This window comes from Streptomyces sp. NPDC005775 (assembly GCF_042871565.1).
Taxonomy (GTDB): domain Bacteria; phylum Actinomycetota; class Actinomycetes; order Streptomycetales; family Streptomycetaceae; genus Streptomyces.
Genome location: NZ_JBIAIU010000024.1, coordinates 1 through 57,671, shown reverse-complemented (window position 1 = coordinate 57,671; position 57,671 = coordinate 1). Strand labels below are relative to the sequence as shown.

General features: G+C 71.9%; 43 protein-coding genes (1 of these 43 running past the window's edge). 26 read left to right on the top strand and 17 right to left on the bottom strand.

The genetic code is table 11. From position 1 onward, the window contains the following. Window positions 1–820, top strand: partial view of a hemolysin family protein gene (locus ACFYPA_RS35740; protein WP_359319525.1) — the 3' portion only. 278 nt of this gene lie to the left of the window's left edge; 820 of the gene's 1,098 nt are visible here — the last part of the coding sequence; its start codon lies off the left edge, out of view; its stop codon occupies window positions 818–820. Between the two features lie 33 nt (window positions 821–853). Here ACFYPA_RS35740 and ACFYPA_RS35735 read toward each other — a convergent pair whose 3' ends face one another. Together ACFYPA_RS35735 and ACFYPA_RS35730 are read right to left on the bottom strand one after the other, a co-directional pair. Continuing rightward, on the bottom strand, window positions 854–2,770 hold the full coding sequence (locus ACFYPA_RS35735; RefSeq protein ID WP_359086775.1) for an AAA family ATPase: 1,917 nt from the start codon (window positions 2,768–2,770) through the stop codon (window positions 854–856). A 359-nt stretch (window positions 2,771–3,129) separates the two neighbouring features. Then, window positions 3,130–3,759, bottom strand: a complete 630-nt coding sequence (locus tag ACFYPA_RS35730) for a hypothetical protein (protein ID WP_359319527.1) — start codon at window positions 3,757–3,759, stop codon at window positions 3,130–3,132. Between the two features lie 181 nt (window positions 3,760–3,940). On the opposite strand from ACFYPA_RS35730, the gene ACFYPA_RS35725 reads away from it, so the two are divergent. After that, window positions 3,941–5,308: a peptidase C39 family protein gene (locus ACFYPA_RS35725; protein ID WP_359086772.1), complete on the top strand. Its 1,368-nt coding sequence runs from the start codon at window positions 3,941–3,943 to the stop codon at window positions 5,306–5,308. An 81-nt stretch (window positions 5,309–5,389) separates the two neighbouring features. Here the strand turns inward: ACFYPA_RS35725 and ACFYPA_RS35720 are convergent, their stop codons facing one another. Further along, window positions 5,390–6,382, bottom strand: coding sequence for a LacI family DNA-binding transcriptional regulator (locus tag ACFYPA_RS35720; RefSeq protein WP_389136767.1), 993 nt, complete (start codon window positions 6,380–6,382; stop codon window positions 5,390–5,392). 303 nt (window positions 6,383–6,685) lie between these two features. On the opposite strand from ACFYPA_RS35720, the gene ACFYPA_RS35715 reads away from it, so the two are divergent. From ACFYPA_RS35715 to ACFYPA_RS35695, 5 genes are all read left to right on the top strand, one after another. Beyond that, entirely contained in the window at window positions 6,686–7,612 is a 927-nt protein-coding gene (locus tag ACFYPA_RS35715) for a sugar ABC transporter permease (RefSeq protein ID WP_359319529.1), read from the top strand. A 4-nt stretch (window positions 7,613–7,616) separates the two neighbouring features. After that, entirely contained in the window at window positions 7,617–8,549 is a 933-nt protein-coding gene (locus ACFYPA_RS35710; RefSeq protein WP_359086766.1) for a carbohydrate ABC transporter permease, read from the top strand. Between the two features lie 135 nt (window positions 8,550–8,684). Then, complete coding sequence (locus tag ACFYPA_RS35705) at window positions 8,685–10,022, top strand: sugar ABC transporter substrate-binding protein (protein WP_359086765.1); 1,338 nt, start codon at window positions 8,685–8,687, stop codon at window positions 10,020–10,022. A gap of 41 nt (window positions 10,023–10,063) precedes the next feature. Then, the gene (locus ACFYPA_RS35700) at window positions 10,064–12,160 is read left to right on the top strand and encodes a beta-galactosidase (protein WP_389136763.1); all 2,097 of its coding nucleotides are present in this window, start codon (window positions 10,064–10,066) and stop codon (window positions 12,158–12,160) included. Window positions 12,161–12,467: 307 nt separating this feature from the next. Beyond that, window positions 12,468–12,620 carry an SCO1431 family membrane protein gene (locus ACFYPA_RS35695; protein WP_359086761.1) on the top strand — a complete coding sequence of 51 codons (153 nt, stop codon included), beginning with the start codon at window positions 12,468–12,470 and terminating at the stop codon, window positions 12,618–12,620. A 54-nt stretch (window positions 12,621–12,674) separates the two neighbouring features. Here ACFYPA_RS35695 and ACFYPA_RS35690 read toward each other — a convergent pair whose 3' ends face one another. Further along, window positions 12,675–13,949 carry a glycoside hydrolase family 18 protein gene (locus tag ACFYPA_RS35690; protein ID WP_389136760.1) on the bottom strand — a complete coding sequence of 425 codons (1,275 nt, stop codon included), beginning with the start codon at window positions 13,947–13,949 and terminating at the stop codon, window positions 12,675–12,677. 384 nt (window positions 13,950–14,333) lie between these two features. Between ACFYPA_RS35690 and ACFYPA_RS35685 the strand changes: the two genes are divergently transcribed. Beyond that, window positions 14,334–15,506 (top strand): acyl-CoA dehydrogenase family protein, encoded by a 1,173-nt coding sequence (locus ACFYPA_RS35685; protein ID WP_359086757.1) that lies wholly within the window; start codon window positions 14,334–14,336, stop codon window positions 15,504–15,506. Window positions 15,507–15,925: 419 nt separating this feature from the next. Here ACFYPA_RS35685 and ACFYPA_RS35680 read toward each other — a convergent pair whose 3' ends face one another. Then, window positions 15,926–16,327 (bottom strand): hypothetical protein, encoded by a 402-nt coding sequence (locus tag ACFYPA_RS35680; protein ID WP_359355026.1) that lies wholly within the window; start codon window positions 16,325–16,327, stop codon window positions 15,926–15,928. Between the two features lie 202 nt (window positions 16,328–16,529). Here ACFYPA_RS35680 and ACFYPA_RS35675 point away from each other — a divergent pair, with 202 nt between their 5' ends. The 4 genes from ACFYPA_RS35675 to fxsA all read left to right on the top strand — a co-directional run bounded on the left by ACFYPA_RS35675 (window position 16,530) and on the right by fxsA (window position 20,637). Then, window positions 16,530–16,970, top strand: a complete 441-nt coding sequence (locus ACFYPA_RS35675; RefSeq protein ID WP_136327380.1) for an Lrp/AsnC family transcriptional regulator — start codon at window positions 16,530–16,532, stop codon at window positions 16,968–16,970. A gap of 87 nt (window positions 16,971–17,057) precedes the next feature. Further along, the gene (locus tag ACFYPA_RS35670; protein WP_359319535.1) at window positions 17,058–18,698 is read left to right on the top strand and encodes an amidohydrolase; all 1,641 of its coding nucleotides are present in this window, start codon (window positions 17,058–17,060) and stop codon (window positions 18,696–18,698) included. 526 nt (window positions 18,699–19,224) lie between these two features. Beyond that, window positions 19,225–19,992, top strand: a complete 768-nt coding sequence (locus ACFYPA_RS35665; protein ID WP_359086752.1) for a polyprenol monophosphomannose synthase — start codon at window positions 19,225–19,227, stop codon at window positions 19,990–19,992. 69 nt (window positions 19,993–20,061) lie between these two features. Next, a complete protein-coding gene (fxsA, locus tag ACFYPA_RS35660) occupies window positions 20,062–20,637 on the top strand; it encodes an FxsA family membrane protein (protein WP_359319536.1) in 576 nt (191 codons plus the stop codon). A gap of 247 nt (window positions 20,638–20,884) precedes the next feature. Here the strand turns inward: fxsA and ACFYPA_RS35655 are convergent, their stop codons facing one another. From ACFYPA_RS35655 to ACFYPA_RS35640, 4 genes are all read right to left on the bottom strand, one after another. Continuing rightward, entirely contained in the window at window positions 20,885–21,259 is a 375-nt protein-coding gene (locus tag ACFYPA_RS35655) for an RNA polymerase-binding protein RbpA (protein WP_003959706.1), read from the bottom strand. 273 nt (window positions 21,260–21,532) lie between these two features. Beyond that, window positions 21,533–22,912 (bottom strand): MFS transporter, encoded by a 1,380-nt coding sequence (locus tag ACFYPA_RS35650; RefSeq protein ID WP_359087172.1) that lies wholly within the window; start codon window positions 22,910–22,912, stop codon window positions 21,533–21,535. A gap of 45 nt (window positions 22,913–22,957) precedes the next feature. Beyond that, window positions 22,958–23,722: a glycerophosphodiester phosphodiesterase gene (locus ACFYPA_RS35645; RefSeq protein ID WP_359087173.1), complete on the bottom strand. Its 765-nt coding sequence runs from the start codon at window positions 23,720–23,722 to the stop codon at window positions 22,958–22,960. Continuing rightward, window positions 23,719–24,381, bottom strand: a complete 663-nt coding sequence (locus ACFYPA_RS35640) for a YitT family protein (protein WP_389136754.1) — start codon at window positions 24,379–24,381, stop codon at window positions 23,719–23,721. The genes ACFYPA_RS35645 and ACFYPA_RS35640 overlap by 4 nt, the downstream gene beginning before the upstream one ends. Before the next feature lie 102 nt (window positions 24,382–24,483). Here ACFYPA_RS35640 and ACFYPA_RS35635 point away from each other — a divergent pair, with 102 nt between their 5' ends. Then, the gene (locus ACFYPA_RS35635; protein ID WP_359319541.1) at window positions 24,484–25,983 is read left to right on the top strand and encodes a PLP-dependent aminotransferase family protein; all 1,500 of its coding nucleotides are present in this window, start codon (window positions 24,484–24,486) and stop codon (window positions 25,981–25,983) included. Window positions 25,984–26,051: 68 nt separating this feature from the next. Here the strand turns inward: ACFYPA_RS35635 and ACFYPA_RS35630 are convergent, their stop codons facing one another. Continuing rightward, window positions 26,052–27,644, bottom strand: coding sequence for a hypothetical protein (locus tag ACFYPA_RS35630; protein ID WP_389136751.1), 1,593 nt, complete (start codon window positions 27,642–27,644; stop codon window positions 26,052–26,054). Between the two features lie 38 nt (window positions 27,645–27,682). Further along, on the bottom strand, window positions 27,683–27,877 hold the full coding sequence (locus ACFYPA_RS35625; protein WP_018103962.1) for a hypothetical protein: 195 nt from the start codon (window positions 27,875–27,877) through the stop codon (window positions 27,683–27,685). A 312-nt stretch (window positions 27,878–28,189) separates the two neighbouring features. On the opposite strand from ACFYPA_RS35625, the gene ACFYPA_RS35620 reads away from it, so the two are divergent. The 6 genes from ACFYPA_RS35620 to ACFYPA_RS35595 all read left to right on the top strand — a co-directional run bounded on the left by ACFYPA_RS35620 (window position 28,190) and on the right by ACFYPA_RS35595 (window position 41,925). Continuing rightward, on the top strand, window positions 28,190–28,582 hold the full coding sequence (locus tag ACFYPA_RS35620; protein WP_359086745.1) for an ankyrin repeat domain-containing protein: 393 nt from the start codon (window positions 28,190–28,192) through the stop codon (window positions 28,580–28,582). Between the two features lie 598 nt (window positions 28,583–29,180). Then, entirely contained in the window at window positions 29,181–30,602 is a 1,422-nt protein-coding gene (locus tag ACFYPA_RS35615) for a HEAT repeat domain-containing protein (protein WP_389136748.1), read from the top strand. Window positions 30,603–30,705: 103 nt separating this feature from the next. Then, window positions 30,706–34,326 (top strand): hydantoinase B/oxoprolinase family protein, encoded by a 3,621-nt coding sequence (locus ACFYPA_RS35610; RefSeq protein WP_389136745.1) that lies wholly within the window; start codon window positions 30,706–30,708, stop codon window positions 34,324–34,326. A gap of 184 nt (window positions 34,327–34,510) precedes the next feature. Beyond that, a complete protein-coding gene (locus ACFYPA_RS35605) occupies window positions 34,511–36,037 on the top strand; it encodes a hypothetical protein (protein WP_359086740.1) in 1,527 nt (508 codons plus the stop codon). Window positions 36,038–36,149: 112 nt separating this feature from the next. Further along, window positions 36,150–37,055 carry a hypothetical protein gene (locus ACFYPA_RS35600; RefSeq protein WP_359086738.1) on the top strand — a complete coding sequence of 302 codons (906 nt, stop codon included), beginning with the start codon at window positions 36,150–36,152 and terminating at the stop codon, window positions 37,053–37,055. An 88-nt stretch (window positions 37,056–37,143) separates the two neighbouring features. Beyond that, window positions 37,144–41,925: a hypothetical protein gene (locus tag ACFYPA_RS35595; RefSeq protein WP_389136742.1), complete on the top strand. Its 4,782-nt coding sequence runs from the start codon at window positions 37,144–37,146 to the stop codon at window positions 41,923–41,925. Between the two features lie 71 nt (window positions 41,926–41,996). On the opposite strand, the gene ACFYPA_RS35590 is transcribed toward ACFYPA_RS35595, so the two are convergent. Then, window positions 41,997–42,458: a hypothetical protein gene (locus tag ACFYPA_RS35590; protein ID WP_359320849.1), complete on the bottom strand. Its 462-nt coding sequence runs from the start codon at window positions 42,456–42,458 to the stop codon at window positions 41,997–41,999. A gap of 435 nt (window positions 42,459–42,893) precedes the next feature. On the opposite strand from ACFYPA_RS35590, the gene ACFYPA_RS35585 reads away from it, so the two are divergent. The 4 genes from ACFYPA_RS35585 to ACFYPA_RS35570 are packed head-to-tail and all read left to right on the top strand — an operon-like array spanning window position 42,894 to window position 47,216. Then, window positions 42,894–45,758, top strand: a complete 2,865-nt coding sequence (locus ACFYPA_RS35585; RefSeq protein WP_389136739.1) for a nitrate- and nitrite sensing domain-containing protein — start codon at window positions 42,894–42,896, stop codon at window positions 45,756–45,758. Continuing rightward, window positions 45,755–46,198, top strand: a complete 444-nt coding sequence (locus tag ACFYPA_RS35580) for a roadblock/LC7 domain-containing protein (protein ID WP_359086730.1) — start codon at window positions 45,755–45,757, stop codon at window positions 46,196–46,198. The genes ACFYPA_RS35585 and ACFYPA_RS35580 overlap by 4 nt, the downstream gene beginning before the upstream one ends. A 9-nt stretch (window positions 46,199–46,207) precedes the next feature. Further along, window positions 46,208–46,630, top strand: coding sequence for a DUF742 domain-containing protein (locus ACFYPA_RS35575; RefSeq protein WP_359086728.1), 423 nt, complete (start codon window positions 46,208–46,210; stop codon window positions 46,628–46,630). Beyond that, on the top strand, window positions 46,611–47,216 hold the full coding sequence (locus ACFYPA_RS35570; RefSeq protein ID WP_359086727.1) for an ATP/GTP-binding protein: 606 nt from the start codon (window positions 46,611–46,613) through the stop codon (window positions 47,214–47,216). Before ACFYPA_RS35575 ends, ACFYPA_RS35570 begins: the two co-directional genes overlap by 20 nt. A gap of 183 nt (window positions 47,217–47,399) precedes the next feature. Here ACFYPA_RS35570 and ACFYPA_RS35565 read toward each other — a convergent pair whose 3' ends face one another. Together ACFYPA_RS35565 and ACFYPA_RS35560 are read right to left on the bottom strand one after the other, a co-directional pair. Beyond that, the gene (locus ACFYPA_RS35565; RefSeq protein WP_359086725.1) at window positions 47,400–47,747 is read right to left on the bottom strand and encodes a DUF962 domain-containing protein; all 348 of its coding nucleotides are present in this window, start codon (window positions 47,745–47,747) and stop codon (window positions 47,400–47,402) included. Between the two features lie 125 nt (window positions 47,748–47,872). Beyond that, a complete protein-coding gene (locus tag ACFYPA_RS35560; protein ID WP_359320831.1) occupies window positions 47,873–48,679 on the bottom strand; it encodes a M15 family metallopeptidase in 807 nt (268 codons plus the stop codon). 116 nt (window positions 48,680–48,795) lie between these two features. Between ACFYPA_RS35560 and ACFYPA_RS35555 the strand changes: the two genes are divergently transcribed. Further along, window positions 48,796–49,305, top strand: coding sequence for an NUDIX domain-containing protein (locus tag ACFYPA_RS35555; RefSeq protein ID WP_359320828.1), 510 nt, complete (start codon window positions 48,796–48,798; stop codon window positions 49,303–49,305). Between the two features lie 90 nt (window positions 49,306–49,395). Here ACFYPA_RS35555 and ACFYPA_RS35550 read toward each other — a convergent pair whose 3' ends face one another. Further along, window positions 49,396–51,747 carry a glycoside hydrolase family 31 protein gene (locus ACFYPA_RS35550; protein ID WP_359320825.1) on the bottom strand — a complete coding sequence of 784 codons (2,352 nt, stop codon included), beginning with the start codon at window positions 51,745–51,747 and terminating at the stop codon, window positions 49,396–49,398. A gap of 240 nt (window positions 51,748–51,987) precedes the next feature. Here ACFYPA_RS35550 and ACFYPA_RS35545 point away from each other — a divergent pair, with 240 nt between their 5' ends. After that, window positions 51,988–53,958 carry an acetoacetate--CoA ligase gene (locus ACFYPA_RS35545; protein ID WP_359086719.1) on the top strand — a complete coding sequence of 657 codons (1,971 nt, stop codon included), beginning with the start codon at window positions 51,988–51,990 and terminating at the stop codon, window positions 53,956–53,958. A gap of 67 nt (window positions 53,959–54,025) precedes the next feature. Further along, the gene (locus ACFYPA_RS35540; RefSeq protein ID WP_359086718.1) at window positions 54,026–54,943 is read left to right on the top strand and encodes a hypothetical protein; all 918 of its coding nucleotides are present in this window, start codon (window positions 54,026–54,028) and stop codon (window positions 54,941–54,943) included. Window positions 54,944–55,024: 81 nt separating this feature from the next. Here ACFYPA_RS35540 and ptsP read toward each other — a convergent pair whose 3' ends face one another. Together ptsP and ACFYPA_RS35530 are read right to left on the bottom strand one after the other, a co-directional pair. Beyond that, entirely contained in the window at window positions 55,025–56,695 is a 1,671-nt protein-coding gene (gene ptsP / locus ACFYPA_RS35535; protein WP_359320822.1) for a phosphoenolpyruvate--protein phosphotransferase, read from the bottom strand. Window positions 56,696–56,771: 76 nt separating this feature from the next. Next, window positions 56,772–57,221 (bottom strand): PTS glucose transporter subunit IIA, encoded by a 450-nt coding sequence (locus tag ACFYPA_RS35530; RefSeq protein WP_359086715.1) that lies wholly within the window; start codon window positions 57,219–57,221, stop codon window positions 56,772–56,774. Window positions 57,222–57,671 lie beyond the last annotated feature (450 nt).

The window sequence follows — 57,671 nt, the reverse complement described above, 5'->3', positions numbered from 1 at the left end:
CCTGCCCGAAGGGCTGATCCACCCGCTCGGCTTCGTACTGGCGCTGGTCTTCGTCGTCTTCCTCCACCTCGTCATCGGCGAGATGGTCCCGAAGAACCTGGCGATGGCGGCGCCGGAGAAGACCTCGATGTGGCTCAGCCCCGGCCTCGTCGGATTCGCCCGTCTCTGCCGTCCGGTCACCGCCGCGCTGGGCGCCTGTGCCCGGCTGGTGCTCCGGCTCTTCGGTGTCGAACCGAAGGACGAGGTGGAGGCCGTCTTCACCAGAGCGCAGCTCAACCGGCTCGTCGAGGACTCCGGACAGGCCGGGCTCCTGGAGCCGGGGGCGCAGGAACGGCTGGAGGACGCCCTGGAGCTGGGCAGCAGGCCCGTCACCGACGTACTCCTGCGCCGGGCGGCTCTGGTGACGGTGGACCCCTCCGTCACCCCGCGCCGGATCGAGGAGCTCACCGTGCGGACCGGCTACTCGCGCTTCCCCGTCTGCGCGGAGGGCGGCGGCCCGTTCATGGGCTACCTGCACGTCAAGGACGTCCTCGATCTGGAGGACGGCGAGCGGGCCGTCCCGCAGCACGTGTGGCGTCCGATGGCGACGTTGCGGGCCGAACTGCCGCTGGACGACGCCCTGACCGTGATGCGCCGCGCGGCGACGCATCTGGCCCAGGTCGCCGACGCGTCGGGCCGGGTGCTCGGCCTGGTCGCCATGGAGGACGTACTGGAGATGCTGGTCGGAGAGGTACGGGATCCGGCCCACCGGGTCTCGGAGCCCCGCCGCACCGAGGAGCGGCACACCGGCTCGGACGAACGGTCCGCCCTGGTCGGGTAGGCCCTCCGTCCGGTCCGGCCGGCAGGACCCGTCTCACACCTCGGGCGGTTCCTGCCGGCCCCGGCCCACCGGGCCCCGCCCGGACAGCACCTCGCCGTACGCCTGCATCAGATCCGGCAGCCGCAACGTCGCCAGATCGTCCCGCGTCGGTACCGTCGCGTACCCCGAGAGCCGCAGATCGCGGTAGGCGCAGCTCTTCTCGTACAGGGTGCGCAGGAAGCGGCCGTTGCCCAGCTCGTCGAGCCAGCCCTGGTCGACGACATGACCGCTGATGGAGCGCAGTTCCTCCAGCGACTCCTCGTCCCACGCGTCCCCGTTCTCCGCGGCCAGCACCTCGCCGATGGAAGTGAGTTCCAGCGGCCGGTAGCTGGGGAAGTCCACCCGGGTGGTGAAGCGCGAGGAGAGCCCCGGGTTGGTGGACAGCAGCCGGTCCATACCCTCCGGGTAGCCGGCCAGGATGACGACCAGATGGTCCCGGTTGTCCTCCGCGCGCTTGAGGAGGACCTGCAGGGCCTCGTCTCCGTACGCGTCGCCCTTGCTGTACCCGGTGTTGGCGAGGCTGTACGCCTCGTCGACGAAGAGCACCCCGCCCAGCGCCGAGTCGATCAGCTCATTGGCCTTCACCGCCGTCTGGCCCAGGAACTCGCCGACCAGGTCCGCACGCTGGGCTTCGACCAGATGGTCCCCGCCGAGCAGGCCCAGGGCGTAGAACACCCGGCCCAGGATCCGGGCCACCGTGGTCTTGCCGGTCCCGGACGGGCCCGAGAAGACGAAGTGCCGCTTCGGCGGCTGTACGGGCAGCCCCTGGCCCGCCCGCAGCCGTGCCATGTTCAGCTGCGCCGACAATGCCTTGACCTGCCGCTTCACCGGTTCCAGGCCGACCATCCGCTCCAGCTCCGCCAGCGCCTCGGCCAGCAGTGCCGGATCGCTGGGGCCGGCCGGGAACGGCTGCGGCGCGGACTGACCCGGGACAGCGGTCTTTCGCCGGGCCCCGCCCGGCGGCGGCGACGCCCCGACGCCCGGCAGGTCCTGCGCCTCGACGCCCGGCCGCAGCTCCCTGCCGTCCACCAGATCGGTGCCCAGCAGCGAGTCGCTGTCCGGCTGCGCCTCCGTGAACGTACCGTCGGCGGCCGGGCCGGTCAGCGAGACGGCGGCCAGGCCGGACAGCTCCTCGGAGCCGTCCAGCCCGTCGTAGTCCGTGATCGCGGCCAGCCGCGCCGACGTGTCCATGAACGCCGGGTCGATCCGGTGGACCGCCCGGTACAGGGGCAGGGCGGCGGCGCTGCGTCCTGTGCCCTCGTGCGCGCGGGCCAGCCAGTAGCGCAGCTCCTTGCGCTGCGGCTGCTCGCTGCGGCAGCGCATCAGCGCGGTGGCCAGCAGCGGCTCGGCCTGCCCGTACATCTCCAGCCGTACCCGCGCCATGCCGCCGAAGAGCCCCGCCTCGATGCCCAGCAGCGGATCGTCGGTCAGTTGTTCCGTATGGCGTACGAGTTGCTCCCAGTCCTTGACGAGGTAGGAGCGGCAGGCGTGCAGGAAGCGGACGTGCGCATCGGCGTCCACCGGTGGCAGGCCGGCCAGCGCCCGGTCGAGCTCGGGCACATGCCGGCCGTCGAGCCAGTGCGAGGCGTGCGCGAGCAGCAGGTCGCGCGGGCTCTCCAGCACCGGCTGTACCCACCATCCCAGCCAGTACCAGGAGTTGAGCGTGCGCCGGTAGCGCCCGCGCTGATCGCCGAACCGGTCGCGATGGCGGTACATGTGCAGCAGAGCCGTCGTCGTGTCGACCCGCAGCGCGTGGAGGCCGAGCCAGGCGTCCGCCATACCGGGATCGAGGCGTACCGCGGCTCTGAACTCCTCCTCGGCCTGCGGATAGGCGCCCATCGTGTAGGCGTCCACGCCGCGCAGCCACGCGAGGTCGGCCGGGGCCTGTGCGCCCTGCGTGCCGATGTCCATCAGGTCCCCCACAAACCGTGCCCCCAGGATGTCCCGCCGCACGACGGCCCGCCGAGGCGCGCCGAATCACTGTGCCGTGGACGGGAATTGACCGCACCGAGAGGCATCGTACCTGCGCAGGGAGTGTCCGACTAAGGGCGCCGCAGGTCGAAGACCGACCGTGACCCACGGTGAGCGGAAGCGGGTGCGGCGAGGCCGGAAAGCGGCGTCGAGCACAGAACGAAGCCCCCGATCACGGGGGAACAACCGGGGGCTTCGCGTCTGCGGGGGCTCCGAAAAGCCGCACATTGAGAACGTAAGACCTGTACCGCCCCCGGGTCAAGCGCAGTTGAGGTACTTCCGGTCCGATTTCCGACTGCTCAGTATGGCGGGGTCGGGTGATCACTTTGGGTGACGGAATGGTTCATTCCTGCTGTCGCGGGGGTTCCCTCCAGCCACTCGTACCCCACAGGCAACTGCCGTACCAGTGCGTCGGCCCAGGGGCGCGAGGGATCGGCCGAGAAATGAGCCGACTCGGCGGCCGTCCAGCCGTCCCAGAACGCGCTCAGCGCGGGCCCGTCCCGCCGCCGTCCCCGCGCCCAGGACTCCGTGGCGGGCAGGTCCATCCACAGCAGATGCGCGAGAGCGGGGCGCAGGGCCCGCCGTCCCGCGCCGACGCCCTCGATCAGTACCAGCGGGGCCGGGGGCAGGGTGCGCGGCGGCCCGAAGGCGCGCGCCGTCCAGTCGTACGGCGCGTAGTGGGCGCTCTCCCCTCGCGACAGCGGGCCGGTCACCTGCTCCCGCAGCCTGCCGGTCCATGCGAACAGTTCCTCGTGCGTGGCCAGATCGTCCAGGTGCAGCACGGGGGCGTCATCGAGCGCCGCCGACAGCCGGGCTGCGAAGGTGCTCTTGCCGGACCCCGCGTGGCCGTCGACGGCGATCAGCCGGACCGGCCCGCAGGACGGTGGCAGGGTGCGCAGCCGTGCGGCAAGGCGGGAGAGGTCGTTCATGGCCCCAGCCTACGAGCCGGTGGCCGGCCGGGTGCAGCCGCAGGTCACGCCAGTGGTCCAGACCCATATTGGTCCGTCGACGCGAGCCGAATCGCTGGCCGAACCGGGGGGCGACCCGCAATAGTTGGCGCACTGTCGTGCACCTGCAGCCCCATTCCGCTTACGACCGGGGGTCTCGCCCATGCCCAGTCCGACCTCACGCAGAACCGTGCTCACCGCCGCGATCGCGGCAGCGGCCGGCGCCGGAACGGTGTCGTCCGCCGCTTCCGCCGCCGCGGCTCCATCCCGTACCCGGCCCGACGCACCTTCGGCGGCAGCATCGCTCGTGGACAACCACGCCTGGACCACGTACACCGACTGGCGCTGCGGTTCCGGCGCCGGAACCCGCGCCGTCGCCGGCCGCCGGGCGGGTCTGGTGATCGGCCACCCCCAGGGGCGTACCGACTACACCGACCCGCACACCGGCACCACCGCTGCGTGGGACTACGCCACCTGGACCTCACCGGTCCACCGCTCCACCGTCCCGGCCACCGAGGTCATTGCGTCCTGGAACGCGGACACGCCCGCCGGCACCTGGATCCAGATCGAACTGCGGGGCGACTACTCGGACGGCACCGGGACTCCCTGGTACGTCATGGGCCGCTGGGCCGCGGGCGACGGTGACATCCGCCGTACCTCGGTCGACGACCAGACCGACGGCAAGAGCTCCATCTGGACCGACACCTTCTCGGTGGACGACGCGGCGAGCGGCCTGCGCCTGGTGTCCTACCGGCTGCGGCTGACGCTGTACCGGGCGCCTGGCACCCGGCTGACGCCCACCGTGTGGCGGCTGGGCGCGATGGCCTCGGACATCCCCGACCGCTTCACCGTGCCCGCCTCCGCCCCCGGCCTCGTCCGTGAACTGCCGGTGCCGCGCTACTCGCAGAACGTGCACGTGGGGCAGTACCCCGAGTACGACAACGGCGGCGAGGCGTGGTGCAGCCCCACCTCCTCGCAGATGATCATCGAGTACTGGGGTCGCGGGCCCAGCACCGAGGACCTCTCCTGGGTCAAGCCGGGACTGGAGGACCCGCAGGTCTGCCACGCGGCCCGCTTCACGTACGACAACCAGTACGAGGGCTGCGGGAACTGGCCGTTCAACGCCGCGTACGCGGCGACGTACGAGGACATGAGCGCCGCGGTGACCCGGCTCGGCTCGCTGAAGGACCTGGAGACCCTGGTCAGGGCCGGCATCCCGGTCATAACGTCGCAGTCGTTCCTCAAGACGGAGCTGACCGGTGCGGGCTACGGGACGTCGGGCCACCTGATGACGGTGATCGGCTTCACCGAGGACGGCGACGTGATCGCCAACGACCCGGCATCGCCGAGCGACGAGGCGGTGCGGCGTGTCTACCTGCGGCAGGAGTGGGAGAACATCTGGCTGCGGACGAAGCGCTACGACGCGAACGGCCAGGTCAGGAGTGGTACGGGCGGGGTCTGCTACGTCTACTGGCCCGCTCACCCCACCGGGGACCGGCGCCGTGCTCTGCGGTCGCTCGGTCTTCTGTGACCGGGTAGAAGTCCGCGGGCGCGTCGTCAGCGGCGGCCGCCGTTCCGGCCGTCCTGCGCGAGGCGGCCGGAGCGCGCCGGCTCACAGGCGCCGCGGTGGCGGAGCCGTGCTCGCCCGCACGACGAGGCGTGTGGGGACCAGGGTGGTGCCGTGGTCCGGCCCGCTACGGCGCATCTGGTGCAGGACGCCCTCCACGCAGCGCCGGCCGACCTCGCCGAAGTCCTGGTGGACGGTGGTGAGCGGCGGCTGGAAGGAACCGGCTTCGGCGATGTCGTCGAAGCCGACGACGGACACCTCTTGGGGCACCTTGCGGCCACGCTCGTTCAGGGCGCGCAGCAGGCCGAGTGCCATCTGGTCGTTGGCCACGAACACCGCGGTGCAGTCGGCCTGTCCGGCCAGGTGAAGGCCCGCCCGGTAGCCGGACTCGGCCGACCAGTCGCCCCGGACGATCTCCGGCGTGGCCCGGCCCGCTTTCTGAAGTGCCGTACGCCAGGCGTCCGTCCGGCGTAGCGCCGCGTACGACTCCTCGGGCCCCGCCAGGTGCCAGACCGTTTCGTGGCCGAGGCCGAGAAGGTGACGCACCGCCTCGCGGGTGCCGCCGGCCTGGTCCGTGTCCACCACCGCGTAGCGGTCGCCGGCGTCGGAGTCCGCCACCACGACCTTCACATGGGGCGGGAGCGAAAGGCGGGCCTCGTCGAGGAGGTGGACCTCCATGATGACGATGACCGCGTCCACCGCCAGCTCGCCGAGCCGTGAGAAGGCCCCGCGTACCTCGTCCTGCGTGGGGACGGCGACCGGCAGCAGCGTGACGGCGTATCCCTCGTGAGCGGCCGACGTGGCGATGGCCTCCAGCGTCCGGACGTTGCCGGTCGTGGAGAGGGTGAACGTGATGACGCCGATGGTGCGGAACTCGCCGCGTTTGAGGGCGCGCGCGGCGCTGTTGGGACGGTAGCCGAGGTCCTTCATCGCCGCGAGAACCTGCTGACGGGTCTCCTCGTTGACGCCGGGAAAACCGTTGCTCACGCGCGAGACCGTCTGCGACGAGACCCCGGCGAGGTGCGCGACGTCCGCCATCGACACGGACCTGGGGGCGCGCGAGGCCCGCTTCCCGGGAGCCGGTCCGGCCCGCTCCGGAGGCGGTCCTGGGGTGTGTTCGCCTGCTCCGTCCACCGGTTCCCTCATCAAGTGCCGCCCTTTCAGAGCGACTCTTGACCGCTCATCTGGAGGCAGTGTAGACATGCCGCCACCGAATGTTTACGCAAACATAACGCCTGGGCGGCGGAATGGCCCAGCCGGTGGACCGGCCCGGAACATGTGCGTGGATCTCGTTCTCGGTTGTCGGTTCCGGTGGGGTGAAGCACGAGCGAGGGGCGCGAGATGACGACGCTGCAACCGCCGGCGGCCGCGGTGGCCGACCCGGCCGGACCACCGGTGCGCAGGGCGCGCCGTTCGTGGACGGGGTGGGGGTTCATCGGCCCCTTCGTCCTCGTCTTCGCGCTGGTCTTCCTGGCGCCCCTCGCGTACTCGGTCTACCTGAGCCTGTTCCGGACCCAGCTCATCGGCGGCACCTCCTTCGTGGGCCTGGACAACTACCAGCAGGCGCTCCAGGACGGGCAGTTCTGGGACGGCGTCCTGCGCGTCGGACTGTTCCTGCTGGTCCAGGTCCCGATCATGCTGGGCATCGCCCTGCTCGTCGCGCTCGCGATCGACAGCGGCCGGCTGTTCGGCAAGGACTTCTTCCGGATCGCCGTCTTCCTGCCGTACGCCGTGCCCGCCGTCGTGGCGACCCTCATGTGGGGCTTCATGTACGGGCCCCGCTTCGGTCTCGTCGGTGACATCAACGACGCCCTGGGCGCGCACCTGCCCGACCCGCTGTCATCCGGCCTGGTCCTGGCGTCCATCGGCAACATCGTGACCTGGGAGTTCGTCGGCTACAACATGCTGATCTTCTACTCCGCGCTGCGCGTCGTCCCGCACGCCCTGTACGAGGCCGCGGAGATCGACGGCGCGGGCCAGTGGCGGGTCATCTCGGCGATCAAGCTCCCGGCGATCCGGGGCGCCCTGGTCATCGCCACGATCTTCTCGGTCATCGGCAGTTTCCAGCTCTTCAACGAGCCCGCCATCCTCCAGAAGCTCGCGCCGAACGCGATCACCACCGACTACACCCCGAACTACTACACGTACTCGCTGTCCTTCTCCGGCCAGCAGCACAACTACTCCGCGACGGTCGCCATCGTCATGGGGGTCATCACGATGGTCGTGGCCTATGTCGTCCAGCTGCGCGGCATGCGCAAGGGAGCGTGACCCGATGAGCACCACCACCGCCCCGCGTCCGGTGAAGCCACCGAGGTCCGCCGCCCCGCGCCTGCGTACCCCGCGCCGTGCGCACGCACCGGGCCGGCCGCGCCGCAGCGTCCTGCTGACCGCGCTCACCGGCGTCGTCCTCCTGTACAGCCTGCTGCCGCTGCTGTGGCTCGTCATCAGCGCCACCAAGTCACAAGCCGGACTCGCCCGTTCGTTCGGCCTCTGGTTCGACCGGGACTTCGACCTCTGGGACAACGTCAGCCAGACCTTCACGTACCAGGACGGCGTCTTCGGCCGCTGGCTCCTCAACACCCTGCTGTACGTGGTGGTGGGCGCGGGCGGGGCGACCCTCCTGGCCGTCCTCGGCGGGTACGCGCTCGCCAAGTTCCGGTTCCCCGGCAAGCGCGCCGTGTTCGCGGTCGTCATCGGGGCCGTGGCGGTACCCACCACCGCACTGGCCGTGCCGACCTTCCTGATGTTCAGCAAGATCGGGCTGACCGACACCCCGTGGGCTGTCATCATCCCCTCCCTGATCTCGCCGTTCGGTCTGTACCTGATGTGGGTGTACGCCACCGACGCGATCCCCGCAGAGCTGATGGAGGCGGCCCGCATCGACGGCGCGAGCGAGCTGCGTACGTTCTTCCAGGTCGCCCTGCCCCTGCTCGCACCCGGCACGGTCACCGTCCTGCTCTTCACCACGGTCGCGACCTGGAACAACTACTTCCTGCCGCTGATCATGCTCAAGGACCCCGACTGGTATCCGCTGACCCTCGGCCTCGACGCCTGGAACAAGCAGGCGGCCACGGCCGGTGGTGAGGCCGTCTTCAACCTGGTCGTCACCGGCTCGCTGCTCACCGTCGTGCCGCTCATCGCCGCCTTCCTGCTCCTCCAGCGGTTCTGGCAGTCAGGCCTGTCCGCCGGAAGCGTCAAGGAGTAGCGCAGCCCGGGGCGGCCTCCCCGAGCCGCTTCCCGCATCCGCGGGACCCGAAGGCCACGCATCCGTAAGTCCGCCCGTCCGCGGAGTTCCGCGTCCGTAAGTCCTGTCGAACCACGAGGAAGTGGAAGTACCGCCATGTCCAAGCACTCCCGCCGTCCGCTGCGCGCCCTCGGTCTCGTCTGCGCTCTGGCCCTCGCGGCGACCGCTTGCGGTTCCGACGACGACAGCGGTGGCCACGAGCAGGTGGGCGCCACCGACCTGCAGACCGCGCTGAAGAACGGCGGCACCGTCACGGTGTGGGCCTGGGAGCCCACGCTGAAGCAGGTCGCCGCCGACTTCGAGAAGAAGTACCCGAAGGTCGACATCAAGCTGGTCAACGCGGGCACCAACAACGACCAGTACAAGGCGCTGCAGAACGCCATCTCGGCGAAGAAGGGCGTCCCGGACGTCGCGCAGATCGAGTACTACGCACTCAGCCAGTACGCCCTGACGAAGTCCGTCACCGACCTGAAGCCCTTCGGCGCCGACAAGCTGGCCGGCTCGTACTCGCCGGGTCCGTGGAACTCGGTGCAGGCCGGGGACGGCATATACGGCCTGCCCATGGACTCCGGCCCCATGGCGCTCTTCTACAACAAGAAGGTCTTCGACAAGTACGGCATCGCCGTGCCGACGACCTGGGACGAGTACGTCGACGCCGCCCGCAAGCTGCACAAGGCCGACCCGAAGGCCTACATCACCAGTGACGTCGGCGACGCCGGGCTGACCACCAGCCTCCTGTGGCAGGCGGGTTCGCACCCCTACAAGGTCGACGGGACCGAGGTCGGCATCGACTTCGGCGACGCGGGGGCCAAGAAGTACACCGAGACCTGGCAGAAGCTCATCGACGAGAAGCTCCTCGCGCCCGTCGCCGGCTGGAGCGACGACTGGTACAAGGGCCTCGGTGACGGCACCATCGCCACGCTGCCGACCGGCGCGTGGATGCCCGCGAACTTCGCGTCCGGCGTGAAGGGCGCGGCCGGTGACTGGCGCGCGGCCCCGCTGCCGCAGTGGACGAAGGGGGCCGACGCCGCCGCCGAGAACGGAGGCAGCTCCCTCGCGCTGCCCGAAGCGGGCAAGAACAAGGAGCTCGCCTACGCCTTCGTCGAGTACGCCAACTCCGGTGCGGGTGTGCAGACACGGATCAGGAACGGCGCCTTCCCGGCCACCACGAAGGACCTGAACGACCAGGCCTTCCAGGACACCGCGTTCCCGTACTTCGCTGGACAGAAGGCCAACAAGGTCTTCGCCGACGCGGCGAAGGCCGTGCCCGCCGGCTGGAACTACCTGCCGTACCAGGTGTACGCCAACTCGATCTTCAACGACACCGTGGGCAAGGCCTACGTCTCGGGCACGAAGCTCGGCGACGGGCTCGCGGCGTGGCAGGACGCGTCCGCCAAGTACGGCAAGGAGCAGGGCTTCACCGTCGACAAGTAGCCCACCCCGCGACACGACCACGCAGCACTGGAAGGACCGGCATGACCTCCCCCCTCACCTCTCGCTTCCCGTACGCGAAAGGGCCCGACGGCAGCCGTCGGCTCGGCTACGGCGCCGACTACAACCCCGAGCAGTGGCCGCGGGAGGTGTGGGAGGAGGACGTCCGGCTGATGCGCGAGGCGGGGGTCACCATCGTCTCCCTGGCGATCTTCTCCTGGGCCCGGATCCAGCCCACCTCCGACACCTGGGACTTCGGCTGGCTGGACGAGGTCATGGACCTGCTGCACGCCGGAGGCATCGGTGTCGACCTGGCCACGGCCACGGCCTCACCGCCGCCGTGGCTGACCACCGCGCACCCGGAGATCCTGCCGGTGACCGCGACCGGCGAGACCGTGTGGCCGGGCGCCCGCCAGCACTGGCGGCCCACGTCCCCCGTCTTCCGGGAGCACGCCCTGCGTCTCGTCCGGAAGCTGGCGACGCGCTACGCGGACCACCCCGCGCTCGTCGCCTGGCACGTCAGCAACGAGCTGGGCTGTCACAACGTCTACGACTTCTCCGACGACGCCGCGGACGCCTTCCGCGCCTGGCTGCGCCGCCGGTACACGATGCTGGACGCCCTCAACCACGCCTGGGGCACCGCCTTCTGGTCGCAGCGCTACAGCGACTGGGACCAGATCCTGCCGCCGCGGCTCGCCGCTTCGCATCCCAACCCGACGCAGCAGCTGGACTTCAAGCGCTTCTCCTCCGACGCGCTCAAGGACCACCTGCTGGCCGAACGCGAGCTCCTCCGCGAGCTGACCCCGGGTGTGCCCGTCACCACGAACTTCATGGTGATGAGCGGTATCAAGGGCATGGACTACGCGGACTGGGCCGACGCCGTCGACTTCGTGGCCAACGATCACTACGTGATCCCCGGGCCCCGGGACCGCGACGAGCTGTCGTTCTCCGCCAATCTGACGAGCGGCATCGCGGGGCACCGCCCCTGGTTCCTGATGGAGCACTCCACCAGCGCCGTGAACTGGCAGCCCGTCAACGTGGCCAAGGGCCCGGGTGAGCTGGCCCGCGACTCGCTTCTGCACGTGGCGCACGGCGCCGACGCCGTGTGCTTCTTCCAGTGGCGCCAGTCCGCGGCCGGCGCCGAGAAGTACCACTCCGCGATGGTTCCGCACGCCGGTGCCGACAGCGAGCTCTTCCGTGCGGTGGTGGACCTCGGCGGAACGCTGGACGCCCTCGCTCCGGTCGCGGGTTCCGCGCGTGAACCCGCCCGGGTGGCCGTCCTCTTCGACTGGGACTCGTGGTGGGCCGCGGAGCACGACTCCCACCCCACCTCACGCCTCGACTACCACCGCGAGGCCCTCGACTGGTATTCGGCTCTGCTGCGGTTGGGCATCCGCGCCGACATCGTGCCCGCCCACCGCACCGACCTCTGCGCATACGACGTCGTGATCGCTCCGGTGCTGCACATGGTGTCGCAGACGGCCGCCAAGAACCTCACCCGGTACGCCGAGAACGGCGGCCACCTCATCACCACGTACTTCTCGGGCGTCGTCGACGAGAACGACCACATCTGGCTCGGCGGCCACCCCGGCGCCCTGCGTGAGCTCCTCGGCATCCGGATCGAGGAGTTCGGGCCGCTGCTGGACGGCGAAACCGTCGACCTCGCCCTCGAACTGCCCGACGGCACCGCCACGGGAAGTCTGTGGACCGACCGGATCGACGTCACCGGGCCGGACGTCGCGGTCCTCGCGCGCTACCGCACGGGTGCGTACGCCGGGCGGCCGGCGGTCACGCGCCGCCGCACGGGCGGCGGCTCGGCCTCCTACGTCTCCACGCGCCTCGGCGCCGAGGGTCTCGCAGGGCTGCTGCCCGCTCTGCTCGCGCCGGCGGAGGTCACGAGTGAGCTGCCGGAGGCGGCCCGGGGGGCCGTGGAGCTCACGGTGCGCCGCGACGCGCACAACCGCTACCTGTTCCTGGTCAACCGGGGCGGGACGCCGGTGGACCTGCCGGCGATGGCCGGTGAGGTGCTGGTCGGCCCGGCTGCCGACGGCGGGCTCGTTCTGCCGCCGCGCGAGGTCGTGGTCCTGCGGCAGCGGGTACCGGGCGGCAACGGCGCGGAGCACGGGCGTTCCACGGGGTGACACCCGCCGGGAGGCCTGGGGCGGAGGGGCACACGGGGTGCGCGTCCCGACCTGACGGGGCCGGTGGGCATCCGTACCGGGACGGGCGAGGCCCTGGCGCGGCGGTGTGGTGTCGGGCACAGGTGGCCCTCTCCGCCGGTGCGTTCCGTCGGCCCCGGTGCCGGGTGGTGGCGGGGCGGGCGACCGCTGACGCCGTCGGACCGCCCCGGGGGCCGTGACGCAGATCTCTACCACGCGGGCCCGTCCGGCTGGCACTGTGGTCGGGTCCTCGGGGGACACCGACTGCCGGCCGACCGAACGAGATGCCATGACCGCGACTGCTGCCGCAACCACCACCCCTGCCCGCCGCCGCGCGCGGACCGGCGGGCCCGAGGACGGCTCCAAGCTGCTGGAGAACCTCCTGGGCTGGACGCTCGTCGTCGTCATCGCCATGTTCGTCACACAACTCGGCCTCATGTGAGGGGCGGGGAGCCCGCCCGGCTCCCCGCCCCTCATGCCTGCCGCGCTGACGGCGTCAGTCGATCGCCTTGATCAGCTCGCCGTCGGTGGTGTCACCGCTGAGCTCCCAGAAGAAGGTGCCGCCCAGGCCCTGCTGGTTCTTGTACGCCATCTTGGTGCCGATGGTGGCGGGGGTGTCGTAGCTCCACCAGTCGGTGCCGCAGTGCGCGTACGCGGTGCCGGCGATGGTGCCGGTCGTGGGGCAGCTGTTCTTGAGGACCTTGTAGTCCTCGATGCCCGCCTCGTACGTGCCCGGGGCCGCGCCGGTGGCGGTGCCGCCGGGTGCGTCCTGCGTGACGCCGGTCCAGCCGCGGCCGTAGAAGCCGATGCCGAGCAGCAGCTTCGAGGCCGGTACGCCCTGCGCCTTCAGCTTGTCGATGGCGGCCGCGCTGTTGAAGCCCTCCTTGGGGATGCCCGTGTAGGAGGTGAGCGGGGAGTGCGGGGCCGTCGGGCCCTTCGCGTCCCAGGCGCCGAAGAAGTCGTACGTCATCGGGTTGTACCAGTCGACGTACTTCGACGCGCCGCCGTAGTCGACGGCGTCCAGCTTGCCGCCCTCGGAGCCGTCCGCGCTGATCGCCGAGGTGACCAAATTGTCCGTGCCGAACTTGGAACGCAGCGCCGACAGCAGGTTGCCGTAGGCGTCACGGCCGCTGGTGTCGCAGGTCAGACCGCAGGCGTTGGGGTACTCCCAGTCGATGTCGATGCCGTCGAAGACATCGGCCCAGCGCGGGTCCTCGACCAGGCCGTAGCAGGACTCGGCGAAGGCGGCCGGGTCCTGCGCCGCCTGACCGAAGCCGCCGGACCAGGTCCAGCCGCCGAACGACCAGATGATCTTCAGCCCGGGGTGCAGCTTCTTCAGCTTCCGCAGCTGGTTGAAGTTGCCGCGCAGCTCCTGGTCCCAGGTGTCCGCGACCCCGTCGACCGACTGGCCGGCGGTGTAGGCCTTCTCGTAGTCGGCGTAGGAGTCGCCGACCGTGCACTTGCCGTTCTGGACGTTGCCGAAGGCGTAGTTGATGTGCGTGAGCTTGTCGGCCGAGCCTGAGGTCTCGATGTTCTTGACGTGGTAATCACGCTGGTAGACACCCCAGTTGGTGAAGTATCCGACCACCTTGCTGCCGGCCGCTGTGGGGGCGGCCGGTGCTGCTGCCGGTGCGGCGGCCCGCTGGGCGGCGGGGGCCGCTCCGGCGGATCCGGTGCCCGCGACGCCCAGCAGGGCGGCGCCCAGGGCGGCGGTACAAGCCGCGGCGGCGAGCGCCCGGAGGCGTGCTCCCGGGCGTTGAAGTCCGGTCATGGTTGCTCCTCGTGGGGGAGGGGACGTGCCAGTGGACAGCCGGCTCTCGGCGGACACGCGGACTTGGCATGGACGCGGAAAGTCGGTTTCGCTGGGAACCGTAGATGGACTAGACCAGTTGGGTCAATGGTTCGGACCAATTCCGTGATCGTTCCGGCCGTCACCGGCTCCTTCCGGCCGCGTTCTGTCAACCGGTGACGGATACCGTCCGATCGGGCATACTCAAGCCGCCACAGCCGCCGGCCTGCACCTCTCGTAATCCGGGAGGGCAACATCGGCTGGGCAGCAGTGTTTTCCGGGCATCGTCCGGAGATCCCCCGGCGGCGCCGCTCACACCCCGCGCGCGCGACCGCCGCAACGCCCGACAGGGAGGAGAGCGCCGTCATGTCCGACCGTGCCCCGCAATCGGTGGAACGCCGTCTGCCCACCGAGGAGTCCAGGGAGCTCGTCGCGCTCGTCCGCGACATCGCCCAGCGCGAGATCGCGCCGCGGGCCGCCGAGGAGGAGGACGCCGGCCGATTCCCGCGCGAAGTCTTCACCCTGCTCTCCGAGTCCGGCCTGCTCGGCCTGCCCTACGACTCCGCCCACGGCGGCGGGGACCAGCCGTACGAGGTCTACCTCCAGGTCCTCGAAGAGCTCGCCGCGGCCCGGCTCACCGTCGGACTCGGCGTCAGCGTCCACTCCCTCGCCTGCCACGCGGTCGCCGGCTACGGCACGAAGGACCAGCGGACCGAACACCTGCCGGCGATGCTGGGGGGCGGCCTGCTGGGCGCCTACTGCCTCTCGGAGCCCGCCTCGGGGTCCGACGCCGCCTCGCTGCGCACCAAGGCCGTTCGGGACGGTGAGGACTGGGTCATCACCGGCACCAAGGCGTGGATCACCCACGGTGGCATCGCCGACTTCTACACCGTCCTGGCCCGTACCGGCGTCGAGGGCCCCCGCGGCATCACCGCGTTCCTCGTTCCCGGCGACGCCGCCGGCCTGAGTGCCGCCGTGCCCGAGAAGAAGATGGGGATGAAGGGCTCGCCCACCGCCCAGCTGCACTTCGACGGAGTGCGGGTTCCCGACGCGCGCCGGATCGGCGAGGAGGGACAGGGATTCGCGATCGCCCTGTCCGCGCTCGACTCCGGCCGGCTGGGCATCGCCGCCTGCGCCATCGGCGTGGCCCAGGCGGCGCTGAACGAGGCCGTCGCCTACGCCACCGGGCGCCGCCAGTTCGGCCGCCCCATCGCGGACTTCCAGGGGCTGCGGTTCATGCTCGCCGACATGGCCACCCAGATCGAGGCGGGCCGCGCGCTCTACCTGGAGGCCGCCCGGCTGCGCGACGCGGGAAGTCCCTTCTCGCGGCAGGCGGCGATGGCCAAGCTCTTCTGCACCGACGCCGCGATGCGGGCCACCATCGACGCCGTCCAGGTGCTCGGCGGATACGGCTACACGCTGGACTTCCCCGTCGAGCGGCTGATGCGCGAGGCGAAGGTGCTGCAGATCGTCGAAGGCACCAATCAGATCCAGCGGATGGTCATCGCCCGCCACCTCGCGGGTCCTGAGACGCGCTGACCCGCAACGGCCGGTCCGACCACACGGGCGTCGTCATGATCCGGTTCCACTCCTGGTCATGGCGGCCCGGCAGGGTCCTGCCGGTGCTCTCCCAGTGCCGGAGCAGCGACCGGTAGAGGGGCGGATCGGTCGAGTGGGGCGTCGAGCGCGGTGCCGGGTGAGATGCCGGACGGGGCGCCTCGGACGGCGGGGGTGAGGTGCGGGACCGCGGAACCGATTCTTCGGAGGGCGGAGCGGTGAGACGGCGGCGACCGGGGCCGGCCGTGGAGGGCAGCAGGGTCATACCGGGCCAACGCTGTGGAGCCGGAGCGGGTCACTGTCCGACCGATTCGAGCGCCTGTTCGCCAGGTCCTCGCGGCGCCCCCGTGCCCGCCGAAGCGTCATGGGCCGACCGTCGGCGGCCGGCCCACGACGAAGGCTCAGGCGGCGTCGCGACGCATCTGGTGCGGCACCCGGAGGGGGCGCGAACCGGCACCCCCGGCGTGCGAGAACGGCTGCATCCTCCAGTCGAGCCCCTGAGGGAGCGTCAGCAGCAGGGCCGTCTCCTGCTCCTGGGCGTCGGCCGACTCGTCGGCGGGCAGGGCCTTCGACGCGGTACGGCCGGTACCGGCGCACACCGTCAGGACGAACGGGTTCCACGGAGTGGGGCACAGCGCGTGCTCCGGCAGCACGTCCTCGTCCGCCAGGAGCGCGATGGGCTGCGCGCAGTCCGGGCAGACGACCCGGTACATCTCGAACGTGTCGTACGCGTCGGGAGTGCCGTCCTCGAAAGGATCAACGGGCTCCGGTTCGGTACGTCCGGTGAGCTTCAGGCTCTGCATGGGTAATTCCCCCCTTGGGCTGGGCCTGAGGCGCCGCGGCCTCGACCACAGCAAGCACTTCCCGGCGGGCATCCGGCGTAACCGCGAGCGGGCCGGCTACCGGCGCGTAAACCTGTGGCATTCGTCACATGCTCGCCGCAGGTGCCCTTCACGTGCCCTCCACGGCTGTGCCTGGAGGGCCCGGGGCCATAGATTGATCCATATGGAGGAGCTGGACCGTCACATCGTGGAGTTGCTCGTCAAGGACGGGCGGATGAGCTACACCGACCTGGGCAAGGCCACCGGCCTGTCCACCTCGGCCGTTCATCAGCGCGTCCGCAGGCTGGAGCAGCGTGGGGTGATCCGGGGCTATGCCGCGGTCGTCGACCCCGAGGCCGTCGGCCTGCCGCTGACCGCGTTCATCTCGGTGAAGCCCTTCGACCCGAGTGCGCCGGACGACATCGCGGAGCGCCTTGCCGGTGTCCCGGAGCTGGAGGCCTGCCACAGCGTCGCGGGCGACGAGAACTACATCCTCAAGGTGCGGGTGGCGACCCCGCTGGAGCTGGAGCACCTGCTGACCCGGATCCGCTCGCTCGCCGGTGTCTCCACCCGCACCACCGTCGTCCTCTCCACGCCTTACGAGGCGCGCCCGCCGCAGATCTGAGGGCCTGACCCGCTGCCGTCGGCCGCGACCGAGGCGGTGAGGGGGGTCGCGCACCGCGCGCTCCCGGCAGGCGGGAGACTGGTGCTCATGACCGAGAGCACCGCCCCCCAGAGCGAACACCGCACCGTGCTGCTGCGCGGTGGAGACGTCCACAGCCCCGCCGACCCCTTCGCGACCGCCATGGTGGTCGAACGGGGGCATGTCGCCTGGGTGGGCTCCGAAGGCGCCGCCGACGCCTTCGCGAGCGGCGTCGACGAGGTGATCGACCTCGACGGGGCGCTGGTCACGCCCGCGTTCACCGACGCGCACGTTCACACCACGTCCACCGGTCTGGCCCTCACCGGCCTCGACCTCTCGGGCGCCCGCACCCTCGGCGAGGCGCTCACTCTCCTGCGGACGTACGTGGCGGACCACCCCGCCGACCGGGTGGTCCTCGGTCACGGCTGGGATGCCACGCGCTGGCCGGAGCAGCGCCCGCCCACGCGCGGCGAACTCGATGCGGCGGCGGCCGGGAGGCCGGTCTACCTGCCGCGGATCGACGTCCATTCGGCGGTCGTCACCACCGCGCTGCTCGACCTCGTCCCCAAGATCGCCTCAATGGCCGGCTACCGCCCCGACGCCCCGCTGACGGGCGCCGCCCACCACGCGGTCCGCGCGGCCGCCCACGACGCCGTCTCGCCGCGTCAGCGTGCCGACGCGCAGCGCGCCGCGCTGGCTCACGCGGCGTCCCTCGGGATCGGCACCGTCCACGAGTGCGGTGGGCCCGACATCTCCGACGAGGAGGACTTCACCTCGCTGCTGAAGCTGGCGGCCGGGCAGCCGGGGCCGCGGGTCTTCGGCTACTGGGCCGAGCGGGTGGGCGACGAGAAGGACGCCCGGCGCGTCCGGGAGCTCGGCGCCGTGGGCGCGGCGGGGGACCTGTTCGTCGACGGGTCGCTCGGCTCGCACACCGCCTGCCTCCACGAGCCGTATGCCGACGCACCCGTCTCGGGCTCCGCCCATCTGGACGCCGCGCAGATCGCCGCCCATGTCGCCGCCTGCACCGAGGCCGGGCTCCAGGCGGGCTTCCACGCCATCGGCGACGCGGCGCTCACCGCCGTCGTCGACGGCATCCGCGCGGCGGCCGAGAAGGTCGGTCTCGGCCGGGTCCGTGCCGCCAGGCACCGCGTCGAGCACGCGGAGATGCTCACCCCCGAGACCGTGGCCGCTTTCGCCGAACTCGGCCTCACCGCCTCGGTCCAGCCCGCCTTCGACGCCGCGTGGGGCGGTGAGGAGGGCATGTACGCCCGCCGGCTGGGTGCCGGGAGGGCGAGGACCCTCAACCCGTACGCGGCGCTCCTGCGGGCCGGTGTGCCCCTCGCGTTCGGCTCCGACAGCCCGGTGACCCCGCTGGACCCGTGGGGGACGGTGCGGGCCGCCGCGTTCCACCGGACACCCGAGCACCGGATCTCGGTCCGGGCCGGTTTCACCGCCCACACCAGGGGCGGCTGGCGGGCGGTCGGCCGTGACGACGCGGGCACCCTGGTGCCCGGCGCCCCGGCCGACTACGCGGTCTGGCGCACCGAGGAACTGGTGGTCCAGGCCCCGGACGACCGGGTGGCGCGCTGGTCGACGGACCCCAGGTCGGGGACGCCCGGACTGCCTGATCTCACCCCGGGTGCCGATCTCCCGGTCTGCCTCCGCACCGTGGTCTTCGGACAAACTGTCTACGTACGGCCGAACGAGTGACGTACGGACATTTCGTACCGCCGATCGAAGGCGCCCCCGTTCTGCCACGACCTGGGGATCTTCTGGACTGACCAGGCGCGTTCGGTTAACGATGCAGGTCAGGCAACTATTGACAGAATGCGCCCACCGGCCGGTAGGTTCGGCCGAGTCCACCACAGGACGTCCGACCGGTAAACCTCCACGCAGTCGTCGAACGCCGCTGGGTCATGGGGTGGTGTGCCGCACCGGCGCACCGTCACTGACAGCCAGGTTCAGCGCCCGCGCCTCGGGGGCGAGGGAAGGTTTCAGCCGGGCGGAGGGTGCGACCCGGGTGGGGCCCGGACGTTCAGTAGACAACGGCTCTAGGTCGACCCGCAGCCGGCGGGTCCCAGGTCGGCCCGAAGGGCGCCGGGCCCCGATCCGCAGTTCTGTCCGTACTTCCGCGCTTCTGTCCGCCGCCGCTCACCGCGCCACCCGACCGGGTCGGTCTGTGCACGTGCCGCGCTCGATATGGTGTGCATCTGCGTACGGACTTAAGGGGCAGTAAGTGAACGACGGCGGTCAGAGGCGATACGGCCCGCTCGGCAGAGCATTGGTGATCATTCCGACCTACAACGAGGCCGAGAACATCAAGCCGATCGTCAGCCGGGTGCGCGCCGCCGTGCCTGAGGCCGACATCCTGGTTGCCGACGACAACAGTCCGGACGGCACCGGAAAGCTCGCCGACGAGATCGCCGCGACCGACGACCAGGTCCACGTGCTGCACCGCAAGGGCAAGGAAGGACTCGGCGCGGCCTACCTCGCCGGCTTCCGCTGGGGCATGGACCACGACTACGGCGTCCTCGTCGAGATGGACGCCGACGGCTCCCACCAGCCCGAGGAACTGCCCCGCCTGCTCACCGCGCTCAAGAGCGCGGACCTGGTGCTCGGCTCCCGCTGGGTCCCGGGCGGGCGGGTGGTCAACTGGCCCAAGTCCCGCGAGATGATCTCCCGCGGCGGCAGCACGTACTCCCGGCTGATGCTCGGACTGCAGACGCGCGACGTCACCGGCGGTTACCGGGCCTTCCGCACCGAGACGCTGCAGGGCATCGGCCTGGACGAGGTCGCCTCACAGGGCTACTGCTTCCAGGTCGACCTGGCCCGCCGCGCGATCGAGGCGGGCTTCCACGTCGTCGAGGTCCCGATCACCTTCGTCGACCGGGAGATCGGCGACTCCAAGATGAGCCGCGACATCCTCGTCGAGGCACTGTGGCGCGTGACGGCGTGGGGGGTCACCACGCGTACGAACAGGGTGCTCGGCCGCCGTACGCCCTGATCGCGGAGCGGGTACCGTCTCCGCCGCCCCCTTACCGCGTTCGGACGCCGTTCCAGGCACACTGGGGGCATGACGACCGGCACACCGCCCCCGACCGCCCGCAAGCGCTCGCGCGCCCGGACCTTCGTACCTCTCGCCATCGCCGCCTGGGCGGTGCTGGAGATCTGGCTGCTCACCGTGGTGGCGGACGTGGCGGGCGGGTTCACCGTGCTGCTGCTCCTGGTCGCGGGGGTCGTCCTCGGGGCCGTGGTGATGAAGCGGGCCGGCCGCCGCGCCTTCCGCAATCTCACCGAGACGCTCCAGCAGATGCCGGGACAGCCCGGGGCCGACGGCTCCTCGCCCGCCCCGTCGAGCACCCGGGGCAACGGCTTCCTGATGCTCGCCGGGCTGCTGATCATGATCCCGGGGATGATCTCGGACGTGGCCGGACTGCTGCTCCTCGTACCGCCGGTCCGGTCGGTGCTCAGCAGGTACACGGAGCGTTCATTGGAACGGCGGATGAAGGCGGCGGGGTCCGGCAGCTTCTCGGACGCCTTCCAGCAGGCCCGCATCCATCGCCCGGACGGAAAGGTGGTCCAGGGCGAAGTGATCCGCGACGAACCCACGAGCCCGGACGACACCCCGCGCCCGCCTCTGACGCCGTAAGGCCCCGGGCCGAACCAGCCTGGAGCCGGCCGCATCACCCCCGAGCCCGGCAAAACCGAGCCCGTCCGGCGATTGCGGACGTCTTCGACCGTGGCCGACCGGGGCAGCGGGGAAGACCGGGCCCGCCCGAAGCGCACGCCGCGCAGCCGCCCCCGAAGCCGGCCGCCCAAGGCCCACGCACAGAGCCGCGGGCCACGACACACAAGGTGTCGTGGCCCGCGGCTCTGTCTCGTGCGGTGCTACGCGGTCAAGCAGACTTCCTGCTGTCCCGCGGGTGCACTGCGATATTCATGGCTCCGGAGCGCAGAACCGCCAGCCTCTCGGCCAGCACTTCCTCGAGTTCCTCGCGTGTGCGCCGCTCCATGAGCATGTCCCAGTGCGTACGCGCAGGCTTGCCCTTCTTCTCCTCGGGGCCATCCCCGTCCACCAGGAGTGCCTGGGCGCCACACGCCTTGCACTCCCACTCCGGCGGAATTTCCGCCTCTACCGAGAACGGCATCTCAAATCGATGTCCGTTCTGGCATGCGTACTCCACCGCCTGGCGCGGGGCCAGATCGATGCCGCGGTCCGTCTCGTAGCTGGTAACCACGAGTCGCGTGCCGCGGAGAGCTCGCTCACTCATGAATCGTGCCTCCCGGGCTTGTCGCCCACAGGACAAATGTCGCTGTCGTCGTCATCCGGTCAACGACCGGTCGGCGGCAAAGATTCCCGTTGCCGGTCATGCGTCGCCCGTCGTGCCGCTGCTTTTCAGGTTTGCGAGTGTTGAAGTACCCGCCAATGCCCGGTTTGTCACATCTGGCGGAAGTTATCACCCAACGGTTTGGGTTCTTCCCCTCGCAGTAACGGTCCTCCGGGCAGGCCAAAGGCGTACACTACCGGCCTTTCACTTCAACGTCTAAATCCGTTCCGGAACGGGATTGCCGGCCGCCGCCACCGCCTGCCTCACCGGCACCCTCGCGAGCAGCACGGAACCGATCACGAAGAAGATCACCAGCGAGATGATCGCATCCCGGTAACTGCCGGTCAGCTGGTACGCGAGCCCGAACACCAGGGGCCCCAGCCAGCTCAGTCCGCGGTCGCTCATCTCGTACGCGGAGAAGTACTCGGCCTCCTTGCCGCGCGGCACCAGATGCGAATAGAGCGAACGGGAGAGCGCCTGGCTGCCGCCGAGGACCAGCCCGATCGCGGCAGCCAGCGCGTAGAAGAACACCGGCGAGCCGGCGGGCAGGAAGTAGCCGGCGACGAGGATCAGCGTCCAGACCACGAGCGAGCCGAGGATCGTGTGCTTCGCACCGTGGACCCGGGCCATCCGCCCCATCCCGAGCGCCCCGGCGACCGCCAGCACCTGCACCAGCAGCACCGCGGTGATCAGCGTCGTCTGGTCGAGGCCCAGTTCCTCGGAGCCGTACACGGACGCCTGGGAGATCACGGTCTGCACGCCGTCGTTGTAGATGAGGTACGCCAGCAGAAAGGAGAGGGTGAGCGGGTGGCGGCGCATGTCGCGCAGCGTCGCCCTCAACTGCCGCCACCCGGAGCCGACCGCCTGGCCCCCGCCGGCCCCCGTCTCCTGCTCGGGCGTGTTCCGGTCGCGCAGCCGCCGCAGCGGAATGATGGTGAAGGCGCCCCACCAGACACCGGCCGAGGCGAGACAGATCCGTACGGCGTCCGACTCGGAGAGACCGAAGGAGTCGTGGCCGGTGTAGAGGATCAGGTTGAGGACGAGGACCAGCGCCCCCGACGTGTAGCCGAAGGCCCAGCCGCGGGAGGAGACCGCGTCGCGCTCGTCGGGCTCGGCGATCTGTGGCAGATACGCGTTGTAGAGCACCATCGACACCGAGATCGAGGCGTTCGCCACGATGAGCAGGAACGCCCCGAGCAGATAACGGTGGCCGTCCAGGAAGAACATCGCCGCCGTCGCGGTGGCGCCCGTGTAGGCCGCCGCGGCGAGCAGCGGCTTCTTGCGACCCGTACGGTCCGCCGCGGCGGCCGCCATCGGCATCAGGATCACCGCGAGCACGAGGGAGGCCGAGATCGTGTAGGCGAACAGCGATCCGGCGCGGACCGGGACGCCCAGCGGGTGGACGTAGCCCTCCGCGTCGGCGGCGGCCTTGGCGACCGAGGTCAGATACGGCCCGAGGAAGACCGTGACGACGCTCGTCGAGTAGACGGAGCACGCGAAGTCGTAGAAGTACCAGCCGCGCTGTTCCCGCCGTCTGTCCTCGGGGCCGGCCGTGCCGTCCGCCGGTTCGGTGGTGTCCGCGGTCTCGGCACTCATTGCGCACCCCTCGTCTCTCCCCGTGGAGACGTCACCGGGCCGGCGTCAGGCCCAGGCCCCCCGCTCGCTCAGCACCGTACGCAGCGTCTCGATGTGATCGGTCATGATGCCATCCACCCCGAGGTCCAGGAGCGCGGCCATCCGCTCCGGCTCGTTCACCGTCCAGACGTGCACCTGCAGTCCGCGCGCGTGCGCCTCGCGTACGAAGCGCCGGTCGACGACCCGGACGCCGCCCTGGCTCTCCGGGACCTGGGCGCACACCGCGCCGGCGCGCAGCGCCGCGGGGATGCCGTACGAGCGCAGCCGCAGCCCCACGACGCCGCGGACGCCGTAGGAGGTGGCCAGCCGGGGGCCTGCCAGGCGGTGTGCCCTGGCGACCCGCGCCTCGGAGAAGGAGCCGACGCACACCCGGTCCCAGGCGTCCGTCCGGCGGATCAGCTCCACGAGCGGCGCGAGGGCCGCCCCGGCCTTGATGTCCACGTTCCAGCGGGCCTCGGGAAAGGCCTCCAGCAGTTCCTCGAACAGCGGCAGCGGTTCGCTCCCGGCCACGCGGGCCCGCTGTATCTCGCTCCACGGGAGCTCCGCTATCCGGCCCCGGGCGTCCGTGACCCGGTCCAGGGTGGGGTCGTGGAAGGCGACCAGCCGCCCGTCCGCCGAGGCGTGCACATCGGTCTCGAAGTAGCGGTAGCCGGCGTCGGCGGCGCGGCGGAACGCGGCCGCCGTGTTCTCGATCCCGTCCGCCGCTCCGCCGCGGTGGGCGAACGCGAGGGGGCCGGGGTGGTCCAGATAGGGGTGCTGTACGGAAGTCACTGCGGCAGTATGGCCTGCCCGGATGTCCGGCCCGCGGCCGTGGTGTCACCGCCCTCCGTGACCGCGAAGAGGCGCAGGAAGAACTGGGCGAGCGGGCCGATGGCCAGGGCGTACAGGACCGTGCCCACGCCGAGGGAGCCGCCGAGCAGGAAGCCCGTGACCACGACCGCGACCTCGATCGCCGTGCGGACGAGCCGGATCGACCGGCCGGTGTGCCGGTGCAGCCCGGTCATCAGCCCGTCCCGCGGCCCGGGGCCGAACCGGGCGGCTATGTAGAGCCCCGTCGCCACGCCGTTGAGAACGATCCCCGTCACCATCACCCCGGCCTGTGCGGCGAGCCCGTGCACCTCGGGGACGAGGGCGAGTGTGCCGTCCATCGCGAGACCGACGACGAAGACGTTCGAGACGGTGCCCAGGCCCGGCCGCTGTCGCAGCGGGATCCAGAGCAGCAGCACGATCGCCCCGATGATGATCGAGACGACCCCGATGCTGATCCCGGTGCGCTCGGCGAGTCCTTGGTGCAGGACGCCCCACGGCTCCAGGCCGAGTCCGGCGACGACCAGCAGGGCCGAACTCGCCCCGTACAGCGCCAGGCCCGCGTACAGCTGGCTCAGCCGGCGGGTGACGTGCGCCCCGCGCGGCCCTGCGGTGATGGACAAGTGGTGCCCCCTGATGTGGTGGTCGTGGACTGCTGCGTGTCACTCTGTGGCAGGGGATTGGCCGCCAACTATGGCCAATCCGAGGAAGGTGGACTGATTCTCATGGCGCAGTGGACTTCGGCCGTCGGTGCGGCCCAGCTCGCCCGGCAGCTCCACGCCCAGCAGCCCCGGCCCGCGGGCCCCGGCAGCCGCAGGCCTCCCGCCTATCGTGCGCTCGCCGACGGAATCCGGCTGCTCGTCCTGGAGGGCCGGGTCCCGGTCGCCGCCCGGCTGCCCGCCGAGCGGGAGCTGGCCCTCGCCCTCACCGTGAGCCGTACGACGGTCGCCGCGGCCTATGAGGCGCTGCGGGCCGAGGGCTTCCTGGAGTCCCGGCGCGGGGCCGGCAGCTGGACGGCCGTCCCCGCGGGCAACCCGCTGCCCGCCCGCGGACTGGAACCGCTGCCGCCGGAGGCGCTCGGATCGATGATCGACCTGGGCTGCGCGTCACTGCCCGCGCCCGAGCCGTGGCTCACCCGGGCCGTCCAGGGCGCCCTGGAGGAACTGGCCCCGTACGCCCACACGCATGGCGACTACCCGGCCGGCCTTCCCGCGCTGCGCCAGATGATCGCCGACCGCTACACCGCGAGCGGCATTCCGACGATGCCCGAACAGATCATGGTCACCACCGGGGCGATGGGCGCGATCGACGCGATCTGTCACCTCTTCGCCGGCCGGGGCGAGCGGATCGCCGTGGAGTCCCCGAGCTACGCCAACATCCTCCAGCTGATGCGGGAGGCGGGCGCCCGCCTCGTGCCGGTCGCCATGGAGGAGGGGCTCGGTGGCTGGGACATGAACCGGTGGCGCCAGGTGCTGAGGGACGCGGCCCCCCGGCTCGCGTACGTCGTCGCGGACTTCCACAACCCCACCGGCGCCCTCGCCGACGAGGACCGCCGCCGTGCGCTGGTGGACGCGGCCCGCTCGGCCGGCACGGTGCTGGTGGTCGACGAGACCATGCACGAGCTGTACCTGGACGAAGACGTGGACATGCCGCGCAGGGTCTGCGCCTTCGACCCGGCCGGCAGTACGGTCCTCACCGTCGGATCGGCCAGCAAGGCCTTCTGGGCCGGCATGCGCATCGGCTGGGTCCGTGCCGCACCGGACGTGATCCGCAGTCTGGTGGCGGCCCGCGCCTACGCCGACATGGGGACCCCGGTCCTGGAACAGCTGGCCGTCAACTGGCTGATGCGCACCGGCGGCTGGGAGCAGGCCCTGCAGATCCGCCGGGAGCAGGCGCGGGACAACCGGGACGCGCTCGTCGCGGCGGTCCGCAGGGAGCTGCCGGACTGGGAGTTCGCGGTGCCGCGCGGCGGGCTGACCCTCTGGGTGCGCACCGGCGGGCTCTCCGGGTCGCGGCTCGCGGTGGCCGGGGAACGGGTCGGGGTGCGGGTGCCGTCCGGGCCCCGGTTCGGGGTCGACGGGGCCTTCGAGGGCTACGTACGGCTGCCGTTCACGGTCGGCGGGCCGGTGGCGGAGGAGGCGGCCCAGCGGCTGGCGGCCGCTGCCCGGCTCGTGGGATCGGGGGCGGGCGCGGGGGCGGAGGCGCCCCGCACCTTCGTGGCCTGAGCACCTGCCGCGGACAGCGCAAGGGGCCCGCGGATCCATGGATCCGCGGGCCCCTTGCGCTGTCCGGATCAGTCGCTGAGGGCCAGGCCCTCGACGGCGACGGAAGCGCTCACCGTGTCCGGCATCACCGGATCGGGCACGCTCGCCTCGACCGCCGTCCGCCGCTCGGGCAGCAGGTCGAGCACCGCTTGGCGCTGTGCCTCGCTCGTCGCGTCGTCGTACGGATCGGGCGTGGCGGGCACCTGGATGCGCAGCACCTGGCCGGTGCCGAGCCGCGCGTACCCGCGCCCGGGCGGGACGTCCGGAGTGGGGGTGGTGTGCGGCTCCACTCCGAGGACGGACTCGATCTGGCCGGGCGAGCACGGGCCGAGCACGACCCGGGCCCTGGTGTGGGACCGGACGGTGTCGCTCAGGCCGCCCAGGCTGTCGAGCTGCTCGGTCATCACCACGGTGACGTTGGCGGCCCTGCCGTGCCGCAGGGGCACTTGGAGCAGTTCCTGCGGATCGCGTCCGCCGTCGGTGGTGGCGAGGTGGCCGAGTGCGCTCGGCCGGTCCAGCAGGATCCAGAGCGGGCGCCGGGTGTCCTCGGGGGCGCTCTCGCCCGACTGCCGGGCCCGGTTGGCCTCGATCAGCCTGCGTTCCGTCTCGTCGGCTGCCCATTCGAGGGTGGACAGCGCCCCGTCCAGTGCGCACTCCACGGCCAGGACGCCTTCGCGCCCGGTGAAGCAGGCGTACTCGCCGGTGCCGCCGCCTTCGATGATCAGGAGGTCGCCCTGCTGGAGCGCCTGAAGGGCGATGGAGCGCAGCAGGGTGGTGGTGCCGCTGCCGGGCTGTCCCGCGATCAGCAGATGCGGTTCGGTGGAGCGCGCACCGGTCCGCCAGACGACGCCGGGCGCGTCCCGGGTCTCGTCGCCGTCGCTCACCGGGACCGTGCGCCGGACCGCGTCGTCGTCGGTGAATCCGAGGACGGTCTCGCCGGGGGCGGTGACGAAGCGCTGGGCGGTGAGGGAGGTGGGCAGGGCGTCGAGCACGTTCACGACGAGCTGGTTGCCCTCCTCGTCCCAGGTGAAGTGGTACTCCCGGCCGCGGCCCGACTTGGCGTGGAGCAGCTGTTCGATCCGGGTGCGGGAGGCGGCCTCGCTGTCGGTGAAGTAGGCGGGGTACGTCACCCGGAGACTGCTGACACGGCCGTCACCGTCGAACTCGTACCCGCTGAAGACCTTGTCCCAGTCGCCGCCGTGGGTGAACAGCGGACTGGGGTCGTCGGCCGTCGAGAAGTACGGCACGAGCGCCTCGTACAGAGCCCGCAGGCGCGCGGTCTCCGCCTCGTCGGGGCCGGTCCTGACGGGCGTGCGCTCCCGTCCCTTCCACGCGGCGGCGCCCATCACCATGACGAGGGCCAGCAGTGGCCCGTACGGGATGAGCGCGACCACGAGCACGCAGGCCGCGACGAGGAACAGCGTGGGACCACGCCGGTCCTTGGGCGTCGCGGCCCACTTCTGCCGTCCTGCACCGGCCAGCAGCCGCAGACCACGAGTGATCATGATCAGCGGGTGGAGCACATCGGTGGCGCTGTCGGCGGCCGTGCGTGCGATCTCGCGACTGCGAGTGATCGAAACGCTGCCGCTGCTCAGAATGCGGGGGAGTGGTCGCCGGGCCACGTCTGTCTCCTGAAGGGGGTGGGAGCGGGAGCGGAGGGTCAGAACTTGATCCCGCCCAAGAGGCCGGCGAGGCTCGCTCCGCCCGCGGTGATGCTCGGTGCGATGGCGGTGCCGGCCAGGTAGAAGCCGAACAAGGCGGTGACTAGGGCGTGCGACGCCTTGAGCCCGTCCTTCCTGAAGAACAGGAAGACGATGATGCCGAGGATGACGACGCCTGACATGGAAAGGATCATGAGTGGTTCTCCTGGTTGGGGGGACAGTCACCATGAGTCCTTCCAAGCTCACCGGAAGTATCTATAGGATAAAAGCTGCAATTGGGTGAAAAGTCTGTTTTTTCACTGAGCTGGCGTACGAGGAGACGCCGCCGAGGGGGATTTCCGGAGTGGACCTCTCCTCGTCGTCACTCGACGTGATCATTTGCCGTGGGTGGGCCGGGGCGCGTGCCGTCCCGGGCAGTACTCTGTCGGTTCACCCGTACGGCCCACGCGGGGCACGCCCCGGCAGGCCGGCATCAGCGCGAACGGTTAAAGGAAGGCGGTTCCCCGATGAGCGAAACCCCTGATCCCGAGGTGGTCGAGCTGGCGACCAAGGTCTTCGACCTGGCCCGCCGCGGCGACGCCGACGCCCTCGCGGCCTATGTCGACGCGGGTGTTCCGGTGAACCTCACCAACGACCGCGGCGACTCACTGCTGATGCTCGCGGCCTACCACGGGCACGCCCCCGCCGTGATCGCCCTGGCCGGCCGCGGCGCAGACCCGGACCGGGCCAATGACCGGGGGCAGACGCCGCTCGCCGGAGCCGTCTTCAAGGGTGAGGACGCGGTGATCAAGGCCCTGCTCGACGCGGGAGCCGATCCGGCGGCCGGAACACCCTCCGCGCTGGACACGGCGCGCATGTTCGGCAAGGCCGACCTGCTGGAACTCTTCGGAGCCCGTTGAAGGGGCTTCGCCGTAAATGTGGTCGCGGTGGCGAAATGGCTGGGTCATCATGACGTCGCGGGCCCGATTCGGGCCACCGACGAGAGGCAGGAAGATGGTCTACACCAGGCAGAAGACGGCGGTCGGCCGATCATGTCGCTGCGCGGTCTAGGGCGTGTTTCGAAAGTGGCGCCGTCCGCCCGGAGGGCGGGTCCGGCGGCGTCTGGTGCGTGCGATCGCAAGGCGGAGGGTCGCCCCGATACTGGCTGTATCGGGGCGATCCCGACAACGCGGCGAGCAATGGGGTCTCCCCTGCTCGAGCGAAGCCGAGAGCTCGGGGAAGTGCCAGGCGTCGCCGGACAGGCGGGACTTTCGAAACACGCCCTAGGGGGCGTCTCGTCGATCAGGGCCGGGTACGCGACGCCTGGCACGGGGCTTCGCTGCGTTGCCGAATCGTCCGCATCGCTCCGCGATGAGGACGTTCCGGCGCCTTGCGACGCACCGCACCGGACGCCGCGGCCTGTCCGGCCCTGATCGACGAGACGCCCCCGGTGCCCACCCGGCACGCGGAACTGCACAGTCCCCGGTTGCGTCGACAGCTTGATGTGAGGCTTCTCCCATGTTTGATCCGTTCATAGCGCCGAGCGGCACCCTGCTCGGCCTGCTGCAGAGGGGCCGCGGTGACGGCACGCTCCACGCACTCGCCGCACCACGCCCCGAGGCCCTGGCGGCTCTCAACCACTGCGTCCTGAGCGACCCGCGTCACGACTGGCAGGTCGAGAACCGCTCCCTCTACTACGCACGCCTGTATCTCGATCTCGACGGCGGGATCGAGGAGATCGAGCGGCACCTGTGCGATGCCGACGACCACCTCGACACGGACGACTCACGGACCGGCCTGGCCCTGGCGGTCCTCGGGCACCTCGCCTCGTACGGCCGCGACGACGCCCTGGCCCTGCTGCGGCGCTACGCCGCGACCGGCTCCAACTGGACCTGGGCCCTGGACGAGCTCGCGCTGCGTGACGACGACGCCGGGCTCCGGTCCCTCGCCGTGCCCGTGCTCGCCCGGTTCCCCGAGAACGCCGAGGGACGCGCCGAGCTCGCCGCCACGGTGCGGGACGCGTTCGAGCCCCGCCCCTGGCGGCTCTGGGCCGACGATGCCCGCCCCTCGGTCGGCGCCCGGGTGAGAGCAGCCTCGGAACAGGGCTCGTTCGACCGCTGGCAACGACAGATGCGGCCCGGCGGTCCGCGCCCCGGCTGGAGCGTCCGAGCCGTCTTCGACTGGGCCCAGGAAGGGCTCGACCGCGGCAGCGTCCTGCACGTCCCGGCCGCCCGCTGCCTCTCCGCGGTGGCGGCACCCGAGGACCGGCCCGTGATCGTCGAGGCCGCCCGCAGCGGTCCCGAAGGCGCCCGCTGCGCCGCACTCCACTACCTCGCCGCCGAGGTCCGCGACCCGGCCGTGCTCGACCTGATCGAGGCCGCGACGGCCGACGCCTCGCGGACCGTCGCCGAAGCGGCCGTTGCCGCCTTCGAGCGGATGTGCGGGGAGGCGGCCGTGGAACGTGCGCGCCGCTGGGCACGGCGGCCCGACGCGCTGGGTGCGTCGGCGGCCGGTGTGCTGGCCGGCCGCGGCGGCGCGCAGGACGCCCCGCTGGTGCTCGGCGCCCTGCGTGACGCCGTACGGGGCGAGGGGCCGGACGCACCTCGCCTCTGGTCCCTGGTCGACGGCGCCGGCCGGCTCGGCATCGCCTGCGCCGCACCCGTACTGCGCCACGTCTACCGGGAGACGTCCTCCTCCCACCTGCGGGGCAGGGCGGCCCGGGCCCTCGCCGCGACCGACCCCACCTTCGCCACCGGCTTCGCCGTCGAATGCCTGTGGGACTGCGAGGAGACGACCCGCGAGGTCGCCGCACGACACGCGGAGACCGGAGACATCAGGGTCGCCGAGCGCCTGCGCCGGCTGGCCGCCGATCCGGCGGAGGAGGCCGAGGTGCAGTCGGCCGTACGCAGCAGGATCGGTCCGGACGCACCGGCGGTCTGACGCCGCAGGAGCAACACGTTCCGGCGGCGCGGGGGCCCTGCCCCCACCGGATCTCCTCGTGTTCCGCGCCCCCTCCCGGAGGGCCGCGAGCCATGATGGAGAGGTGACCGGACGCTGGGAGTTCTGGATCGACCGGGGCGGTACGTTCACCGATGTGGTGGGCCGGGACCCCGACGGACGGCTGGTCACCCGCAAGCTCCTCTCACACGACCCGGACCGTTACCGGGACGCCGCCGTGGCCGGCATCCGGCTGCTGCTCGGGCTCGGTCCGGACGAGCCGGTACCCGCCGACCGGGTCTCCGCCGTCAAGATGGGCACCACCGTCGCCACCAACGCCCTGCTGGAACGGCGCGGCGAACCCACCGTCCTCGTCATCACCGAAGGCTTCCGGGACGCCCTGCGCATCGCGTACCAGAACCGGCCCCGGCTCTTCGACCGCCGCATCCTGCTTCCGGAGGCCGTCTACCAGCGGGTCATCGAGGTCCCCGAGCGGGTGGACGCCCGGGGGCGCACCGTCAGGCCCCTGGACCGGGCCGCGGTGGCGGAACGGCTGCGCGCCGCGCGCGCCGACGGACTGAGCAGCGCGGCCGTGGTCCTCATGCACGGCTACCGCCACCCGGACCACGAGAAGGCGGTCGCAGCCGAGGCCCGTGCGGCGGGGTTCACGCAGATCAGCTGTTCCCACGAGGTGAGCCCCCTGATCAAGCTGGTGCCGCGCGGCGACACCACCGTCGTCGACGCCTACCTCTCGCCGATCCTGCGCCGGTACGTCGACACGATCGCCGCAGAGCTCGACGGCATCCGGCTGATGTTCATGCAGTCCAACGGCGGCCTGCGCGAGGCCGCCCGTTTCCGCGGCAAGGACGCGGTGCTCTCCGGACCGGCCGGCGGCGTCGTCGGCATGGCGCGTACGTCCGAGCAGGCCGGATACGACCGGGTGATCGGCTTCGACATGGGCGGCACGTCCACCGACGTCTCGCACTACGCGGGCGCGTTCGAACGCGAACTCGGCACCGAGGTGGCGGGGGTGCGGATGCGCGCCCCCATGATGAACATCCACACCGTCGCGGCCGGCGGCGGCTCGGTCCTGCACTTCGACGGCCGGCGCTACCGGGTCGGCCCCGACTCGGCCGGAGCGGTACCGGGCCCGGCCTGCTACCGCAGGGGCGGACCGCTGACCGTCACCGACGCCCAGGTGATGCTCGGACGGATCCAGCCGGCCCACTTCCCCGCCGTCTTCGGACCGGACGGCGACCTGCCCCTCGACGCGGACATCGTGCGCGCCCTTTTCGAGACGCTCGCCGACGAGGTCGCACGGGCCACCGGGACCAGACGCACAGCGGCCGAGACCGCCGCCGGATTCCTGGAGATCGCCGTGCTCAACATGGCGAACGCGGTCAAGAAGATCTCCGTGCAGCGCGGGCACGACATCACCCGGTACGCCCTCACCGGCTTCGGCGGCGCCGGCGGCCAGCACGTGTGCGCCGTCGCCGACGCCCTCGGCATCGACACGGTCCTCGTCCCCCCGCTCGCCGGTGTGCTGTCCGCCTACGGCATCGGGCTGGCCGACGCGACCGCCATGCGCGAACAGTCCGTCGAGGCGCCGCTCGACGCCTCCACCCGAGGCCGCCTCGGCGAAGTCTGCGACGCGCTGGCCGGCCGCACCCGGGCCGAACTGCGCGCGGACGGGGTCCCCGACCGTGCCATCAGCACCCGGGCGCACGTACTCCTGCGCTACGAGGGCACCGACGCGAGCCTCTCCGTCGACCTGGACACCGCGGCCGCCATGACCGAGGCGTTCACGGGCGAACACCGTGCGCGCTACGGCTTCACGACGGACCGGCCACTCGTCGTCGAGGCGGTTTCCGTCGCGGCGACCGGGACGGCGGGGGAGCAGGGGTCACCGTGGCAGTCCGGGCCGCAGCAGGCAGGGGCGAGCGCGTCGCGACCCGCCGGCACGGCACGGATGTTCGCCGAGGGGCTGTGGCAGGACGCCGCCCTGCACCGCAGAGGAGACCTGCGGCCCGTCGACACCGTGACCGGTCCGGCCGTCATCGCCGAGGACGGGGCGACCACCGTCGTCGACCCCGGCTGGCAGGCCGCCCTCGGGCCCACCGGCCACCTGCTCCTCACGCGGGCCCGCTCCCGTCCCGCGAGACAGGCCGTCGGCACCCGGGTGGACCCGGTCATGCTGGAGGTCTTCAACAACCTCTTCATGTCCATCGCCGAACAGATGGGCGTGCGCCTCCAGAACACCGCCCACTCCGTCAACATCAAGGAGCGGCTCGACTTCTCCTGCGCCCTCTTCGACGCGGACGGCAACCTGATCGCCAACGCACCGCACATTCCGGTGCACCTCGGCTCCATGGGGGAGTCCATCAAGGAAGTGCTGCGCCGCAACGGGGACTCGATGCGGCCCGGCGACGTGTACGCCATCAACGATCCGTACCACGGCGGTACGCATCTGCCCGACGTGACCGTCGTGACACCGGTGTTCGACGAGACCGACGGCGCTCCCGCGGCCCTGAGGTTCCTGGTGGCCTCCCGCGGTCACCACGCCGAGATCGGCGGCATCACACCCGGCTCGATGCCGGCCTTCAGCCGTACCGTCGACGAGGAGGGCGTGCTCTTCGACAACTGGCTCCTGGTGCGGGACGGCACCTTCCGCGAGGCCGCGACCCGCGAACTGCTCGCCTCCGGCGCGTACCCCTCCCGCGACCCGGACACCAACCTCGCCGACCTGCGCGCCCAGATCGCGGCCAACGAGAAGGGCATCGCCGAACTGCGTCGCACGGTCGAGCAGTTCGGAGCCGATGTCGTCGACGCCTACATGGGGCACGTCCAGGACAACGCCGAGGAATCCGTGCGGCGCATCATCGCCGGACTCCACGACGGCCATCGCCGGTACGAGACCGACAACGGCGCCGTCATCGAGGTGACGCTGACCGTGGACCGGGACGCCCGCAGCGCACTCGTCGACTTCACGGGCACCTCACCGCAGCAGCCGGGCAACTTCAACGCGCCGAAGTCGGTCGTCACGGCCGCCGTGCTGTACGTGTTCCGGACCCTGGTGGCCGACGACATCCCGCTCAACAGCGGCTGCCTCACCCCGTTGGAGATCAGGATCCCGGAAGGCTCGATGCTGGCGCCCGCCCACCCCGCGGCCACGGTCGCCGGCAACGTGGAGACGTCACAGGCCGTCACGGGGGCTCTGTACGCCGCCCTGCGCGTCCAGGCCGAGGGCTCGGGCACCATGAACAACCTCACCTTCGGCAACGAACGGGTGCAGTACTACGAGACCGTGGCGAGCGGCTCGGGCGCGGGGGAGGACTTCGACGGCACCGACGCCGTACAGACGCACATGACCAATTCGCGGCTCACCGATCCCGAGGTCCTCGAATGGCGCTACCCGGTCCTGCTGGAGAGTTTCCGGGTCCGCGAGGGGAGCGGGGGAGCGGGCCGTCGGCACGGCGGACACGGGGTGGAACGCCGGATCCGCTTCCTCGAACCCGTCACGGTCGCCCTGCTCACCGGGCACCGCCGCGTCCCGCCGTACGGCATGGCCGGTGGCGGACCGGGCGCCCTGGGCAGCCAGCACATCGAACGCGCCGACGGCGGCCGCACCCCGCTCAAGGGATGCGACACCGCGGATCTGGACGCGGGGGACGTACTGGTCGTCCGCACGCCGGGCGGCGGGGGGTACGGAGCCCCGGGACACGGCTAGGCCCGGGACACGACTGACCGCCGGCTCGGCGGGGGACAACCGGCTCGTCGACGGTCGGCCGGGCTCGTCGGGGGTCGACCGGGCCTGTCGAGGCCCCCATGACGGGGCATGACCGACTCCGGGGCAAGCGGCCGCTTCTGGGCCGTTTCGACCGTTGTCAGTCCGAGGACCTAATCTGTCCAACGTGACTTCGCCTGCCTACACGGAAAACGCTGCGCCCCAGCTCAGCGCGGGGCCGCGGCCCGCACCGGGCCCGGCCGCCGACGAGGGGCTCTCGCGGCGGCTGCGCGCGCTCGCCTGCACGGCGCCGCTGCACGACCTCGACGTGCGCAAGGCGAACCTGGCCGGTGAGTACACGGTGTACGCGATGGCCGAGGTCGCTCTCGCGGCCATCGACCACGTCACCCTCAACATGGACTTCGACACCGGAGCCGACCACGACCAGATAGTGGCCAGACTCCTCCCGCGCGTCGCCGCGCAGGCCCCGCGCCGCCCCGCCGCCGAGCACGAACGGGTCGCCCGCTGGGTGCTGGAGAACCTGATCAACGTCGGCAGCGTGGACCGCGGCTTCCGGGCGGTATACGGAACCTTCGGGGCCGACGGCGTCTACGTCCGCCGGGACTACGACTTCAAACTGATCGAGGAAGTCCCCGGATACGGCGGAACCGTCTACCTGCGGGCCACCGACGAAGCGGTCAACGTCCTGGTCGGCGCGCTCGACACGGACGTGACCAGCGCCCAGATCGCCGCCGAGGTGAAGCTGGAGGTCCTGATCAGCCGGGGCCGCCTCGCCGACGCCCAGCTCGCCGCCGAGCAGGCCCGCTACCGGACCGTGCAGTACGCGGAGACGCTCCGCAAGACCCTCGACGCGACCCGGCGCAACGTCCGCGCGGTCGACTGGCTCAACGCCGTGCCCGACATGATCGCCGAGGCCCTTGACCACGTCGCCGACCGCTACCGCCACGAGAACGCGATCCTCACCAACATCCGCAAGGCGCGCGACGAGGCCGAGGAGCCCGAGCACAAGAGGCGCGCCGCCGAGCTCGTCGACATCGTCAAGGACTGCATCCGCCGCCATACCCAGCTCCAGTCCCGCCTCCTGGAGGCCGGGCCGCTGTTCCGTGCCGAGCAGGACCGCCAGGCCTTCGCCGCACCCGCGGCGCGCACGGGACTCGACCTGTACGGGCAGCTCCTGGCCCCGCTGCTGCCGCTCCCCGTCGAGCAGGGCATCCGGGCCACCGACGCGTTCTTCGCCCGCGGCACGGGACTGCGCACCCCGACCTCGGTCCGGGTGGGCGACCTGGTGGACATGCTGCTCACCCCGCCGCTCGAACGGGACCACCTGGGCGCCGAGATGCCCGAGCCGGACCTGATCGCCACCCCGGACGACAGCCGGTTCAGCGAGGAGCAACTGGCGTCGGCCATGGAACTGCTCGACCTGGAGCACGACGCGCCGCGCCGCCTCTCCGGACTCCTGGCCGATGCCCGGCGGCGCGACACGGAACTGCCCTACCTGGTCGCCCTGCTCGCGGTGCACGCCGCCAGCCCCCCGGTCGGCACCGCCTACCGCCAGGGCGAGCGACGACTGCTGTTCTCCGTCGACGACGGCACCCAGCTCGACGACCCCGAGTTCGGTGGCGCCGATCTGATCGTGGGCATGGCTCTGCTGGACGCCGTCGGCATGGCGGCGGACCGCTCGGAGGCGACATGAGGAAGCCTTGCACCCCGGCCGCTCCCGCGAGAACCGGCGCCACAGGCCTCCGGGCCGGGCGCCCCGTACCCGTACCCGCACCGAAGACCTTCCGCAACGAGGAGCGACCGTCGTGAGCGACCACCGCGCAGAGCACACCGACGCGTGGAGCGACCCGGCCGCCGCGCACCCCGCAGAGCGCCCCGCGGCTCCCGCCGCGGTCACCCCGGCCGACGCGGCGGACGCCTCCCGGCTCGTCGCCTTCGGTCTCCAGCCCAAACTGCTGCCCGCCCGCGACGCCGAGTACGCCGAACTGCTCCGCCGCTACCGGGAGGAGCCGGCCTTCGCCCGGCTCGCCGACGCCGTGGCCACCGGACTCGGCCTCATCGTGCTGGAGGTCTCCACCCGGGCCGGGATGGCCGTCACGGCGGGCGAGGACTCGGTCTTCGCCGTGCGCATGGGCGACTACGCCCGGCGGGCCTCCTCGGACGCCGCCGACCGCTTCCTCCACGGGCTCGCGCACCTGGCCGTCGCCGCCATGGCCTTCCCGCGTCCCGAAGACCTCGCCGACGACGCGTACATCGGCCGGATCACCGTCAACGGCGTCGACGCCTTCGTCCGCCAGGCATGCCACCGGCTGGAGGAGCGGGCGGACGAACAGGGCGACAACACCGACCCGGCCAGTGACGCCCCCGGCCTGGAGGCGGGCTGGCGGATCTACGCCCGCCGCAGCGCCACCGGCGCGACGAAGGACGCCCGCAGGCTGGCCGGATCCACCACCGGCATCGTCGGCAAGGCCGTGGCCTTCCTCACCGACTCCGGCTTCCTCCAGCGCACCGGGGACGACGCCGGAGGCGCCTTCCGCACCACCGCCCGCTACCAGCTCCAGGTCCGCGACATGGCAGGGAACGCCGCCATGGCCGAACTCCTGGAACTGGGCGTGGTGCCGGTCACCGACGGATCCGCCACGCTGCTGCCGCCACCCGACCCGGACGACCTGGAGCTGGCGGCCGACGCCGGCCTGCCGTTCCACGGCTGACCGGCCCACCACCGCCGGCGCCGGCCACCGACCGGCCCCCGCCACCGACGTCTCCCTCCCGCTGCCTGAACGACGAGAGTCCGCCGCCATGTACGAGTTGTCCCGGGTCCGCCTCTACTCCATCGGACCTGCCGGCGCGCGTTACGCCGACACCGTGCTCGACCTGCGCGGCGTCGGTGAGCCCGTGCCCCGACCCGCACCGGCGCAGGCGGAGTTCTTCGAGGAGGAGCCCGTCGGTCCTCCGCGCCGGCCGGCCCCCGCCGGAGTGCTCTTCCTGGAGAACGGCGGCGGCAAGTCCGTCCTGCTGAAGCTGATCTTCTCGGTGATGCTGCCCGGTCACCGCAACACACTGGGCGGCGCCAGCTCCGGCGTCCTGCGCAAGTTCCTGCTCGCGGAGGACTGCGGTCACGTCGCACTGGAGTGGCAGCACACGCTGACCGGTGAGTGCGTGGTCGTCGGCAAGGTCAGCGAGTGGCGCGGACGCCAGGTCTCCAACGACCCCAGGAAGTTCGCCGAGGCCTGGTACTCCTTCCGTCCCGGCCCCGGCCTCAGCCTCGACTCGCTGCCCGTCGCCGAGGCCACGTCGGTCGGCCGACCCGCCGACGGTGTCTCCGGCGCCCGCGGCAGGCGTCGCACCATGAAGGGCTTCCGCGACGCGCTCACCGAGGCGGGCAAGTTCTACCAGCACCTCGACGTGCACTGGGAGGAGATCCACGACCGCTGGAACGAGCACCTCGGTGAGGTGGGCCTGGACCCCGAACTCTTCCGCTACCAGCGCGAGATGAACGCCGACGAGGGCGAGGCGGCCGGACTCTTCGCGGTGAAGAAGGACTCCGACTTCACCGACCTGCTGCTGCGCGCCGTCACCGACACCCGCGACACCGACGGACTCGCCGACCTCGTCAGCGGCTTCGGCAACAAGCTGGGGCGCCGCGCCGAACTCACCGCCGAGCGCGACTTCACGGCGGGCTCCGTCGACCTCCTCGGCCGCATCGTCGAGGCCGCGGAAGCACGCTCCAGGACGCGCGACATCCACGCGGGCGCCGAGCGCCGCACCCGCACCCTGGCCCGCCGGCTCTCCGCCCGCGCCGGCCAGGAGCGCGGCCGGACCGCGGAGCTCGCCCAGCAGGTCACCGGCGCCGCCCACACCGTCACCGGCGCCGAGGAGACCCGCAGCCGCCGCGCCCTCATCGCCGCCGAACTCGCCTACCGGCACGCCTCGCTGGCGCTCACGGCCGCCGAGAAGAGTGCCGCCGCCCAACGACGCGAACTCGGCGACGCCCGCACCCTGCACTCCGCCTGGCAGGCCGCCGAGGCGGTGCTCCGCCACCGCGCCGCCGCCGACCGCTCCGCCCGCGTCGCCGTCGCCATCCGGGAAGCCGAGCGCGACGCCGCCCCGGCCCTGGCCGCACGGGCCACCGCCGCGGCCGACCTCGTACGGGCCCTGCACACCGCCGCCGAAGCGGGCGAGGGCGTGGCCAACGAGGAGGAAGAGCGCTCCGACACCCTCCAGGCCGCGGGCGAGGCCGCCCACCGGGATGCCACCACCGCCGCCACCGAGGCCCAGCGCGCCCGCAGCGAGGCCGGCCACCTGCGCCAGCGCCTCGCCGAGGTGGAGCAGGAGACCGCCGAAGCCGTCCGCGCGGGCTGGCTCGACGACACCGCTCCCCATGCGGACCCGGCCCGCGCCGCGCTCGCCGCGAACGACGCCGAACACTCCGCGGTCGCCGCCTGGGACACCGCCCGCGATGCCGCCGGAAGCGCGGCGGACCGGTCCCGGCAAGCAGCCGCCGCCGAGAGCCGGGCCGAACTCGCCGCCGCACGGGCCGCCGACGGCGCACGCGCCGCGGAAGGGGCCTACGAGGCCGAGCTGAGGGCCGCCGAGTCCATCGCCGCCGAACACCGTCTCGCCGACCTCCTCGGCCTGCCCTCCGCCGGAGGTGTTCCCCGGCCCCGGCAGGGCGCGCCGGGCGCGCCGGGCGCACAGGACGGTGCCCAGGACCGGCAGCAGCACCAGGAGGGCGCCGAGCCCGGCTCCGCCGCGGACGGGACCGCACCCGCCACCGCCGGACAGCCCGGGCCCGCCGAACAGGCCCTCACCGTAGGCGAGTTCGACCGCAATGCCGAGGAGCTGCGGGACCTCCTCGACCAAGGGGTGGCCACAGCCGAGCGACGTCTCTTCGAGCTGCGCACCGCGGCGGCGGACGACTCCCGCATCCTGGGCGCGCTCGGCGACGGCGGACTCCTGCCACCGGGACCCGATGTGCTCGCCACCGTCGAATACCTCGGCGAACACGGCATTCCGGCACTGCCCGGCTGGCGCTACCTCGCCCAGGCCGTCGACCCCGCCGACCACGCCGCCGTGCTGGCGGCCCGCCCCGAACTCGTCGACGGCGTTGTCATCACCGACCCGGACGCACACGCCCGCGCCCGTGAGGTGCTCGGCGCCGCCGCCCTGCTGCCGCGCTCCGCCGTGGCCGTGGGCACCGCGGCCGCCCTGCTCGCCCCCGTACCGGATCACGCCGCCGGGTCCGCCGCGAACACCGACGGGGTGTTCCTCGTCCCGCCGAACCCGGCTATGCACGACGAACACGCCGCCGACGAGGAACGGCAGGCGCTCAGGAGCCGGGCCGCCGCCCGCGACGAGGACATCCGCACGCTGGCGACCCGCCTGACGGGTGACCGCTCGCTCGCCGCCCGCATCGGCTCCTGGCGCGCGGACTGCCCGCCCGGCATGCTCACCGAGCTCGCCGAAGCCGCCCGTACCGCCCGTACGGCCGCCGAGACGGCCGAGGCCGCTCTCACCGAGGCCCGTACCGCGCGCGCCGAAGCCGACGAGGCGGCCGCGGACGCCGCCCGTGTCCGCGACGAACGTCAGGAGGCCGCCCAGCGCGCCCGCCGCGCCGCCGACGCACTGGCCGGACTGGCCTTCCGGCTCCGCGAACGGGCGGGCTGGCAGGCGAAGCTGCGCGAACTGGTCGACGAGGCCGCCGAGTCCGAGGCCCGCGCCACCGTCTGCCTGGAGCGGGCCCGTGCCGCCGACGAGGACCGCAGGGCCGCCCAGCGCGCGGCCGACGACGCCCGTCGCACCGCCCGGGCCCTGCGCGCCGAACGGGCCGAGATCGCCGGCGCCCCGGAACACCTCCCCGAGCCGGAGCCGGGCGCCCCGCGGCACACCCTGCCCGCCCTGCGCGAGGCCTACCGGGCGGCTTCCCAGCTGTACGAGAAGGTCGGCGTCGGCGCCGACCTGCGTGCCGAGCAGGCGCGCGCCGAGAGCGACGAGAGCGCCGCACTGGCCGAACTCGACCGGCTCACCAACAAGGTCCGCACCCGGGCCGCCCAGCTGCTGGAAGGCACGGACGGCGCAGACGGGCCTTCCCGGCAGGCCGCCGCATCCCGCGCCGAGTCCCTGGTCCAGCTCCTGGAGACCCGCGCATCGGCCGCCAGTGAGCAACTGGGCCGGCTGCGCGGCGAGGCCGAGCGGCTGGCCCCGGCCGACGGCGAGAGCCTGCACACCGAACTGCCCGACGAGCAGGTTCCCGCCGACGCCGAACAGGCGCAGACGCTGCTGCGCACCGCGACGGGCGAGCTAGCCACCGCGACCGACGCCCTGGACACCGCCCGCGCAGCCCACGCCGAGCTCCTCCACGCCCACCGCACCGCCGAGGACTCGGCAGGCGGCTTCGACGAGACCGCGGCCCTCCTGCGCGACCTCCTGCGGGACCACGCCGCCGAGGACGATCCCGAGGCCACCGAGACGTACCCCGGCAGTCTGGAGGAAGCCCGGCAGTCCGCGGCCGAGGCCCGCCGTTCACTGCGCGGTTGCGCCGCCGACCTGTCCACCGCGGAAGCGGCCGTACGGGAGGCGAGCGACGTCCTCGTCCGGCACGCCAACTCCACCCGCTACGAACAGGTCCGCACCCCGGCCCGCCAGCAGATCCGCGAACTCCCGGCTGCGGCGCTGCCCGAGCACGCGCAGAAGTGGGCGACGGCGTTCGCGCCCCGACTGCGGGTCCTCACCGACGAACTGGCCCAGCTGGAGCGCAACCGCGACTCCATCGTCGACCGGCTGCGCGGCCTGGTCGATTCCGCACTCACCACGCTCCGCTCCGCCCAACGGCTCTCCCGGCTCCCCGAGGGCCTGGGGGAGTGGTCCGGCCAGGAATTCCTCCGGATCCGCTTCGAGGAACCCGACCAGGCCACGCTCACCGAGCGGCTCGGCGAGGTCATCGACGAGGCGACCAAGGCGGCGCTGAAGAAGAACTCCGACCTGCGCCGCGACGGGATGTCCCTGCTGCTGCGCGGCGTCCAGGCGGCACTGGAGCCCCGCGGTATCGCCGTCGAGATCCTCAAGCCGGACGCGGTGCTGCGCGCCGAGCGGGTGCCGGTCGGGCAGATGGGCGACGTCTTCTCCGGCGGTCAGCTGCTCACCGCCGCCATCGCCCTGTACTGCACGATGGCCGCCCTGCGCAGCAACGACCGCGGCCGCGACCGGCACGAGCACCGCCACGCGGGAACGCTGTTCCTCGACAACCCCATCGGCCGCGCCAACGCCACGTATCTGCTGGAGCTCCAGCGCGCGGTCGCGGATGCACTGGGCGTCCAACTGCTGTACACCACGGGCCTTTTCGACACGACGGCGCTCGCCGAATTCCCGCTCGTGATCAGGTTGCGCAATGACGCGGACCTGAGGGCCGGGCTGAAGTACATCAGCGTCGAGGAGCACCTGCGTCCCGGACTGCCCCAGCAGGACCCGGGCAGCGAGACGGTGCACGGGGAGATCACCGCCACCCGCATGTTCAAACGGTCGGCGCAGACGCCCGACGTCCCCGCGGCCCGGACCGGGGACGGACACCGCGCGGCCCCGTAGAGAACGGAGGTCGCGCGGCCCCTCGGGCGGGCCGGTGGTTCCGAGGGGCCGGGGCCGCAGGTGGTCGGGCGTCAGGCCCGGGAGAGGCGGCGGCCCGCGTCCCGTCGGCGTATCCGCGCCCCGTCCCGCTCGGCGGTCCGCGCCGCCCGTCTGGCCCTGCGACGCTCGCGGCGCAGCCGCCGGGCCGAACTGCTGGGCATCGACACCACACCGTTGCGCTGATTCCACACCTGCCGGGTCACCCACACGTCCAGCACCGACCAGGTCGCGACCACGGTGCTGCCCACACCGCTGAGCACCATCGGGAAGGCCAGCCAGGAACCCGCTAGCGAGGTCAGGAACGCGACCACGGCCTGGATGAGTGTCAGCGACATGATGAGCACGGCCCGCACGGCGGCCGTGCGCACGGGATCCGGCATCCGCCGGCGCGTGGCCGGTTCATCGACCCAGAGCGGCTGCCGCGGGAATTCCGGCCGGTCCCGCGTCGCCGGGGCCGGGGTGTCCGCCTCCTTCGCCGTCCGGGCCGGGGGCACTGCCACCGCACCGTGACGCTCCTGCGTGTCCAACGACTTTCAACTCCCCACCGCTGTCCGACTTCAGGGTTGCTGCCCCGCATGCACCCTTTCTACGCGGACGGGCCGTCCCGTCCTGCGCGGTGCACTCCTCCAGCACTCCTGCCCCCGTACACACAGACGAGTGCCGGACGGCGAAGATTCCCCCGGATCGGTACAGAACGAAGACTTCCAGCCAACCGGGAAGGCGAGGAATATGCCGCTTCGATAGGCGTCTTCTGTCGCATTCGCGAATTTCATCTCCCGGAATACCAGGACAAGTCATGGTCAACTCCCAATAAGGCGGCCGAAAATCGTCCGGACGTGCCTTCGAGTTGTCCATGAGTCGGTAGTAGGCTCGCGCCGTTTGTTGACGGAACACCATCCCCGCCCCGCGGGGCCGAGCTGGGGGAGGCCATGCGCTTTCGCGGAAAGTCCATCCGCCGGAAGATCGTGGCGTTGCTTCTGGTGCCGCTCGTCTCCCTCACCGCGCTCTGGGGCTTCGCCACCTATCTGACCGGACGCGAGGCCGGCCAGCTGCTGAGCGCGAGCACCGTCGTGGAGAAGGTCGGCCACCCCCTGGAGGACACCGTCCGGGCCGTGCAGAACGAGCGCCGCCAGACCCTCGTCTTCCTCGCCGACCCACGGGCCTCCGACGCCCTCCCCGTCCTGCGCACGCAGCGCGCGGTCACCGACCGGGTCGTGGAGCGCGTGACTTCCGGTGCGCAGCAGAAGGACATCCGCGACGCACTGCGCCCCGACGCCGAGACGCAGCTCAGCTCGATCCTGGGGGCGGTCGACGAACTCGAGGCCCTCCGCGACTCCGTCGACCGGCGCACCATCGGCCGGGCCAAGGCGATGGACTACTACAACCGCCTCATCGACCCCTGTTACCGCTTCCTGACCGGCCTCCACACGATGGAGAACGTGTCCATGGACAAGCAGGTCAGGGCGCTGACCGGCGTCTCGCGCGCCCGCGAGATGCTCTCCAGGGAAGACGCCCTGGTGGCCTCCGGGCTCCTGGCCGGGCGCTTCACGGCCCCCGAACTCCGGCAGATCTCCGATCTCGTGGCCAACCGGGAGCTGCTGTACGAGATCAACCTCCAGGTGCTCCCCGCGTCCGAGCGCCGACGTGTGGAGCAGTACTGGTCGGGCCCCGACAGCGAACCGCTGCGCACCGTCGAGGACAAGCTCATCGCCCAGGGGCCCACCCGAGACTCCCGTGTCGTGGACACCGCCCGCTGGCAGGAGGTGGCACCGCCGGTCCTGGACCGGCTGGCCAACGACTCGACCGAGATGAACAACCGTTTCCAGGACCGGGGCAAGCCCGCCGGCTACGGCGTCCTGATCAAGGCCGGTGTCGCCGGCGTACTCGGATTCCTGGCCCTGCTCGTCTCCGTCTTCGTGTCGGTACGCATCGGCCGCGAGCTCGTCCGCGACCTCTCGCGGCTGCGCAAGGACGCCCACGAGGTCTCCGGAGTGCGGCTGCCGAGCGTGATGCGCCGCCTCGCCGCGGGAGAACACGTCGACGTCGAGACCGAGTCCCCGCACCTCAGTTACGAACGGGACGAGATCGGCCAGGTCGGGCAGGCGCTCAACACGCTCCAGCGGGCCGCGGTCGAGGCGGCCGTCAAGCAGGCGGACATGCGACGCGGCGTCTCCGAGGTGTTCGTCAACCTCGCCCGCCGCAACCAGGTGCTGCTCCACCGCCAGTTGACGCTCCTGGACACGATGGAACGCCGCACCGAGAACACCGACGAACTCGCCGACCTGTTCCGCCTCGACCACCTCACGACCCGGATGAGGCGCCACGCCGAGGGACTGGTGATCCTCTCCGGAGCCGCCCCCTCCCGGCAGTGGCGCAAGCCCATCCAGCTCATGGACGTGGTGCGCGCCGCGGTCGCCGAAGTGGAGGACTACGAGCGGATCGAGGTCCGCCGGCTCCCGAGGATCGGCGTGGGCGGCCCCGCCGTAGCCGACCTCACCCACCTCATCGCCGAACTGCTGGAGAACGCCACGGTGTTCTCGCCCCCGCACACAGCCGTCCAGGTGCACGGCGAACAGGTCGCCAACGGTTTCACCCTCGAAATCCACGACCGCGGCCTCGGAATGGCCCCCGACCTACTCCTGGACGCCAACCTACGGCTCGCCGAGACCCCTGAGTTCGAACTGTCCGACACCGACCGCCTCGGCCTCTTCGTCGTCAGCCGGCTCGCCCAGCGGCAGAACGTCCGCGTGTCCCTGCAGACCTCCCCGTACGGAGGCACCACCGCCGTCGTCTTCATCCCGGCGGCGCTGCTCACCGACGCCCCGGAGTCGCACGGCACCGGATTCCGTCTCGACCGCAGGTCCGAGAAGGCGATCGCCAGCAGCAGGCCGGGCGGCGACACGGGTCGGGAACAGGACGCGCCGGACCGCGGCCTCTCGCCCGCCCGCCCGCAGGAGCGGCCGGGCAGCCTCTCGCCCGTCCCCAGCGGACTGGTGGACCCAGCGCTGCTGGACGGCCCGGTCGAGCTCGAAGGTCCGGTCGCGTCCATGGGCTTTGACCGTGACCCGCTCCTCGAAGCGGTCACCGGCCGGGGCCCCGGCCCGGTGCTCGACCCGGTCGCCGACCTGGACGACACCGAGAGCGAACGCGGCGGCATCTTCCGCTCCCGTGAGCTCCGCCGGGACGGTGACCGCGAGCAGCACCAGCAGGCCGCCGACCCCGCGGCGGAGCCGGACGGCGTACGGGCCCTGCGCCCGGACGGCACGCGCCGGCTGCCCCGCCGCAAACCGCCGACCCTGGTCACCGACCGCGGCCGCCGCGTCGACAGCGGCGGCCGTGACCACCCCACGACCGCCGACCCGGAGCCCGCGCGCGCCCCGGCCCGGCCCCTGGCGACCGGCCCCGTCCCGCACGAGGACCGGCGCCGCCCCGCAGAACCCCGGCAGCCCACCGGCTTGCGGACTCCCACCGGGCCCGCCGGGGCGCCGTCGGTGCCGGCGCCCCGGTCGTCGACGTCCGCCGGCCCGCCGCCGTCCGCTCCCGACACCGTGGGCGGGCTGCCCCGCCGGGTCCGACAGGCCAGCCTCGCCCCGCAGCTCCGCGAGGGCTCGGGCACGGCCGGCCCGGACCCGGTGGAGAGCGCCGAGGACATCGAGCGGGACGCCGACGAGGTACGCGACCGCATGGCCTCGCTCCAGCGTGGCTGGCAGCGCGGACGTCTGCAGAACGCCGAGGACGTGACCGGCCCCGGCGACACAGCACAAGGAACCACTCCGGGAGGGGACGGTCCATGACCGCACCGCACGCCTCAGCACTCAACTCCGCACGTCAGGGGTCGGGTGAACTCAACTGGCTCCTCGACGAACTCGTCGCGCGCGTCGCCAGCATCCGCAAGGCGCTGGTCCTCTCCAGCGACGGCCTCCCCACCGGCGCGTCCAAGGATCTGACCAGGGAGGACGGCGAGCACCTGGCGGCCGTGGCCTCGGGATTCCACAGCCTCGCCAAGGGCGTCGGCCGCCATTTCGACGCGGGCCGGGTCCGCCAGACCGTCGTGGAACTCGACGAGGCGTTCCTGTTCGTCACGGCGGCCGGTGACGGCAGCTGCCTCGCCGTGCTGGCCGACTCCGACTCGGACGTCGGGCAGGTGGCGTACGAGATGACGCTGATGGTCAAGCGCGTGGGAGCCCACCTGGCCAACGCTCCCCGGACGACCGGTCCGTCCTCCGGAGGGTGAGTGGATGGAATGAGCGCCGACGCCTCCCGCACCCCGGAGATCCCCGGCGACCCGCAGTCCTCGCGCTGGTACGACGCCGACGCGGGGCCGGTGGTCCGCCCGTACGCGATGACCAGGGGACGCACCAGCAGCGCGTCCCGGCACCGCCTCGACCTGATCGCGATCGTCATGCCCGAACCCGCGGCCGACGACCCAGGCAGGGACCAGATGCTCTCCCCGGAACACGTGGAGATCGTCGAACTGTGCAGTGACATGCCCCAGTCGATCGCCGAGCTCGCGGCCGGTCTGGACCTCCCCGTCGGGGTGGTCCGGGTCCTGGTCGGCGATCTCGTCGAGGACGAGCTGGTGCACGTAACCCGTCCCGTTCCGCCGGCCGAGCTGCCGGATGTGAACATTCTTCGCGAGGTGATCAATGGCCTTCGGGCGCTCTAGCCGCAGCAGGCGGCCCGTGGAGCCCGTTACCCTCAAGATCCTGGTGGCGGGCGGCTTCGGAGTGGGCAAGACGACCCTGGTGGGCGCGGTCAGCGAGATCAGGCCGCTGCGTACGGAGGAGAGGCTGACCGAGGCGGGACGTCCGGTGGACGACCTGGACGGTGTCGAGGCGAAGACCACGACGACCGTGGCGATGGACTTCGGGCGGATCACCCTGCGCGAGGACCTGGTGCTGTACCTCTTCGGAACCCCGGGACAGGACCGCTTCTGGTTCCTCTGGGACGAACTCGCCCAGGGCGCGCTTGGGGCGGTCGTCCTCGCGGACACCCGGCGGCTGGAGGACTGCTTCGCGGCGGTCGACTACTTCGAGCGCCGCGAGATCCCGTTCGCCGTGGCCGTGAACTGCTTCGAGGGCGCCGACCGGTTTCCCACCGGGACGGTGCAGGCGGCACTGGACCTCGACCCGCAGGTACCGGTCCTCATGTGCGACGCGCGCGACCGCTCGTCCGTACGGGACGTCCTGGTGGCCGTGGTCGAACACGCGATGGCCCGAGTGGACCGGCTCCGCGAGCCCGCCACGACGTAGACGGCGCGGCCCGCACCCCCGCCGACAGGGGGTGCGGAGGAGGTCGGTGGCCCCGCGGCGGCGGGGGCGCCTCCTCAGCGCAACGCCACGGCCGCCGAGCCGTTGGCCTTGACCTGCGTGAAGTCTTCCGGAGTGTCCCCGTCCAGCGCCATCCGGCGGCGGGCGTACAGGGCGAAGTACGCGTCAGCCGTTGTCCGCGAGCCACTTGTCAGCGGTCTCCGCGAGCTCCCGGTCGCGGCCGGCCAGCATCATCCCGATCATCTGCGCGTCACCGCGCAGCGACCAGGCAGGATGGCCGAAGGTGGCCGGATTGTTCTTCTCGATCAGGAAATGTGCGGGCCAGGCGGTCCCGTACCCGATCAGTGGCAGTGCCGCCACGTACCGCTTCCGGCCGCGCGCCAGTCCGTAGGCGGTGATCGCGAGACCGGTCAGGGTGCCGGTCAGATGGACCCAACGGGTCGCTGCCCGGGAGTGCATCGCGACGTAGTAGGGCCAGAACTCTTCGAACGAATCGAACCTCTGCTGTGACATACGGGCACCGTAATGGCTGGACCGGCAACCGGATACGGCCGATCCGCGTCCGAGAAGAAGAACGGGCGGCCGGAACCCACGGGGGTGGTCCCAGCCGCCCGCTCGCCTCTCCGGGACGCGCCGCCTCAGTGGCCGGCGACGGACCTGCGGGCTACGGGGAAGTCGAAGTAGGTGTCCGGAAACAGCTCCGGCTTGAAGGTGTAGTGCCACCACTCCTCGGCCAGATTCACGAATCCCGCGTCGGTGAGCGTCTTCTTGAGGAACTGACGGTTGGTGCGCTGCACGCCCTGGATCCGCGGGTCATCGGTGTGCGAGAGCGTGTCGAAGCAGTCGAAGCCGGTCCCCATGTCGACCGAGTTGTCCGGGAAGCGGTCGGCCTGCGGGGCGTAGCACGGAACCAGTTCCTCGCCCGGACGGTACGGCCTGGTCGGCAGGGCCGGCAGCCTCACCAGGGTCAGGTCCACCGTGCTGCCCCGGCTGTGCCCGGACTTCTCGGCGATGTAACCGTCCGCGAACAGGCGGGTCTTGTCGACCTGCGGATAGAACTCGCCCTTCACGGTCGCGTCGTCGAGGTCCTTCGCCCACCGCACGAAGTGGTCGACGGCCCGCTGGGGCCGGTAGCAGTCGTACACCTTCAGCGAGTACCCCTGCGCCAGCAGCCGTACCTGGGCCCGGTGCAGGGCCTCGGCCGCCGGCCGGGTGAGGATGCACAGCGACTGACGGTATCCGTCCACCGGCACGCCCATGAAGTCGTGCCCGGTGGGGTAGCGCATCTCCTGGAGGATCGTGGGATCGACCGTGCGCAGAGCGACGAACTCCCCGGGAGCCTTGGGCTCGGGCTTCGCCTGGGCCACGGGAGCGGCGGCGGTGACGGCGAGCAGAGTGGCGGCAGTCGCTGCCAGGACACGGAAAACGGAACCCATAGCTGTCATGAGCACATCGTCCACTAGTCCGGCCGTCCCGGGCGGGCGATCGGATACAGTCCCCGCGAGTCCGACCGGCCCCCACGGTCTGCGGGCCGGGGACGACGAGGAAACCGGAGAAGCCCGTGAAGGACTCCCACTGCGGCAGTTGCGGGACGCCGTACACCGCGCTGCCCTCGCCCGGCACCTGGCCCCGCACCTGCACCGCCTGCGGCGCCACCGCCTACCGCAACCCCCTGCCGGTCGCCGTCGCCCTGCTCCCCGTCACCGGCGACGACGGCACCGGACTCGTCGTCATCACCCGCACCATCGAACCCCGCCTCGGCGGCACCGCCCTCCCCGGCGGCTTCATCGACCACGACGAGGACTGGAAACAAGCGGTCGTACGCGAACTCCGCGAGGAGACCGGCATCGCCGCGGACCACACCGATGTCCGCCTCGCCGACGCCCTCAGCGACCGCGACGGCCATCTGCTCCTGTTCGGGCTGCTGCCCCCACGTCCGGCCGACGCACTCCCGCCGTCCGTGCCGACCGACGAGACCTCCGGATTCGGAGTACTGCGCTCCCCGGAAGCGCTCGCCTTCCCGCTCCACACCGAGGCGGTCCGCGCCTGGTTCGCCGGCCGTTACACCTGACCGCGCTCAGCCCCGGCGCCGAGCCCCCGGGCTGTCCGCCCTCAGCCCGGCTCGGAGCCCCCGCGCCCGGACTGTCCGCGCTCAGCCGGCTCAGAGCCCCCGCACCCGGACCGGACAGTCCACCAGATCCTCCTCACCGTCCCGCTCCACCACGACCCGCCCGCCCGAGAGACGGGTCGTGTACCGCTCGACCACCACCGGCGCCCAGCCGTCACCCCTGTCACGGACCACCGAGCCGCCCCCGCCGACACCCTCCACCGGAGCCCACACCTCCAGTTCGAGCCCGCCACCGCTGCCCCGCACCGGAATCACCGAACCGGCCCGCGCCAGCACCGGCACCCGCGACAACGGCGCCTCGACCATCACCTGCCCCGGCCCCTCGTACACCGCACCGCTCACCGTGTCGTACCAGCGCCCCTGCGGCAGCCGCACCGACCGCTCCACCACCCCCGGCTCCAGCACCGGCGCCACCAGCAGTGCATCACCCAGCAGGAACGCGTCCTCGCACTCCCGCAGCGCCCGGTCGCCGGGCGCCGCCCACCACAGGGGACGCACATACGGCGCCCCGGTCAGCCGGGCCAGCTGCGCCAACGTCACCCAGTACGGCCGCAGCCGCTCCCGCTCCACCAGCACCTCCCGCGCACCCTCGAGCACCAGCGGGCCGAACTCCCACGGCTCCCGGCGCCCCGCGCCGATCGCCGCATGCGTACGGAACAGCGGAAGGTACGCCCCCAACTGGAACCACCGCAGATACAGCTCCGGCGACGGCGAACCGCCGAACCCACCCACATCCGGCCCCGAATACGGCACCCCGCACAGCCCCAGACCCAGCACCAGCGACAGCGAGGCCCGCAGCCCGGGCCAGCCCGTCGTCACGTCCCCCGACCATGTCCCTCCGTATCTCTGCATCCCCGCCCAGCCCGACCGGGAGAACAGGAAAGGCCGCTCCCGGGGCCGCAACCGGAGCAGCCCCTCGTACCCGGCACGCGCCATCGCGAGGCCGTACACGTTGTGGGCCTCCCGGTGATCACCGCCGCGCCCCTCCAGCGCATGCCGGGACGAACGGGGGAGCGTCGCCTCACCGAACGCCATGAACGACACCGGCTCGTTCATGTCGTGCCAGACCCCCGAGAAGCCCTGCGCCAGCCGCTCCTCGTACAGCCCGCCCCACCACTCGCGCACCCCGGGATCGGTGAAGTCCGGATACACGCACTCACCCGCCCACACCTCCCCGCGCACCGCCCGCCCCCTGGCGTCCCGGACGAACGCGCCCGAAGCACCCACCGCCGCACCGGTGTCGAAGACCGCGTCCCCCGGCACCGCCGCCACCGCCGGGTCCACGATCGACACCAGCCGCACCCCGCCCCCGCGCAACTCCTCCGCCAGCCCCGGGAGGTCGGGAAACCGCTCACGGTCCACCGTGAACACCCGGTGTGCGTCGAAGTGGTCGATGTCCAGGTGCAGCACCGACAGGGGCAGGCCCCGCTCCCGGTACCCCGCGACGACCCGCCGTACCTCCCGCTCGCTCCCGAACCCCCACCGGGCGTGCTGCGGACCCAGCGCCCACGACGGAGGCACCACCGGCGCGCCCGTCAGGGCCGACCACCCCTGAAGAACCCTGGCCGGCGTACCCACGACCACCCAGCAGCGCAGCGGGCCGCCCTCCATCCGCACCTCGGACGTGCCCGGCCGGTCATGGCCGGAGCCCGCCCCCTCCTCCCCCTCGCGCAGCGCCACCCGCCCCGCCCAGGAGTTGTCATGGAACGCCAGATGCGTTCCCGCGTCCGAGACCACCACCTGCGCCGGCATCGTCAGATACAGCGGATCGTCCTCCGGGCCGAACCGGCCGCCCGGATCGGTGTTCCACAGCCCGTACACCCCATCCCTGAGCCGAGGGCCCGCGGCCCGCCCGCCCAGCCCGAAGAACCGCGCGTCCGCCGGGACCTCCGACCGCTGCACCCACCTCGCCGGACCACCCGCCACCGGCTCCCACCACCGCGGCGGCAGTTCCCGCCGGAGCACCACCCCGCCCGGCGTCCGCAACTCCACCGCACCGTGCCGTGACACCGCCACCGTCAGCCGCTCCGACACCACCTGCCATCCGCCGTCCTTGTCCGGCTCCAGCAGGGCCCGAGGATCGGCGTCGGGCGCGGCCCCCGGCAGTGCGTAGGACGGCAACGGCTCCGCGCCGCCCCAGCCCCAGAAGACCGCCCCGCCCACCGCCACACGGATGCGCAGCTCCGAACGGGCGAACCGCACCACACCGCCACCCGGCTCCGGCTCCGCCCCCACCACCGCTCCCGGCACCCGCGCCCGCTCCGGACCCCGCGCAGGCAACGCCCGCGCATCCGCCCGAGCCCGCCGCCACGCCGAGCGCACCGTACGCAGCCCCTGCTTCGAACCGACCGACTTCACCGAGCGCACCAGGTCACGACCGTCCATGCGGCTCACCCTGCCACCCGGTGATCCGGACGCGGGTCCTGTTCAACTTCCGTTCACCCGTGGCCGGCCGCGACGGGGCGTGGCCGGACCACATATCGGGACACGCGACCATGGGCGGGCAACCCTGGTGCGAAAGACGATCACATGGCATCGTCCGTGGAGCCGCCTCACGCGCACACCCCAGCCCGTGCGCGCGACCCACGCACACACCGCGTACCCGTACAGCCAGGGAGCCGCCCCATGACCTCAGCAGCCGACGAAGCCCCCCTGTGGCAGCCCGGCCCGGACCGCATCGCGGCCGCCGCCGTCACCCGCTTCCAGAGCTGGGCGGCCGAGCACCACGGAGCGCCGGCCGAGGGCGGCTACGCGAGCCTGCACCGCTGGTCAGTCGACGAGCTCGACACCTTCTGGAAGGCCGTCGCCGAGTGGTTCGACGTCCGGTTCTCCACCCCGTACGAGACCGTCATCGGCGACCGCACCATGCCGGGCGCGCAGTGGTTCCCCGGAGCGACCCTCAACTACGCCGAGCACGCGCTGCGCACCGCCGAGGACCGCCCGGACGCCCCCGCTCTGCTCCATGTCGACGAGACCCATACCCAGGTCCCCGTCTCCTGGTCCGACCTGCGCCGCCAGGTCGGCTCGCTCGCCGCCGAACTCCGCGCCCTCGGCGTCACCCCGGGCGACCGCGTCAGCGGCTACCTCCCCAACATCCCGCAGGCGGTCGTCGCCTTCCTCGCCACCGCGGCCGTAGGCGGCGTCTGGACCTCCTGCGCCCCCGACTTCGGCGCCCGCAGCGTCCTCGACCGCTTCCAGCAGGTCGAACCCGTCGTCCTCTTCACCGTCGACGGCTACCGCTACGGCGGCAAGGAGCACCACCGCGCGGACACCGTCGCCGAACTGCGCCGCGAACTGCCCACCTTGCGCGCCGTCGTCCACATCCCGCTGCTCGGCACCGACGCACCCGAAGGCGCCCTCGAATGGTCCGCCCTCACCGCCGCGGACACCGAACCCGTCTTCGAGCAGGTTCCCTTCGACCACCCGCTGTGGGTGCTCTACTCCTCCGGCACTACGGGCCTGCCCAAGGCGATCGTCCAGTCCCAGGGCGGCATCCTGCTCGAACACTTCAAGCAGATCGGCCTGCACTGCGACCTCGGCCCCGAGGACCGCTTCTTCTGGTACACCTCCACCGGCTGGATGATGTGGAACTTCCTCGTCTCCGGCCTCCTCACCGGCACCACCCTCGTGCTGTACGACGGAAGCCCCGGCTACCCGGATGTCAGTGCCCAGTGGCGCGTCGCCGAACAGACGGGCGCCACCCTGTTCGGTACCTCCGCCGCCTACGTCATGGCCTGCCGCAAGGCCGGCATCCACCCGGGGCGCGACTTCGACCTCTCCCGCATCCAGTGCGTCGCCACCACGGGCTCCCCGCTCCCGCCCGACGGCTTCCGCTGGCTCCACGACGAAGTGGCCGACGACCTGTGGATCGCCTCCGTCAGCGGCGGCACCGACGTCTGCAGCTGCTTCGCCGGCGCGGTCGCCACCCTCCCGGTCCACATCGGCGAACTCCAGGCCGCGTGCCTCGGCACTGACCTCCAGTCCTGGGATCCCGCGGGCGAACCCCTGACCGGCGAGGTCGGCGAACTCGTCGTCACCCAGCCCATGCCGTCCATGCCGATCCGCTTCTGGAACGACCCCGACGGCACCCGCTACCGCGAGAGCTACTTCGAGACGTACCCGGGTACCTGGCGGCACGGCGACTGGATCACGATCACCGACCGCGGCTCCGTCGTCATCCACGGCCGGTCCGACTCCACCCTCAACCGGCAGGGCGTCCGCATGGGCTCCGCGGACATCTACGAAGCCGTCGAGCGCCTCCCCGAAATCCGGGAGTCCCTCGTCATCGGCCTGGAGGAACCCGACGGAGGCTACTGGATGCCGCTTTTCGTCCACCTCGCCGAAGGCGCGGCACTCGACGACACCCTCCGCGACAGCATCAAGCGCACCATCCGCGACCATCTCTCCCCGCGCCACGTCCCGGACGAGGTCATCGAGGTCCCCGGCATCCCGCACACCCTCACCGGCAAGCGCATCGAGGTTCCGGTCAAGCGCCTGCTCCAGGGAACCGCCCTGGCCAAGGCGGTCAACCCCGGCTCGATCGACAACCTGGAACTCCTCCACTTCTACGAGGAACTGGCCCGCAAGCGCCGCTGACCGAGGCCACTGTCAGTGCCCGTCATTACTCTGAGTGAGCAATGTTCGACAGCGCACTGGGGGAATCATGGCGCAGACCAGGAACAAGCGGGCCACCGTCCGCGGCCGGACCGGCACCACGATGCGACGCACGCTGCGCCGCGAAGCACCGAGCACCATCGGCCTCCTGACCGATGAGCAGGACTTCGCGGCGATGCGGCGCTATCGCACCTTCACCTTCGACGACCACTCCGTCTACCTGCAGCAGGTGGAAGGCCTGCTCAGGGCCCTCGCAGCACAGGGCATGCACACGACGGTCGCCCTCTTCGACCCCGAGGAGTACGCGGAGTTCTGCGCCGAATCGGGAATCGCACCCGACACCCCGGCAGGCCGCAGCCGCTTCACCGCGGAGGTCGCGGCCTGCGGCGCCACCGTCGCCTACACCGGACAACCCCTCGACACCCTGATCCCGCTCCTGGTCTCCCGAGCCGTCCGGCAGGCCACCTGGGAGTACGCCACGATGCTCCTGTCCGGGCTCGGGGACTGCGCGGACTGCGGACAGGACATCGGGCGCGCCGCCTTCGACCGCGCATCCCACCTCCTGCTGCGCACCCTGGAAGCGGCCGGACCCGGCACTCACCATCTGGTGTGCAGCACTCCCACGGAGAACGAGCAACTGCTCGCCGCCCTGCACACCGAGCGCGACACCACCGGCCCCGCCCACCTCGATTCGGCGGAAGGTGCCGAATTCGTGACCGTGCTGGCCGTCGGCATCGCTCTCGAACGCCATGGGGGAGTCGTCCTGCGGACGAGCGCCCCGGGGACAGCCGACCGGGTCCACGGCTGGCGTCTCACCGGCGGCAGCCTCGTCCCGCTCACCGCGGGGGAGGTGTTCAGCGCCTACTGCACCGACGCCGACACCGGTGACCCCGTCTCGCCCGAATCCGGCGTGGAGTACTGCGCGGGATTCGACATCGGTGCCGAAGAACCGGAGGCGCACCGCTGACAGGCGGAAGGGGCTCCCCGCCACCACGGGCGGGAAGCCCCTTCTCACACATCGCGCGACCCTGTGGCCCCGCGAGGCGCCCTACTCGCCCGACAGCACCGCCTGCGCGGCGACGCGTGCCTCCTCGGCCGAGTCCGCCGCGCGCGCGGCGGACGCCGCACGCTCGCACTGGGCCAGCGTGTGCTTCGCCAGCGTGCTGCGTACATAGGGAATGGACGCGGCACCCATCGACAGCGACGTCACACCGAGACCGGTCAGGACGCAGGCGAGCAGCGGATCGGAGGCGGCCTCACCACAGACACCGCAGCTCTTGCCCTCGGCCCTGGCGGCATCGGCGGACATCGCGACCAGATCCAGCAGCGCGGGCTGCCACGGGTCCTGGAGCCGGGACACCGCACCCACCTGACGGTCCGCAGCGAAGGTGTACTGCGCCAGGTCGTTGGTACCCAGCGACAGGAACTCCACCTCCTGCAGCACCGAACGTGCCCGCAGTGCGGCCGACGGGATCTCGACCATCGCGCCGAACTTCGCGTGCAGCCCGGCCGCACGGCACGCATCCGCGAAGGCCTTGGCATCCGCACGGTCCGCGACCATGGGAGCCATGACCTCGAGGTGGACAGGAAGTCCCTCGGCGGCCTTCGACAGGGAGGTCAGCTGAGTCCGCAGCACGTCGGGGTGATCCAGCAGACTCCGCAGACCGCGCACGCCGAGCGCCGGATTCGGCTCGTCCGCCGGAGTCAGGAAGTCCAGGGGCTTGTCCGCGCCGGCGTCCAGCACCCGCACCACGACACGGCCTTCGGGGAAGGCTTCCAGCACCGCGCGGTAGGCGGCGATCTGCTTCTCCTCGGACGGCGCCTGCTTGCTGTCGTCCAGGAAGAGGAACTCGGTACGGAAGAGGCCGACGCCCTCCGCGCCCGCCTCGAGTGCCGCCGGCACATCACCGGGGCCGCCGACATTGGCGAGCAGCGGCACCTTGTGACCGTCGGAGGTCGCGCCGGGTCCGGTCGACGCCGACAGCGCCGCCTTGCGCGCGGCGGCGGAACTCTCCATCTCCGCCCGCTTCTCGGCGCTCGGCTCGACGAAGATCTCGCCGGTGCTGCCGTCCACGGCGATCACCGTGCCCTCGGCCAGCTCCCCTGCGCCGGGGAGCGCCACGACGGCGGGCACACCGAGCGCCCGCGCCAGAATCGCGCTGTGGCTCGTCGGGCCCCCCTCCTCGGTGACGAAGCCGAGCACCAGAGTGGGGTCGAGCAGCGCCGTGTCGGCCGGGGCGAGGTCACGCGCGATCAGTACGTAGGGCTCGTCGCTGTCCGGGACACCCGGCATCGGCACGCCGAGCAGGCGGGCCACGATGCGGTTGCGTACGTCGTCGAGGTCGGCGACGCGGCCGGCGAGGTACTCACCGGCACCGGCGAGCAGCGCGCGGTACGAGGCGAACGCGTCGTACACCCCGCGTTCGGCGGTGCTGCCGACGGCGATGCGCCGGTCCACATCCGCCATGAGTTCGGGATCCTGAGCCATCATGGCCTGGGCCTCCAGCACGTGCTGGGCCTCGCCCCCGGCCAGGTTGCCGCGTGCGACGAGGTCGGCCGCCACGGCTTCGACGGCCTGCCGGGCCCGCCCCTGCTCGCGCTCGGCCTCCTCGGCCGGAATCTGCTTGGCCGGCGGTTCGAGCACCGCTGTGCCCATGTGCCGTACCTCGCCGATCGCCACACCGTGGCTCACGCCTACGCCTCGCAGCGTTGTCTGCATTGCACCCGTCTCCGGTTGTGCGGTGGACGATGCCCCCGCGATGGATATCCAGTCGGCTGTCACTGCGCCGAACGCGTTACTGCCAGCCGAACAGTGCGTCGCCGACCTTCACGTCGCCGTCCTCGATGACGTCGGACAGCGAATCGGGCGTTGCTTCCAGTGCCACGATGGGGCACACCGGCGACTTCCCGGCGGCCTCGACCGCAACCGGGTCCCACCGGACGACGCCCTGCCCGCGCGTGACGGTGTCACCCTTGTTCACGAGCAGTTCGAAGCCCTCGCCGTTGAGCTGCACCGTGTCGATGCCGAGGTGGGTCAGTACTCCGTGGCCCTCGCTGTCCACGACCACGAAGGCGTGCGGGTGGAGGGAGACGACGATTCCGTCGACGGGCGAGACGGCCTCGGACGGCTCGCGCGCGGGGTCGATGGCGGTACCGGGGCCCACCATCGCCCCGGAGAAGACGGGGTCGGGTACCGCAGCGAGCCCGATGGCACGTCCGGCAATAGGGGACGACACAGTGGTCATGGGGAGCCTCCCAGAGTGGAGCTTCAATGGCGCCGTCGCGGCCTGTAGGAGACGGCGTACTTGCTCAGCAGCGTAAGTCATGAGAAGTCCCGGTTCCGCCCGAGTCCTGGTGGTTCGAGGACCTAGGGGTGTACCGGCAACGATTTGCCTCGACTCCCGGCAGCCTGTACTGTCGTACTCCTGCCTGGCCCCAACGCGACTTTGAGTCGGGGGTCGGCGGCGACTACAAGCCCAAACACTAACCCGATATCGGGCACCCGCATGCCTGCGGGGGGCCGGTCAGGGAGAGCGAAAAGGCCTGATAGAGTCTGGCTCGCCGGAAAGGGAAACGCGAAAGCGAATTCCGCAAGGCGATAAATGCGAGGCCCGCTTCGACCGGGAATCGGACACGAAAGAGTCTGATAGAGTCGGAAACGCAAGACCGAAGGGAAGCGCCCGGAGGAAAGCCCC

Excerpts from the sequence above, each read along its gene's own strand:
- ACFYPA_RS35560 (WP_359320831.1), bottom strand. The coding sequence starts at position 48,679 with ATGACAGCTATGGGTTCCGTTTTCCGTGTCCTGGCAGCGACTGCCGCC.
- ptsP (WP_359320822.1), bottom strand. The coding sequence starts at position 56,695 with ATGCAGACAACGCTGCGAGGCGTAGGCGTGAGCCACGGTGTGGCGATC.
- ACFYPA_RS35550 (WP_359320825.1), bottom strand. The coding sequence starts at position 51,747 with ATGGACGGTCGTGACCTGGTGCGCTCGGTGAAGTCGGTCGGTTCGAAG.
- ACFYPA_RS35595 (WP_389136742.1), top strand. The coding sequence starts at position 37,144 with ATGTACGAGTTGTCCCGGGTCCGCCTCTACTCCATCGGACCTGCCGGC.
- ACFYPA_RS35530 (WP_359086715.1), bottom strand. The coding sequence starts at position 57,221 with ATGACCACTGTGTCGTCCCCTATTGCCGGACGTGCCATCGGGCTCGCT.
- ACFYPA_RS35545 (WP_359086719.1), top strand. The coding sequence starts at position 51,988 with ATGACCTCAGCAGCCGACGAAGCCCCCCTGTGGCAGCCCGGCCCGGAC.
- ACFYPA_RS35625 (WP_018103962.1), bottom strand. The coding sequence starts at position 27,877 with ATGATCCTTTCCATGTCAGGCGTCGTCATCCTCGGCATCATCGTCTTC.
- fxsA (WP_359319536.1), top strand. The coding sequence starts at position 20,062 with ATGACGACCGGCACACCGCCCCCGACCGCCCGCAAGCGCTCGCGCGCC.
- ACFYPA_RS35700 (WP_389136763.1), top strand. The coding sequence starts at position 10,064 with ATGACCTCCCCCCTCACCTCTCGCTTCCCGTACGCGAAAGGGCCCGAC.
- ACFYPA_RS35615 (WP_389136748.1), top strand. The coding sequence starts at position 29,181 with ATGTTTGATCCGTTCATAGCGCCGAGCGGCACCCTGCTCGGCCTGCTG.
- ACFYPA_RS35675 (WP_136327380.1), top strand. The coding sequence starts at position 16,530 with ATGGAGGAGCTGGACCGTCACATCGTGGAGTTGCTCGTCAAGGACGGG.
- ACFYPA_RS35730 (WP_359319527.1), bottom strand. The coding sequence starts at position 3,759 with ATGAACGACCTCTCCCGCCTTGCCGCACGGCTGCGCACCCTGCCACCG.
- ACFYPA_RS35570 (WP_359086727.1), top strand. The coding sequence starts at position 46,611 with ATGGCCTTCGGGCGCTCTAGCCGCAGCAGGCGGCCCGTGGAGCCCGTT.
- ACFYPA_RS35620 (WP_359086745.1), top strand. The coding sequence starts at position 28,190 with ATGAGCGAAACCCCTGATCCCGAGGTGGTCGAGCTGGCGACCAAGGTC.
- ACFYPA_RS35670 (WP_359319535.1), top strand. The coding sequence starts at position 17,058 with ATGACCGAGAGCACCGCCCCCCAGAGCGAACACCGCACCGTGCTGCTG.
- ACFYPA_RS35695 (WP_359086761.1), top strand. The coding sequence starts at position 12,468 with ATGACCGCGACTGCTGCCGCAACCACCACCCCTGCCCGCCGCCGCGCG.
- ACFYPA_RS35565 (WP_359086725.1), bottom strand. The coding sequence starts at position 47,747 with ATGTCACAGCAGAGGTTCGATTCGTTCGAAGAGTTCTGGCCCTACTAC.
- ACFYPA_RS35710 (WP_359086766.1), top strand. The coding sequence starts at position 7,617 with ATGAGCACCACCACCGCCCCGCGTCCGGTGAAGCCACCGAGGTCCGCC.
- ACFYPA_RS35585 (WP_389136739.1), top strand. The coding sequence starts at position 42,894 with ATGCGCTTTCGCGGAAAGTCCATCCGCCGGAAGATCGTGGCGTTGCTT.
- ACFYPA_RS35715 (WP_359319529.1), top strand. The coding sequence starts at position 6,686 with ATGACGACGCTGCAACCGCCGGCGGCCGCGGTGGCCGACCCGGCCGGA.
- ACFYPA_RS35650 (WP_359087172.1), bottom strand. The coding sequence starts at position 22,912 with ATGAGTGCCGAGACCGCGGACACCACCGAACCGGCGGACGGCACGGCC.
- ACFYPA_RS35720 (WP_389136767.1), bottom strand. The coding sequence starts at position 6,382 with ATGGCGGACGTCGCGCACCTCGCCGGGGTCTCGTCGCAGACGGTCTCG.
- ACFYPA_RS35655 (WP_003959706.1), bottom strand. The coding sequence starts at position 21,259 with ATGAGTGAGCGAGCTCTCCGCGGCACGCGACTCGTGGTTACCAGCTAC.
- ACFYPA_RS35725 (WP_359086772.1), top strand. The coding sequence starts at position 3,941 with ATGCCCAGTCCGACCTCACGCAGAACCGTGCTCACCGCCGCGATCGCG.
- ACFYPA_RS35635 (WP_359319541.1), top strand. The coding sequence starts at position 24,484 with ATGGCGCAGTGGACTTCGGCCGTCGGTGCGGCCCAGCTCGCCCGGCAG.
- ACFYPA_RS35705 (WP_359086765.1), top strand. The coding sequence starts at position 8,685 with ATGTCCAAGCACTCCCGCCGTCCGCTGCGCGCCCTCGGTCTCGTCTGC.
- ACFYPA_RS35580 (WP_359086730.1), top strand. The coding sequence starts at position 45,755 with ATGACCGCACCGCACGCCTCAGCACTCAACTCCGCACGTCAGGGGTCG.
- ACFYPA_RS35735 (WP_359086775.1), bottom strand. The coding sequence starts at position 2,770 with ATGGACATCGGCACGCAGGGCGCACAGGCCCCGGCCGACCTCGCGTGG.
- ACFYPA_RS35680 (WP_359355026.1), bottom strand. The coding sequence starts at position 16,327 with ATGCAGAGCCTGAAGCTCACCGGACGTACCGAACCGGAGCCCGTTGAT.
- ACFYPA_RS35575 (WP_359086728.1), top strand. The coding sequence starts at position 46,208 with ATGAGCGCCGACGCCTCCCGCACCCCGGAGATCCCCGGCGACCCGCAG.
- ACFYPA_RS35690 (WP_389136760.1), bottom strand. The coding sequence starts at position 13,949 with ATGACCGGACTTCAACGCCCGGGAGCACGCCTCCGGGCGCTCGCCGCC.
- ACFYPA_RS35540 (WP_359086718.1), top strand. The coding sequence starts at position 54,026 with ATGGCGCAGACCAGGAACAAGCGGGCCACCGTCCGCGGCCGGACCGGC.
- ACFYPA_RS35685 (WP_359086757.1), top strand. The coding sequence starts at position 14,334 with ATGTCCGACCGTGCCCCGCAATCGGTGGAACGCCGTCTGCCCACCGAG.